55 protein-coding genes, 3 pseudogenes and 1 riboswitch (1 of these 59 running past the window's edge) are annotated in these 55,957 nt (G+C 56.4%); of the genes and pseudogenes, 25 read left to right on the top strand and 33 right to left on the bottom strand.

Annotated features, from left to right (window positions below; all coding sequences use genetic code 11):
- Positions 1-2,345, bottom strand: partial view of a Ti-type conjugative transfer relaxase TraA gene (gene traA / locus FIV03_RS30590; protein WP_152508012.1) — the 5' portion only. It extends 1,033 nt beyond the left edge of the window; only the first 2,345 of its 3,378 coding nucleotides appear in the window; the start codon lies at positions 2,343-2,345; the stop codon falls past the left edge of the window.
- A gap of 216 nt (positions 2,346-2,561) precedes the next feature.
- On the opposite strand from traA, the gene FIV03_RS30595 reads away from it, so the two are divergent.
- The 4 genes from FIV03_RS30595 to traG all read left to right on the top strand — a co-directional run bounded on the left by FIV03_RS30595 (position 2,562) and on the right by traG (position 6,420).
- On the top strand, positions 2,562-3,704 hold the full coding sequence (locus FIV03_RS30595) for a hypothetical protein (RefSeq protein WP_152508066.1): 1,143 nt from the start codon (positions 2,562-2,564) through the stop codon (positions 3,702-3,704).
- A 311-nt stretch (positions 3,705-4,015) separates the two neighbouring features.
- Positions 4,016-4,267 carry a TraC family protein gene (locus FIV03_RS30600; RefSeq protein ID WP_062492145.1) on the top strand — a complete coding sequence of 84 codons (252 nt, stop codon included), beginning with the start codon at positions 4,016-4,018 and terminating at the stop codon, positions 4,265-4,267.
- Positions 4,268-4,313: 46 nt separating this feature from the next.
- Positions 4,314-4,571 (top strand): conjugal transfer protein TraD, encoded by a 258-nt coding sequence (traD, locus tag FIV03_RS30605; RefSeq protein ID WP_062492143.1) that lies wholly within the window; start codon positions 4,314-4,316, stop codon positions 4,569-4,571.
- On the top strand, positions 4,516-6,420 hold the full coding sequence (gene traG / locus FIV03_RS30610) for a Ti-type conjugative transfer system protein TraG (RefSeq protein ID WP_265733584.1): 1,905 nt from the start codon (positions 4,516-4,518) through the stop codon (positions 6,418-6,420). Before traD ends, traG begins: the two co-directional genes overlap by 56 nt.
- A gap of 157 nt (positions 6,421-6,577) precedes the next feature.
- On the opposite strand, the gene FIV03_RS30615 is transcribed toward traG, so the two are convergent.
- The 10 genes and pseudogenes from FIV03_RS30615 to repA form a co-directional block, all read right to left on the bottom strand.
- Positions 6,578-6,865 carry a hypothetical protein gene (locus FIV03_RS30615; protein ID WP_062492139.1) on the bottom strand — a complete coding sequence of 96 codons (288 nt, stop codon included), beginning with the start codon at positions 6,863-6,865 and terminating at the stop codon, positions 6,578-6,580.
- A gap of 304 nt (positions 6,866-7,169) precedes the next feature.
- Positions 7,170-7,514, bottom strand: a complete 345-nt coding sequence (locus FIV03_RS30620) for a DUF736 family protein (RefSeq protein WP_062492226.1) — start codon at positions 7,512-7,514, stop codon at positions 7,170-7,172.
- 275 nt (positions 7,515-7,789) lie between these two features.
- Positions 7,790-8,521: a BID domain-containing protein gene (locus FIV03_RS31990; RefSeq protein WP_228148177.1), complete on the bottom strand. Its 732-nt coding sequence runs from the start codon at positions 8,519-8,521 to the stop codon at positions 7,790-7,792.
- A 96-nt stretch (positions 8,522-8,617) separates the two neighbouring features.
- Positions 8,618-9,508 (bottom strand): annotated as a pseudogene (locus FIV03_RS31995) (Fic family protein); the annotation flags it as partial.
- A 64-nt stretch (positions 9,509-9,572) separates the two neighbouring features.
- Complete coding sequence (locus FIV03_RS30630; protein WP_062492137.1) at positions 9,573-9,779, bottom strand: antitoxin VbhA family protein; 207 nt, start codon at positions 9,777-9,779, stop codon at positions 9,573-9,575.
- A 224-nt stretch (positions 9,780-10,003) separates the two neighbouring features.
- Positions 10,004-10,411 carry a type II toxin-antitoxin system VapC family toxin gene (locus FIV03_RS30635; protein WP_062492135.1) on the bottom strand — a complete coding sequence of 136 codons (408 nt, stop codon included), beginning with the start codon at positions 10,409-10,411 and terminating at the stop codon, positions 10,004-10,006.
- Positions 10,408-10,650 (bottom strand): type II toxin-antitoxin system Phd/YefM family antitoxin, encoded by a 243-nt coding sequence (locus tag FIV03_RS30640; protein ID WP_082809967.1) that lies wholly within the window; start codon positions 10,648-10,650, stop codon positions 10,408-10,410. Before FIV03_RS30640 ends, FIV03_RS30635 begins: the two co-directional genes overlap by 4 nt.
- A 114-nt stretch (positions 10,651-10,764) precedes the next feature.
- Complete coding sequence (gene repC, locus FIV03_RS30645; RefSeq protein ID WP_062492133.1) at positions 10,765-12,021, bottom strand: plasmid replication protein RepC; 1,257 nt, start codon at positions 12,019-12,021, stop codon at positions 10,765-10,767.
- A 223-nt stretch (positions 12,022-12,244) separates the two neighbouring features.
- Positions 12,245-13,246, bottom strand: coding sequence for a plasmid partitioning protein RepB (gene repB, locus FIV03_RS30650; RefSeq protein WP_152508057.1), 1,002 nt, complete (start codon positions 13,244-13,246; stop codon positions 12,245-12,247).
- A gap of 3 nt (positions 13,247-13,249) precedes the next feature.
- Positions 13,250-14,443: a plasmid partitioning protein RepA gene (gene repA / locus FIV03_RS30655; protein WP_088665297.1), complete on the bottom strand. Its 1,194-nt coding sequence runs from the start codon at positions 14,441-14,443 to the stop codon at positions 13,250-13,252.
- A 269-nt stretch (positions 14,444-14,712) separates the two neighbouring features.
- Positions 14,713-14,838, top strand: a riboswitch (TPP riboswitch).
- A gap of 91 nt (positions 14,839-14,929) precedes the next feature.
- Between repA and thiC the strand changes: the two genes are divergently transcribed.
- Entirely contained in the window at positions 14,930-16,738 is a 1,809-nt protein-coding gene (gene thiC, locus FIV03_RS30660; protein WP_152508056.1) for a phosphomethylpyrimidine synthase ThiC, read from the top strand.
- Positions 16,739-17,513: 775 nt separating this feature from the next.
- Here thiC and FIV03_RS30665 read toward each other — a convergent pair.
- The 3 genes from FIV03_RS30665 to FIV03_RS30675 all read right to left on the bottom strand — a co-directional run bounded on the left by FIV03_RS30665 (position 17,514) and on the right by FIV03_RS30675 (position 20,648).
- Positions 17,514-18,359, bottom strand: coding sequence for a methyltransferase (locus tag FIV03_RS30665; RefSeq protein WP_062492124.1), 846 nt, complete (start codon positions 18,357-18,359; stop codon positions 17,514-17,516).
- A gap of 3 nt (positions 18,360-18,362) precedes the next feature.
- On the bottom strand, positions 18,363-18,818 hold the full coding sequence (locus tag FIV03_RS30670; RefSeq protein ID WP_062492122.1) for a hypothetical protein: 456 nt from the start codon (positions 18,816-18,818) through the stop codon (positions 18,363-18,365).
- Positions 18,819-19,397: 579 nt separating this feature from the next.
- A complete protein-coding gene (locus tag FIV03_RS30675; RefSeq protein ID WP_152512499.1) occupies positions 19,398-20,648 on the bottom strand; it encodes an IS110 family transposase in 1,251 nt (416 codons plus the stop codon).
- Positions 20,649-21,287: 639 nt separating this feature from the next.
- Here FIV03_RS30675 and FIV03_RS30680 point away from each other — a divergent pair.
- A complete protein-coding gene (locus FIV03_RS30680) occupies positions 21,288-21,740 on the top strand; it encodes a MucR family transcriptional regulator (protein WP_152508077.1) in 453 nt (150 codons plus the stop codon).
- A gap of 14 nt (positions 21,741-21,754) precedes the next feature.
- On the opposite strand, the gene FIV03_RS30685 is transcribed toward FIV03_RS30680, so the two are convergent.
- From FIV03_RS30685 to FIV03_RS30705, 5 genes are all read right to left on the bottom strand, one after another.
- The gene (locus FIV03_RS30685) at positions 21,755-22,201 is read right to left on the bottom strand and encodes a hypothetical protein (protein WP_152508076.1); all 447 of its coding nucleotides are present in this window, start codon (positions 22,199-22,201) and stop codon (positions 21,755-21,757) included.
- Positions 22,202-22,435, bottom strand: a complete 234-nt coding sequence (locus tag FIV03_RS30690) for a hypothetical protein (protein ID WP_152508075.1) — start codon at positions 22,433-22,435, stop codon at positions 22,202-22,204. It abuts the gene before it with no gap.
- 14 nt (positions 22,436-22,449) lie between these two features.
- On the bottom strand, positions 22,450-22,899 hold the full coding sequence (locus FIV03_RS30695; protein ID WP_152512500.1) for a hypothetical protein: 450 nt from the start codon (positions 22,897-22,899) through the stop codon (positions 22,450-22,452).
- Positions 22,871-23,125, bottom strand: a complete 255-nt coding sequence (locus tag FIV03_RS30700; RefSeq protein WP_062492109.1) for a type II toxin-antitoxin system Phd/YefM family antitoxin — start codon at positions 23,123-23,125, stop codon at positions 22,871-22,873. Before FIV03_RS30700 ends, FIV03_RS30695 begins: the two co-directional genes overlap by 29 nt.
- Before the next feature lie 389 nt (positions 23,126-23,514).
- Positions 23,515-23,796, bottom strand: coding sequence for a hypothetical protein (locus FIV03_RS30705; RefSeq protein ID WP_062492108.1), 282 nt, complete (start codon positions 23,794-23,796; stop codon positions 23,515-23,517).
- A 206-nt stretch (positions 23,797-24,002) separates the two neighbouring features.
- On the opposite strand from FIV03_RS30705, the pseudogene FIV03_RS30710 reads away from it, so the two are divergent.
- The 5 genes and pseudogenes from FIV03_RS30710 to FIV03_RS30730 form a co-directional block, all read left to right on the top strand.
- Positions 24,003-24,404: pseudogene (locus tag FIV03_RS30710) on the top strand (ATPase, T2SS/T4P/T4SS family); the annotation flags it as partial.
- Positions 24,394-24,753 (top strand): TrbC/VirB2 family protein, encoded by a 360-nt coding sequence (locus tag FIV03_RS30715; RefSeq protein ID WP_152508073.1) that lies wholly within the window; start codon positions 24,394-24,396, stop codon positions 24,751-24,753. The pseudogene FIV03_RS30710 and the gene FIV03_RS30715, both read left to right, overlap by 11 nt.
- The gene (locus FIV03_RS30720) at positions 24,746-25,042 is read left to right on the top strand and encodes a conjugal transfer protein TrbD (RefSeq protein WP_062492104.1); all 297 of its coding nucleotides are present in this window, start codon (positions 24,746-24,748) and stop codon (positions 25,040-25,042) included. Before FIV03_RS30715 ends, FIV03_RS30720 begins: the two co-directional genes overlap by 8 nt.
- Before the next feature lie 59 nt (positions 25,043-25,101).
- A pseudogene (locus FIV03_RS30725) lies at positions 25,102-25,566 on the top strand (CbtA family protein); the annotation flags it as partial.
- A gap of 77 nt (positions 25,567-25,643) precedes the next feature.
- Entirely contained in the window at positions 25,644-26,168 is a 525-nt protein-coding gene (locus FIV03_RS30730; protein ID WP_062492102.1) for a hypothetical protein, read from the top strand.
- 2 nt (positions 26,169-26,170) lie between these two features.
- Here FIV03_RS30730 and FIV03_RS30735 read toward each other — a convergent pair whose 3' ends face one another.
- Positions 26,171-26,566 carry a DUF1636 family protein gene (locus FIV03_RS30735; RefSeq protein ID WP_322853571.1) on the bottom strand — a complete coding sequence of 132 codons (396 nt, stop codon included), beginning with the start codon at positions 26,564-26,566 and terminating at the stop codon, positions 26,171-26,173.
- A 465-nt stretch (positions 26,567-27,031) separates the two neighbouring features.
- On the opposite strand from FIV03_RS30735, the gene FIV03_RS30740 reads away from it, so the two are divergent.
- Positions 27,032-27,685 carry a thioredoxin domain-containing protein gene (locus FIV03_RS30740; protein ID WP_062492099.1) on the top strand — a complete coding sequence of 218 codons (654 nt, stop codon included), beginning with the start codon at positions 27,032-27,034 and terminating at the stop codon, positions 27,683-27,685.
- A 114-nt stretch (positions 27,686-27,799) separates the two neighbouring features.
- Positions 27,800-29,803, top strand: a complete 2,004-nt coding sequence (locus tag FIV03_RS30745; protein WP_062492224.1) for a M23 family metallopeptidase — start codon at positions 27,800-27,802, stop codon at positions 29,801-29,803.
- A 287-nt stretch (positions 29,804-30,090) separates the two neighbouring features.
- On the opposite strand, the gene FIV03_RS30750 is transcribed toward FIV03_RS30745, so the two are convergent.
- From FIV03_RS30750 to mntR, 8 genes are all read right to left on the bottom strand, one after another.
- Positions 30,091-30,591, bottom strand: coding sequence for a phosphatase PAP2 family protein (locus tag FIV03_RS30750; RefSeq protein WP_209171743.1), 501 nt, complete (start codon positions 30,589-30,591; stop codon positions 30,091-30,093).
- Between the two features lie 45 nt (positions 30,592-30,636).
- A complete protein-coding gene (locus tag FIV03_RS30755; protein WP_152508072.1) occupies positions 30,637-31,281 on the bottom strand; it encodes a plasmid pRiA4b ORF-3 family protein in 645 nt (214 codons plus the stop codon).
- Positions 31,278-32,873, bottom strand: coding sequence for an IS66 family transposase (locus FIV03_RS30760; RefSeq protein ID WP_228866888.1), 1,596 nt, complete (start codon positions 32,871-32,873; stop codon positions 31,278-31,280). Before FIV03_RS30760 ends, FIV03_RS30755 begins: the two co-directional genes overlap by 4 nt.
- A 96-nt stretch (positions 32,874-32,969) precedes the next feature.
- Positions 32,970-33,317, bottom strand: a complete 348-nt coding sequence (gene tnpB, locus FIV03_RS30765) for an IS66 family insertion sequence element accessory protein TnpB (RefSeq protein WP_152508070.1) — start codon at positions 33,315-33,317, stop codon at positions 32,970-32,972.
- A complete protein-coding gene (locus FIV03_RS30770; protein ID WP_152508069.1) occupies positions 33,314-33,751 on the bottom strand; it encodes a transposase in 438 nt (145 codons plus the stop codon). Before FIV03_RS30770 ends, tnpB begins: the two co-directional genes overlap by 4 nt.
- Positions 33,752-34,067: 316 nt before the next feature.
- On the bottom strand, positions 34,068-35,186 hold the full coding sequence (locus FIV03_RS30775) for an IS110 family transposase (protein WP_152508068.1): 1,119 nt from the start codon (positions 35,184-35,186) through the stop codon (positions 34,068-34,070).
- 128 nt (positions 35,187-35,314) lie between these two features.
- Entirely contained in the window at positions 35,315-35,704 is a 390-nt protein-coding gene (locus FIV03_RS30780) for a hypothetical protein (protein WP_209010120.1), read from the bottom strand.
- Between the two features lie 369 nt (positions 35,705-36,073).
- Positions 36,074-36,529, bottom strand: a complete 456-nt coding sequence (gene mntR, locus FIV03_RS30785) for a manganese-binding transcriptional regulator MntR (protein WP_062492097.1) — start codon at positions 36,527-36,529, stop codon at positions 36,074-36,076.
- A gap of 119 nt (positions 36,530-36,648) precedes the next feature.
- On the opposite strand from mntR, the gene FIV03_RS30790 reads away from it, so the two are divergent.
- From FIV03_RS30790 to phnE, 4 genes are read left to right on the top strand one after another with little or no spacing between them, the layout of a single operon-like run.
- Positions 36,649-38,502: a cytochrome c peroxidase gene (locus tag FIV03_RS30790; RefSeq protein ID WP_152512501.1), complete on the top strand. Its 1,854-nt coding sequence runs from the start codon at positions 36,649-36,651 to the stop codon at positions 38,500-38,502.
- The gene (locus tag FIV03_RS30795) at positions 38,502-39,359 is read left to right on the top strand and encodes a phosphate/phosphite/phosphonate ABC transporter substrate-binding protein (protein WP_008188307.1); all 858 of its coding nucleotides are present in this window, start codon (positions 38,502-38,504) and stop codon (positions 39,357-39,359) included. Before FIV03_RS30790 ends, FIV03_RS30795 begins: the two co-directional genes overlap by 1 nt.
- Positions 39,356-40,126 (top strand): ATP-binding cassette domain-containing protein, encoded by a 771-nt coding sequence (locus FIV03_RS30800; protein ID WP_077294817.1) that lies wholly within the window; start codon positions 39,356-39,358, stop codon positions 40,124-40,126. Before FIV03_RS30795 ends, FIV03_RS30800 begins: the two co-directional genes overlap by 4 nt.
- Positions 40,126-40,869: a phosphonate ABC transporter, permease protein PhnE gene (gene phnE, locus FIV03_RS30805; RefSeq protein WP_173014037.1), complete on the top strand. Its 744-nt coding sequence runs from the start codon at positions 40,126-40,128 to the stop codon at positions 40,867-40,869. Before FIV03_RS30800 ends, phnE begins: the two co-directional genes overlap by 1 nt.
- A 164-nt stretch (positions 40,870-41,033) precedes the next feature.
- On the opposite strand, the gene FIV03_RS30810 is transcribed toward phnE, so the two are convergent.
- A complete protein-coding gene (locus tag FIV03_RS30810) occupies positions 41,034-41,651 on the bottom strand; it encodes a transglutaminase-like cysteine peptidase (protein ID WP_008188219.1) in 618 nt (205 codons plus the stop codon).
- Between the two features lie 541 nt (positions 41,652-42,192).
- Here FIV03_RS30810 and FIV03_RS30815 point away from each other — a divergent pair.
- Both FIV03_RS30815 and FIV03_RS30820 read left to right on the top strand, forming a co-directional pair.
- Complete coding sequence (locus FIV03_RS30815) at positions 42,193-42,777, top strand: DedA family protein (RefSeq protein ID WP_040450252.1); 585 nt, start codon at positions 42,193-42,195, stop codon at positions 42,775-42,777.
- A gap of 249 nt (positions 42,778-43,026) precedes the next feature.
- A complete protein-coding gene (locus tag FIV03_RS30820) occupies positions 43,027-44,007 on the top strand; it encodes a murein L,D-transpeptidase family protein (RefSeq protein ID WP_040450304.1) in 981 nt (326 codons plus the stop codon).
- 39 nt (positions 44,008-44,046) lie between these two features.
- Here FIV03_RS30820 and FIV03_RS30825 read toward each other — a convergent pair whose 3' ends face one another.
- Together FIV03_RS30825 and FIV03_RS30830 are read right to left on the bottom strand one after the other, a co-directional pair.
- Positions 44,047-44,829, bottom strand: coding sequence for a heparan-alpha-glucosaminide N-acetyltransferase (locus FIV03_RS30825; protein WP_286202352.1), 783 nt, complete (start codon positions 44,827-44,829; stop codon positions 44,047-44,049).
- A 319-nt stretch (positions 44,830-45,148) separates the two neighbouring features.
- Complete coding sequence (locus tag FIV03_RS30830; RefSeq protein ID WP_081450442.1) at positions 45,149-47,284, bottom strand: heavy metal translocating P-type ATPase; 2,136 nt, start codon at positions 47,282-47,284, stop codon at positions 45,149-45,151.
- A 648-nt stretch (positions 47,285-47,932) separates the two neighbouring features.
- Between FIV03_RS30830 and FIV03_RS30835 the strand changes: the two genes are divergently transcribed.
- The 4 genes from FIV03_RS30835 (at position 47,933) to FIV03_RS30850 (ending at position 53,580) form a co-directional block, all read left to right on the top strand.
- A complete protein-coding gene (locus FIV03_RS30835; RefSeq protein ID WP_077294877.1) occupies positions 47,933-48,436 on the top strand; it encodes a L,D-transpeptidase in 504 nt (167 codons plus the stop codon).
- Positions 48,437-48,793: 357 nt separating this feature from the next.
- Positions 48,794-49,399, top strand: a complete 606-nt coding sequence (locus tag FIV03_RS30840; protein ID WP_055971942.1) for a recombinase family protein — start codon at positions 48,794-48,796, stop codon at positions 49,397-49,399.
- Between the two features lie 15 nt (positions 49,400-49,414).
- Positions 49,415-52,384 carry a Tn3 family transposase gene (locus tag FIV03_RS30845; protein ID WP_072495413.1) on the top strand — a complete coding sequence of 990 codons (2,970 nt, stop codon included), beginning with the start codon at positions 49,415-49,417 and terminating at the stop codon, positions 52,382-52,384.
- A gap of 677 nt (positions 52,385-53,061) precedes the next feature.
- Positions 53,062-53,580 (top strand): helix-turn-helix transcriptional regulator, encoded by a 519-nt coding sequence (locus FIV03_RS30850; RefSeq protein WP_152508049.1) that lies wholly within the window; start codon positions 53,062-53,064, stop codon positions 53,578-53,580.
- 364 nt (positions 53,581-53,944) lie between these two features.
- Here the strand turns inward: FIV03_RS30850 and FIV03_RS30855 are convergent, their stop codons facing one another.
- The gene (locus FIV03_RS30855) at positions 53,945-54,292 is read right to left on the bottom strand and encodes a hypothetical protein (RefSeq protein ID WP_152508048.1); all 348 of its coding nucleotides are present in this window, start codon (positions 54,290-54,292) and stop codon (positions 53,945-53,947) included.
- 173 nt (positions 54,293-54,465) lie between these two features.
- Here FIV03_RS30855 and FIV03_RS31705 point away from each other — a divergent pair, with 173 nt between their 5' ends.
- Positions 54,466-54,633, top strand: coding sequence for a hypothetical protein (locus FIV03_RS31705; protein WP_165222187.1), 168 nt, complete (start codon positions 54,466-54,468; stop codon positions 54,631-54,633).
- A 12-nt stretch (positions 54,634-54,645) separates the two neighbouring features.
- Positions 54,646-55,278, top strand: a complete 633-nt coding sequence (locus tag FIV03_RS30860; protein ID WP_152508047.1) for a zeta toxin family protein — start codon at positions 54,646-54,648, stop codon at positions 55,276-55,278.
- A gap of 77 nt (positions 55,279-55,355) precedes the next feature.
- On the opposite strand, the gene FIV03_RS31710 is transcribed toward FIV03_RS30860, so the two are convergent.
- Positions 55,356-55,520: a hypothetical protein gene (locus FIV03_RS31710; protein WP_173014038.1), complete on the bottom strand. Its 165-nt coding sequence runs from the start codon at positions 55,518-55,520 to the stop codon at positions 55,356-55,358.
- Between the last annotated feature and the right edge of the window lie 437 nt (positions 55,521-55,957).

The raw sequence follows: 55,957 nt of genomic DNA on the forward strand, positions 1-55,957 counted from the left end.
TAGAGTTCCGAGCCCGCATAATCGAGCGTCGTATCCTTGGCACCTTTCTTGGAAAGAACCTCGACCAGGCCGCCATTCTTCGCAAACGACAACGCTCCGTGATAGAGCTTCACGTCTTCCCGGTGCCTGGTCATCGCGACATAGGTCAGATGCCGGTCCAGCGAAAGCGTTGCCAGAACCTTGACCTTGTCGACGGTCGCGCCTTGAGATTTGTGGATCGTCGTCGCATAGCCGTGATCGACATTGCGATAGGTCTTCTGGTTGACCTCGACGCGCCGGGTTTGATCCGATCCCCCACTACCACCAACAGCCCCGATCTCTGCAACAATGCGCCCCTCACCCGCTTCGACCACGCGGCCGATCATGCCGTTCTTGACGTTTAGGTCTCGGTCGTTCTTCAGGAACACGATCTGATCGCCAGCAGCAAAGAACCGTTCGCCGTCCTCGGTACGGAACTTGTGCCCTTCCTCAATCAGACCGCGTTCAATGAGCGTGGCGCGTGCCAACTTGTTGAGCTCAAAAACATCAGCTCGAAGATGGGCAAGCATCAGCATCGACTTCGAGGGATCGTAGTCGGCCGACCAGTCATCGATCATGCCTTTGATGACCTGATCCTTGAGCGGCATGCTGACAACGTGACCGTTGGCGCGATACGCGTTGATCGCTTTGGCGACATCGCCCCGTGCAAGATCCATGGACGCATCGCGCATCCACTGTTCGCGCTGACGGTAGATCGTGCCAAGTTCCGCGTAGCCCGTTCGGCCCGTCAGGGACCGAAACGCGGCACCGGCTTCGATCGGCTGCAGCTGCTCCGCGTCCCCGATCAGAATGAGCTTGGCTCCGGCCTTCGCGATCGTCTCGACAAAGACGCACATCTGCCGACTATCGACCATGCCCGCCTCATCAATCACAAACACGGTCTTTCTATCCGGAAGCCCCTCACCCCGCGCCCACGACAATTGCCAGGACGCCAGGGTGCGCGATGCGATTCCAGCTTCCTTCTCCAGCCCCTCGGCCGCCTTGCCCGCCAGGGCGGCGCCGGCGACATGATAGCCGTTCGACTCCCAGACCTGACGGGCGGCTTTCATCATCGTGGTCTTGCCCGCCCCTGCCCGGCCGACAACGGACGCCATTCGCTCATCGGCCGTGATGCGCTCAATCGCAACACGCTGTTCATCGGAAAGCTGCTGGATCTTGGAAAGGACCGCGGCGCGAGACCGCTCATCGACGCCATGGGAGGAAGCGGAAACAAGGTGATCGGCCCGCCGCGCCATCTCCGATTCGAGCCGCATCATCTCCCGGCTGGTGAGCTTCGCCGGTTCCATTTCGCAGGTTTCCGGATCAACCGCTTCGACGGCGAGCTTCACGACATCCGGGGAATTCAGAACGCGCGCCAGCAGGTCCTGGAACTTACCCGGATCGTCCACATAGCGATGAAGGTATTTTGCAATGTCCCGCTCATCGAAAACGCTCTTCTCGCGTGTGATCGCATCAATGACAATTTCCGGGCGGCGTTTGATACGCCGAACGTTCTCCAGGCAACTTTCCGCATGCCAGACCGCTCGTTCCAGATCGGCTTCACGTCCTTGGGCTTTGGCTTCTTTGGCAATGTTGCGAGCCTGAACTCCGATCTTGGATGTCGGGCGAAGCTCGATCCCCTGAGCCTCATAGCTGCGGTGATCGATCCGCGTTTCCTGGCCGGCTTGCTCCAAACTCTTGTTTGCATGCGTGGCCCAAAGCTCCCGCCACTGTTTCAGCGTTTCCTTGTCGCCAGCCCATGCCTTGTACTGGATCTTGCCGTTCTTCTGACCTCCCGCCCGAACCGGTTCTCCTTTCGCATCGAGAAGCGTTTCCCACTTCGACCCGAACCCCGCCTCCGTCAAAGGAGCCATCGTCAGCATGACATGGACATGCGGATTGTTTTCTTTGTCGTGATAGACCCAATCCGCAATCATGCCTCTCGATGTGAAGGCTTCGCGGACATAGCCTTGGACGAGGGCAACGTTCTCTTCGCGGCTCAATTCCGACGGCAGCGCGAACACGATCTCGCGGGCAAGCTGCGCATTGGCGCGGGTCTCATGCGCCTCGACCGCATTCCAAAGAGCCTCGCTCGCGCCGGCGACACTCCGCCCGTCGATCAGTGTCCGGAACCACTGTGGCGTCTGATCCGGCAGCGCCAGTTCCTCATGAACCAGATCGCCGTCCTTATGGGCGTAGTTGAATTTCTTGTGGTCCAGATCGTTCGATACCGTCATCTGGGTACGATGCCGGTATGCCGCCGCCGCGACACTCGACCGGCCTTCGCTCCGGGAGATCACCTGAACATGGAAATGATAGATGGCCATGGAGGGCGCTGAACCTGCGGGCGGCGATGATGGGGGCGAACGGTGGCGGGTTGAAGCGAGCGAAGCGAACAGCCAAGCCTCTGAAATTCATTTCAAGGGCCTGGCGTCAAACTTCGCGACAGAGTTGCGAAGACACTTGACGCTTAGCATACCGGGATTGTATCCACAATCCTATAAGTGCGCATTGGTAAGTTCTGCTTGAAAGCAGTCCTCTTAATGAGCAGCCGCCATGCGGCGGCTGGGCGCAAGCCCATCTCTTCGGTTTCAAGTCGCGAAGCTCATTTTCTGAAAAAGGCATTTCCAAACATGTTTGGCTGGCTCATTCGCAGAAAAGCGCAAACACAGGTCACTCCACCCGCCCCCACCTCTGAACGACAAGCTCCAAAAGTCGAAGCCAACCCAAAGGCGGCCTCGACACTGAAGACCGAAACACGCTCTTTTTCACTGGAGAGGGTCAGGCTTCAGAATGCGATGGGCTTTAAGGTCAGCCACGACGATTTGCCTGACAGCTTCCCGCTTCACTATTTCACCAAACGTCCTTTGCCGAATGGATCGATTGCGCTCTTTCCCGGCACGTGGGGAGCGGAAACACTGGAAATCAATCTGCCCATCCGGACGACGGAACAAGCCGACGCCCAGGAGGCGGGAGCGCAGGTAGAGAATGAAAGCGCTCTCATCGATCTGAGGAAGGTCGATAAGATCCCTGCCGAGCTGGATCTCTTCTTGCCGCTCTTCGCCAAAAGCGAAATCCAGCCACTCATGATTGACATGATCCCCGAAACCTCCTTCGGCGCATCCCTCGCAAACATCCTTACGCAAGGGAGCTGGAACGCGTTGCGGCTTGAGGCTACCGCGCGAAGCGGCGGCTGTTGTCAGGTCTGCGGTGACAAGCCCCAATCAATCGAGTGTCATGAGCTGTGGGAGTATCACACTCCGAAACGCCGCGACGCTGTATCGGATACGCGCGGCGTTCAAACTCTCGTAGCGTTGCTTTCCTTATGCAAGGCTTGTCACCGGATGTTTCATCCGTGTCGCGCTGATGCGCACGGCCAGTCTGACGAAGTGTGGGAGCGCATTGCCTGGGCAAACCGCTGGACGGGCGAACAGACTGCCGCCTATTCCCGTATCGTTCAAAAGATCTGGCAACGGCGATCTGCGATCACTTGGGATCTTGATCTAAGGCTGGTTCGCAATTGGGAACTTGTAGTCAGAAAGGCGAAAGTCAATATGCTTGATGACGGCCGTCTCCAGGATCTCATATCGGATCGCATCACCGGTCTGCTCGGCGTCAACTGGCGCTTTTCCAAAGAGAGCGAATTTCAAAAATCGTTGCCTCTTCCGGATTGGTTGACTGTCTAACCGACCTCCCGCCCGGATCTGGTTTACCACAGGCTACGGCTTTCTCTTCGGCGCTTGATGGGGAGCGCGTTCAAGCCTCCGCCCGCTCCGTCCGGTTTTCCTCAAAACCGGACTGCGGCCCTTCGGGCTGGAAAACCAGATCCTCAAAACCCGCATTTCGAAACCGATAGGCCCATCTCTTTTTACCTGAGCGGACTCCGCATGGGTTGAACGAACGGCTCCCGCTGCAACCCGTCTCGACACGGAGTCCCCGACCCGTTAAGAGCGAACCATGCCGCACCGGCAACCATTCACTTGAAGAGGATTATTTCATGGCTCCACGCACTGCCAAAACCGCCTCCGAACAGATCGACGACATCGAAGCACAGATTGCGAAACTGCAGCAGCGCAAAAAGGAAGTGCTCAAGAAGCAGTCCGAGCGCGTTGCCAAGCTCGTCATGGAGAGCGGCCTGGCCGATCTCGACATTGACGAGGCAGAGCTCTCCAAAGCTCTGAAAGATGTTGCTGCCCGATTTCAAAACCCGGCCACTCCACAAGCTCACACTCCGGCTCCGCAAAATTGAGGGGCAATTCCGAACTCTCGAAAATCGGATAAAGCGGGCTCGGTTCATGGACCGCAAGAAAGACGCAAGAGAGAAGATCCAGCTCGGCGGCCTCATCGTCAAAGCCGGACTTCGCGAAACCGACAAGGCCATCCTTCTCGGCATCCTCACCGATGCCGCGAAACAGCTTGGCGATACAAATCAGCGCGACAGATGGCGCGCGATCGGAAAGGCGGCGTTCAAGGATGACAGTCAAAAGGGCAATGTTGATGCTGATCCCGATAGCCCTCATGCTGGCGGCGGTGTGGGGCTTGAGCGGGATTGAGACGAAGATGGCCGCGCTCGCCACAAATCAAAAAGCCTACATGATGCTCGGCAGGATCGGGCTCACCCTCCCCTCCCTCGTCGCTGCCGGCCTCGGTCTCATTGTTCTCTTTTCAGCGCGCGGCAGCCTCGACGTTAGCTGGGCTGGCGTGGGCGTACTCATCGGCGGCCTGATGGTGTTCACCATCGCGGCGCTCCATGAGGTGCTGCGGCTGAATTCATTTTCGTCTCAGGTGCAGCCTGGGACAATCCTGCAATATGCCGATCTCTATTCGCTCAGTGGTGCAACCGGCGCGCTCTTCGTCGGCCTGTTCGGATTGAAGGTCGGCCTGAAAGGAAACACGGCGTTCGGCGTCAATCGGCCGAAACGCGTTTCCGGCCGACGGGCCATCCATGGCGAAAGCGACTGGATGGACAACGCGATGGCTGCAAGGATCTTTCCGGAGCAAGGCGGAATTGTCCTGGGTGAGCGCTACCGGGTCGATAAGGATAGCGTGACGGAGGTCAATTTCGATCCGCGCCATAAGGAGACCTGGGGCAAAGGCGGCAAGGCTCCCCTCGTTGCATTCGATCAGGGGTTTGGATCAACCCACGGCATCGTCTTTGCCGGATCGGGCGGCTACAAGACGACATCGGTAGTCATTCCGACCTGCCTTAAATATCCTGGTTCGATGGTCGTCCTCGATCCATCGACAGAGATAGCGCCGATGGTATCTGAGAGCCGCAGCGCGATGGGACAGAAGGTTATCTGTCTCGATCCAAAGGAATCTGACGTCGGTTTCAATGTCCTCGATTGGGTCGGACAGTTCGGCTCGTCAATCGAAGAGGACATTGCGACGGTCGCGGCCTGGCTCATGTCGGAAAAGCCGCGGCTTGCATCCGGCGCCGATGACTTCTTCCGCACCAATGCGGAACAGCTCATTACCAGCGTAATCGCGCATGTGGTCTTTTCCGATCAAGAGAACGCCACGGGAAGTCGGTCGCTGCGCGCCGTGCGGAGCATTCTGACGAAACCGGAGGAGAACCTGAAAGAGTTCCTGGCCGACATCCACGACACGGCTCCGACCGAGTTCGTGAAAGAGCTTGTCGGTCCGTTCATCAACATGACGCCTCAGACCTTCTCGGGCGTCTATGCGACCGCGGCCAAGGAAACGCACTGGCTTTCCTATGACAACTATGCGGCGCTGGTATCCGGCAACACGTTTGGAACGGATACGATTACCAACGGTCGGACGACGATCTTTCTCAACATCGATCTGTCCACTCTGGAAAATCATCCCGGCATGGCCCGTGTGATCATCGGTGCGTTCTTGAAGGCTGTCTATAACCGGGACGGCAACGTCAACGGCCGGGTGCTCTTCATGCTGGATGAGGCTGCGCGCCTCGGCTACATGCGCATCATCGAGACGGCCCGTGATGCCGGTCGCAAATACTGCATCTCGCTCTTGATGCTATTTCAGTCTCTCGGACAGATGCGGGAAGCCTTCGGCGGGAAAGATGCCACGTCCAAGTGGTTCGAATCCGCGTCCTGGGTCTCCTTCTCCGCGATCAACGATCCGGACACGGCCCGGTACATTTCCGACCGCTGCGGCATGACGACAATCGAGGTGGAACAGGTCAGCCGCTCCTCGCGCGGTGGTCATGTCACCCGTAACCGGTCCCGCCAGCTCTCTCAGCGTCCTCTCATCCAGCCGCATGAAGTTCTGCAAATGCGATCCGACGAACAGATCATCTTCACCAGCGGCAACGAACCACTGCGTTGCGGCCGGGCCATGTTCTTCCGACGGAACGACATGACCGAGAAAGTCGGCGCGTCCCGGTTTGGCAACTCAAGCCAGGCGAAGAACTGATGAAAAGCAGGATTATCAAACGTCCTATCGGGGTAGGTCCCTGGGGATAGAAGTTCGGCGATACCCTACCAAGACGGTCTGGCGCGCTCGATGCGCGCCAGGCTGTCACCATGATGAAGACTGCGAGAGGGCTTTCGCCCTCTCGCGATTGAACGTTTCAAAAGCCAATATCGAGAAATGCGGCTGTCCGGCCTGACGCCTCCAGAATGGCAAGGGCGCGCGGGTTGGCCTTCAGTGCCTCTTGAGCGGCGGCTAGACGATCCCACGGTTCAACGTTTTCAAAGACTTCCTGTTCGCCGTAAGCATCGACAAATCCGCAGTACTGCGGTTCCGTTTTAAGAGCGTCTAGTCGAAACTGCACGCTGGCGATCACTTGATAAGCCTCGCGGAGCTCGGCCCAGTAAGCTGCACTGCCGCCGTCGATGGTGTTGACTTGATTGATCATTGATTTGTCCTTTCGTTTTTCTGACGAAAGGTCCCCACTTCTGCACGACGAGGGAGTCAAGGACCGCGCAGCGGCCGGCGGAGCCGGTGAGTGGGGGAGCCGATTTTCTCGTGGACGCGCGCAGCGTGGCCGCGTGAAAATTGGGGGAACCGCTCATCCTTTACTCGTGAGGAGTTGGAGTACGATGGGCTTTCACAGAAGAAGCATAAACCTCCCGGCTGGGTGATGCCTCATCGGCAAGCGGAGCGCGCAGGGCGAAGCCCGGAGATCAATTGGGCCTTTCATCGGCCCGAAGGCCGGGGGATTAACCCCGGCGATCGCTGTTCAGATAGTCATTCGGAATGACGGCCTGAAGTGCATCGTCATCCTGATCCGGATACCGGCCGAGGTTCGCGTAGAACTTCGAGTGGCCCGTGTTGATGGTGAGCGAAAAGTACGGATCGCCGTTGGCGTTGTTTCGCTCCCAGATGCCACCGATATCGATGCGCTTGCCGGCTGGGCTCTTGGCATAGAGCCGGAACTTGGGGGCTTTCTCGTTGTCGCTGTGCAAGGCTTCGCCGGTCACATCGACGTCGAAGGCCAGAGTTGCAATGTTGCCTGTGAGCTTGTCACCGGCGAACTGGATGTAGTTGGTGAGGTTGTCGGTCATCTTCCGGTTCCTTTTGTTCGAATTGCCGATGGACAAAAAGAACGGCCGCCAAGAGCGCGGGCCGCACCCCGAAGGGACCGCAACGCCAGTGCAGGACCGCAGGGCGGGAAGAATTTGGGTAGCGAGGAGCCGGGAACCGGCGGGGAAATTCTTTGCGCCCAAGGTTGAGGACGAGCTCAAGGCCGTATTGTCCAATCGTCGGCATATTCGGATAGCTCCAATGGGAACCGGAAGATGACCGGCCCCCTGCCCTCTCCGCAATCTGTTTCGCCTGGCTAGCGGACTGGCCCGCCCTTGCCTCGCTCCGCCGACTTCGCTTGTTCCAGCTTGCGGGCTTCCTGTCGAACACGAACCTGCCCCTTGTCCAGCACTTTCAAGGTGCTCTTCACCCGCTCTATCTGTTTGGGATCGAGGCCGTGTTTCTGGGAGAGCTCCGCATGCCTTTCAGGCTTCATGTGCGCACGGATCTCCCTCAAGTCCGTGCCGAAGCGTTTTTCCAGCGTGGCCATCACCTGCCGGAGCTCGGCCTTGTGCGCCTCGGTCAACGGCATGGTTTCCTGAATGGCTTTCATCAGCGATTGGCTTGGCGCGCTGACCTCAACCCGCGCCTGGTCGACAACGGCGCGGCGCTCCTGGGCCATCGTCTTGCGGATCCCGTGCACCACGTTGATGTGGGTTTCCACGATGGCACGCAGGTTCACGGTACCGGCAAGGGCATTCCGGCGCGCAAGCCGCTCTTCGCGGCTGGAAGTTATGCCGCCTCGCCCTGCGAGTTTGCCGAATTTCTCGGGACCGTCCTTCAATTCATAAGCCAGCGAGGCATCGCCAAGTTTGCCCAGTTCTGCGGCGTCTTTCACCCGATTGATAACCTTTTGAGGATCCGCGAAGACGACCTTGAGATGGCGCTCCAGGCTCTCGGTCGATTTGATGGCAGCTTTTGAAACCGCAAGCCGGTCCTGCAGCTCCTCTCTCGTCACCTCGGGGCTGAGCACCTTTTCCGGCACCATGACGCCGGCGGCTTCATAAACGAGAGATTCAAGGCGCTCCTTGGTGGAGCTAAGAACACGTTCGGCATTCTGTGCCGGCGGCTGGCCCAGAATGGAAAAATCCGATTGGACCGTGATCGTGATTTCTGCATCGCCTGCCGGCAACCTGACAGGAAGGTCCGCCCGGTCCAGCGCGACGATGCCCTTTTCGGTCAACAGGCTGGCAACGCGGTCGCTGTGTCCCAGGATTTGACCGGTCAGGGTTTCGCCTGGACGGGATGCGCGTACATTGTAGTCGAACGGGTTCTCTCCAAGCCGTTCCAGATCCGAGAGTGCGCCCCGGATGGCCTCCCGCCGATTGGGATTTAGGGAGTCCTCGAGGAGATGTTGCATCAACGGGCTTTTCGGATCGTGGGTCGTCTCGATGGAGGCCTCGATCATGCGTGCCTTGGTGATGACGGATAAATCCACCTCGCGGCCATAGTGCTGACCGAGCATCGTAATGAAGGCTTCCTGGGCGCGGCCATTGCCTTCCCGAAAGGGGTGAACGTAGTTGAGCTCCGACAGCGCCAGGGCCGCCCGTCTGGCGAATTCTTCCGGGGTGGCCGATTTCATGACACTCTGGTCTTGAATCGGCTTCAAGGCTTCGTTCAAGCCCAATTCCAGACGGGAACCGTGCAAAAAGGACGTTCCGCCTTTCGATATGACGCCGATCGGCTCAACGCGCTCGCCATCAATGACAGGGCATTCGTTCCGGGTATGCCCTGCCCACTCGTAGACATCCTGAAAAATGAAGCGGTGTATGGCTTTTAAGTGAGCAGCGTCGAAGTTGCCCGAGGGGCCACGGCCTTGAACGACTTCTGCCATCCGCGAGGTCGTTAGCGCGTATTCGGCGGTCGTCAGATCACTTCGGGTTCTGAGGTTCAACTTGTTCCGCAGGACGCCTGAGCGCTCCGGATCCCCTGGAACGTCCGGATAGGTGTAAGAGCCTTTTTGTTCGTTGCTCAAACAGAATTCCTCACAAAAATAAGCCGCCCATTCCGGGGCGGCCTGGACCTTCTCTGAAGGGAATTCAGGACTTTTGAAAGCGGGCCATCATCTCGGCGCGGTGCTCTTCAATCGTTATGTCGCCGGCGACATAGCGAGCGTTGGCGTTTTCCAGAACCGGATCATGAACATAGCCCTGCCGTTTGTTCGCTGCGGTGGCTTGCTCAATGGCTCTGCGGCGCTGTTCCACGGCTTCCGGGGAACGATCTGGACGGGAGGAATGAACGTTCATGGGGTAGTCTCCAAACTACGGACCTAGCAACTGACGCCATAGAGAGCCTGAACCGGGAAAAGTTCCTAACTCTCTAACCTATAATAGCATTTTTGGCTGTCGAAGGCGAATGCCGAGCGTGTTTGCCGTTCATCTACCGAAGGTCCGGCCTTGCAAGCGAGCGATCGGCAAAGCTTATCCCGGATTTCGTCACCGAACGCGGATCTGGCAATCAAGACTTCCAATCAAACGAATGGATCGACAAGTTGCACGCCTGTCGGTTCAAAATCAGACGCGTTCCCGGTAACGACCCATCCGTTACGGGTCAAAGCCTGAGCAGCAATCATCAGATCAGCGCCGTTGTGACCAATTCTCGCGGAGAGCTCACCCCAACATAAGGCATCTGATGCGGTAAACTCCAACAACCGGTCTCCAAACATTGAAACCGTCCGGTCCAACCACTGACGAAGATGCTTGGCAAAATCCATATTCCGCCGTTCCTGAAGCCGGATTCCTCTTTCAATTTCGCCAAGCGTGACAACGCTCACATAGAGCGTTTCCTCCGGCTTATCCGACAACCAGGCAGCGACCTTGGGCGCTCTTTCCGCACGCCTTGCGGCAGTAATCACGTTTGTATCCAGAACATAGATCAAAATTCGACATCCCGGGGCGTTACCTTTGATCGCTCAATGCCCTCTCCCGGGAAGCTGAGGACATGGTCTGCAAAGCTCTCGCGCCGCCCCTTCGCTTCTCTGAGAAGCCGGCGATACTCTTCCGAGGAAATAACGACGACAGCTGGTTTGCCTCTGCGGGACACTTCCTGAGGCCGGCCAGCCATTGCGGCTTCAACCACAGCGCTGAATCTGTTCTTTGCATCTTGAAGAGAAATCATCTCGCCCTCACTAACTGGCTAGCTATCTAGCTAGATAGCATTTTCTTCATCGATTTCCAAGTCTATCGTGTGGTCAGCGCAAGTTTTCGCCGCCCGGTCCGCGCGTCCACCGCCTCACACCAGCCCATGCAGAGACTTGTGAAGGTGGAGTTTGCCCTCCCCTGCCCTGTCAATCATGGCGCGGAAATACCCGCCGGGCGAAGCAATGTGCTCCGGATCCCGCAGCGCCTTCTCTGCGACAACCACAAGGCAGGCCGCGGCCAGATATCTGCCTTGCCGCTCGACAGCGAGCTGATATCCGGCTGGACTTAGGCCGATCAGCAGGCGCAACTGTTCAGCAGCTCCACAAAGGGCTGGCCAACTGTTCAAGTTGATCCCGGTTTCTGCCTGTACCGATGAACATGCCGACTGGATGAGTCCTATGGAAACGCCATCCAGGTTGGTTTCGGGTAATTTGCTTGGTCCTGCCCTGCCCGCTTGCGATTTCGGCCGTTGTGTTTCCGAGCGACCGCCGCAAGGCTCTTTTTCAAGAGCCATTTCAACGGCGAAGCCGTTGTCAGAAGGAAACTTAGTGTCTTGCTCGTTAGAGCAAGTCCGCTGAGAATTACTTCTAAGAGAGTCGGTTTGGGTTGTAATAGATAAAGGGCTGACATCAATGTCACCCGCGGATGACAATTTATCCTTTATTTCCAACGAGTGGGCGTCATGGAGAGCCAGAATTTCCGTGTAGATCGTTTCCAGGATCCCCGCCTTTTCCACGACAGTCAGTTCATCCCGGTTCACAACTGAATGGGCCCGTGCTGCAAAGCCGTGAAACTCCGCAGGCTCCAATTCGACCACGTCGGCGATCGCCCGTGAAAAGCGCGTGACGGCCCGCTTGGCTTCCTGCTCTGCCTTAATCCGGCGCTGGAACGCATCCGCCTGAGCCTTGAAGGCTTCCAAGTTGAAGCATGCAGGCGTGAAGTCGAGCCCGTAGGCCTGCGCGAAATCTCCGTCTGAACCGCGGTACATATAACGGCGCCCAGTCGGGCTGTCCCGATAGGCAAGCACTCCGGCTTCGACGAGCTTCTTCAGGCAGCGGGTGACGGTGCGTGTGGTGCGCCGTGTGTATTCGGCGAGCCGTTGATTTGAGATCGCCACCACCGGCCGTTTCCCTGTCTGGAAGTCGTCCGCCTGGACGAGGCCCAGGAGAATATCCAGGACATGGTAGGCCGTGCCATCAATACCAAGCGCCGGCGCGACGCGTTTCAGAACCAGGGAGATTTCCTTTTTGGTGACCTTCGGCCGATCCTCCTGGGACGCCAGATGCGCGCTCGCAAGGATCCCGGCAGACACCTTGCGAAAACTCGCAATCTGCTGAGACGAAGACATAAGTCCTCCTTTGCCGGAAGCGCATAAACGCGACCGGACACTGAGTGTTCAGATGCGAGACAAGCAAAAAGACGCAAGAAATCGTGCTCTGCTCAAAGACAGAACTTGCGTTGCGCTACAAGTGATTCTATGATTTTAGCTGCTACACATAGAGCATAGGCACTCGTGCTTATCTCAAGTTTGGACCCGCCCTTGTGGCGGGTTCTTTCGTTTAGAGCCTCATTTACTCCCCCCTCTCTTTCATGTAATCCGCATAGAGACTGTTCAGTTGAGCCTTCAAAAACTCATCGAATCCTGGAGCTTTAGCTCCATTTACGGTGAACGTAGTGCCGCTTTTGGTCGATCTGATCGTCACCGGTACGTGCTCAACATGTTGGACCACCATCTTTGGTTTTTTCGGCTTTATTGCTTTCTTCGCGCTGCGAAGCACGAATTCGAAACGCTCGTCCGAAGTCAGCTCTGCGATGTTGTCCGCGGACAACATTTCTCGAAGTGGCTTCCAATCAACCAATTTTGCTAACTCAGCAAGTTCCATCCATTTTCGTCGCCCTGTACCAGGAGCGGCGCCAATCGCAACAATCAATTCGACGGGCAATTCTCTGATCAGCTTGATCATTTTTGATACAGCCGCTCTGTCCACTTTGAGCGCAGATATAATGACATTCCGCTTGAACTTTTGGTCTTCCAATCGCGCTGCAAACAACGCACGTTCTATATAGGAAAGATTGGTTCTGGCACTGTTTTCCTGCCCTTGAAGAACGACCAGTTGCTCATCGTTCAACTCCCGAACGACAGCCTTGACCTTTCGATTGAGGCTTCTGGCCGCCCGAAGTCTACGATGGCCGAATGCCACCTGCATGCGACCCTTTTGAGCCGGGTTTGGACGAACAAGGATTGGTACTAATTGCCCGTGCTCATCGATTTGTTGAACAAAGTCCCTCTCGACTTCCGGGTCCGCTTCCAAACGGTCGCGAACAAATGAATCGTCTATTTGAGAGGGATCCAGTTCAACGACCTTTTGTCCTTCCAACAGTTGCCGTTCTAATTCACTAGCACGGTCCATCTGACTTGAGAGTGAGCCAAGAGTTTTTGCGATGCCTCCAACCGGTGAACTTGACCGTCTATTTGGCGTGATGCCCGCCAGTGGGCGATCCGATTTATTTGGATCCCCTTGGATTTCACCATCCTCGTCCGACGAAAAACTGATCAGGTCTTTGCGTGCCATCCCTTACCTCCGTCCCCAAGTCACGTTTAAGAGGTCTTCGATTTCCTGGTTCACGAGAGACATAGATTCCATTGCGCGATCATAAGTACCGCGCACAAATTGGCTTCTTTCGACTTCATACAAAGTTTGCTTGGTAACACCGGCATCAGAAATAGCAGTAGATTTAAGCATCGCATGTTGAAGCATGCGATTTCCAAATATTGAACGCATAAACCCGGTCATCTGGCTTTGTGGTCCATCGTTTGGTTCGAAGCGAGTAACCAAGTAACGCATCCAATCATAGCTGGTACGCCCTCCGGCCTTTTCGACAACACTCATCAATTCAGCTGTCATAGAAAGAAATTGGGACATAGACATAACGTCCAACATCTGTGGATGTACGGTGATCAATACTCCTGTGGCCGCACTTAAGGCCGACATCGTTAGAAAGCCAAGCTGAGGTGGGCAATCAATGACTACAACGTCGTAATAGCTTTCAACGCTTGTCAGCACCTCCCCTATTCGGGCGAAAAACATGGACGCTGAACGTCCTTCAGACATTGCTTTGGGCGTTTCATGCTCGAATTCCATCAATTCAAGATTGCCTGGAACAATATGGAGGTTTGGCGTATATGTGGATCGAATGATTTCGCTTAAGGCTCGAGGGTCTTCATAACGGATAGCACCGTAAAGCGTTTCTCCCTCGTCGACATCTAGTTCGGGTTGATGTCCGAACATCGCTGACAATGATGCTTGTGGATCAAGGTCAATTGTTAAAACGCGGTATCCACGCAACGCCAAGAACTGAGCCAAATGAGCAGATGTGGTGGTTTTTCCGGAACCACCTTTGAAGTTCATTACAGTGATAACCTGAAGCTTTTCATCTCCCCGACGGATCGGCACATATTTTGGCGTGCCATTTTTCTCGTCCAAGACCTGACGTATATGATCCATGTCCTCGACAGAATATGTGCGCCTACCGTTCTCGTTTGGTTCGGGGCCATGCCCATCAGCGGCGACCTGACGTAAATAGCCTTCCTTAATGCCAATCAATTTAGCTGCTTCTGCAGGCGAAAATCTTCGGATAGTCTTTTGAGAAGCAGGTGGAAAGATTTTTCGTTGATGTATCTGCAATTGATGAGCGAGCTCATTCGCGTCCGCCGAAAGTGTCGTTGGCAGGTGTTCAGCAGCACCTTCAACCAGAAGATTGGTGTCCATCTCGAAAAATCCTCGAACTGCGCATTTTTGAAAACTACGCCTCAAACTGCGCTGTTACAATATGCTCCGATTCGTTACCAATTTACAAACGCTTAACCAAGTGCATTTTTCAGCCTAGTTTCGACAAGAACTTCGCATTGTTGTCCGCGGACAACTTTTTGGAGTCACCCGGCACATTTCCTTCAACCTTTTGCCGCCAAAGTGACAGCACTTCCTCGTCGAGCCAAGCATCTCTGTATTGACAAACGCACGTGGATGATGGCCGATGGCAACGTTACCAGGGGTGCCCCGGCAAGGGGCTGAGATACTGCTGGGCCGTTGATTGATGGCAGCGCAGTGACCCGTTGAACCTGATCCAGTTCATACTGGCGTAGGGACGGTGCAAGCGCTGCAGTACGACGTTGCCCAGAATCCGGAGCGTCATGGCGTCTTTCCATCATTCCGGCTTCGAACTGGGTCTCCAACTTGAAAGATTGGAGCCTCAGAATGAACATTGCCACCAAGACTATTACGCCCGAAATCACCAAGGGGCCGCTGCCTGCCTCTACAAAGGTTTACAAGCCGGGCGAAATTCATCCCGATATCCGCGTACCAGTGCGCGAGATCGCAGTCCATCCGGCCGCCGGCGAACCGCCCGTCACGGTCTATGATGCCTCCGGTCCCTATACCGACCCGACCCAGGCGATCGATATTGAAATGGGACTGCCGCGCCTTCGCGCCGAGTGGATCGCCGCCCGCGGTGACACGGAGGAATATGAGGGCCGCATGGTCAAGCCGGAAGACAACGGCTTTGCCACCGGCGAGCGCCTGACACTGCAATTCCCTAACCTGCAGAAACCGCGCCGCGCCAAAGACGGCAAGACCGTCACCCAGATCGCCTATGCCCGCGCCGGCATCATCACGCCAGAGATGGAATTCATCGCCATCCGGGAAAACCTTGGTCGCAAGGCTGCAAACGAAAAGCTTCCCCGTGATGGAGAGAGCTTCGGCGCGGCGATCCCGGATTTTGTTACACCGGACTTCGTCCGCGAGGAAGTCGCCCGCGGGCGCGCGATCATCCCAGCCAATATCAACCATCCGGAAGCGGAGCCGATGATCATTGGCCGGAACTTCCTGGTGAAGATCAACGCCAATATCGGCAACTCTGCCGTCACCTCGTCGATGGCGGAGGAAGTCGAGAAAATGGTCTGGGCGACTCGCTGGGGCGCCGACACCGTCATGGACCTATCGACCGGGCGCAACATCCACAACATTCGTGAATGGATCATCCGGAATTCGCCGGTTCCGATCGGCTCGGTGCCGCTCTACCAGGCGCTGGAAAAGGTTGGCGGCATTGCCGAGGACCTTACCTGGGAAGTCTTCCGCGACACGCTGATCGAGCAGGCCGAACAGGGCGTCGACTATTTCACCATCCATGCCGGTGTCCGGCTCTCCTACATTCCGCTCACCGTCAACCGCGTTACCGGCATCGTATCGCGCGGCGGTTCGATTATGGCCAAGTGGTGCCTGCATCATCACAAGGAGAGCTTCCTTTACGAGCATTTCGAGGAGATCTGCGACATTTGCCGTGCCTACGACGTTTCCTTTTCACTTGGTGACGGCTTGCGTCCGGGCTCGATTGCCGACGCCAACGACGCAGCGCAGTTCGCCGAACTGGAAACGCTCGGAGAGCTGACGAAGATCGCCTGGGCGAAAGACTGCCAGGTCATGATCGAAGGCCCTGGTCATGTGCCGATGCACAAGATCAAGGAGAACATGGACAAGCAGCTTGCGGTCTGCGGCGAGGCGCCGTTCTACACGCTCGGACCGCTGACGACCGACATCGCGCCGGGTTACGACCATATCACCTCGGGCATCGGTGCCGCGATGATTGGCTGGTTCGGCACGGCGATGCTCTGCTACGTCACGCCGAAGGAACACCTCGGCCTTCCCGACCGCAATGATGTGAAGACCGGTGTCATAACCTACAAGATCGCCGCCCATGCCGCCGACCTCGCCAAGGGTCATCCGGCAGCGAAGGTCCGCGACGACGCCCTGTCGCGCGCCCGTTTCGAGTTCCGCTGGGAGGACCAGTTCAACCTCGCGCTCGATCCGGAAACGGCCCGTTCGATGCATGACGAGACCTTGCCGAAGGAAGCCCACAAGGTCGCGCACTTCTGCTCCATGTGCGGTCCGAAATTCTGCTCCATGCGGATTTCCCACGATATCCGCGACGCTGCTCGTCAAGAGGGCATGGAGGCGATGGCAGTCAGATATCGTGCTGGCGGCGATCTCTACATGCCAAAGGATCTGTAGTTCATTCGCAGAGGGGAGGGGAGATTCGAGGGGAGGGGTTTAGGGCTCCCTTCGCCCGATGGCCTACCGCTCGATGCGGTAGGCGAGCGGAATGGGCTCCAAAATCGGTATTTTGATAAAAGGCCTTTGCTCAGCTATTCCGGGAGCGGTCCTGCGGCACCGTTTCACGGTTTTGTCACGCTTGGCCGCCGTTTTTCACGTTTGCACACTACCGGCCGATGTCGCGAGGACATCCGATTGCCTGTTTGACATCCATCATTTGGAAAATTCAGAGAATTGACTTATATTCTTGTCCGGAGTGGGATGGCAGGTTTCCCCGCCGCCCCCTTCCCTAAAGTATGAATTGGACCCGGATTTCGATTTGCAAGGTCGTCCGGGTCTTTTTCACTTTAAGGGTAACGCTGATAGGCCAATGCCACATCGTCGTTACCTCCGGTTTGAGAGCAAGGCTGTTGCCTCAGCCGGGCTAGCCAATCCGGCCCGGTCGCGCCGCTTGCTCTGCGCTGCTGCTTTTGCTGCTCAAAACTGAATCAGGTTTCCTCTTTGTAGAGCGCTAAAACTCTCGGGTTCGTTAACTGGTCGTGCGTTGTCTCAAATGTGGCACCGTCCCATTCAATCCACGCTTCCCAACCGGTCGGCGTCGCTCTGCCGTACCATACTCGAACGCTAATCCGATTGTTCGGCAATTCTTCGACTATGGAAACTGTGTGCGTGCCGCCGAGGCCGGAATCAATGTCATAGACTTTGACTTTTCGTATCGGTCCCATGGTTCCCCTCACAGCAACGCAAGTTGTTCGGCTGGGCGAAGTGGGACGACCGGGACCGGCAGGGCGCTTAGGCGCTCCTGCACCTGACCTTGCCGGGCGCGATCCTGGGCAAACTCGTAGCAGGCAATTTCGCAAATGATCGAGGTATCCTTCCAATCGTCCCTGTACATCGAGGTATCGACGCCCGCGCCTTCATACATGTGGAACCCTGACAACTTCTGATATTCAGCCGCAGGACCGGTTTCAACCCTCTGAAAGCATTGCGCGCCGGAATATCGGAAGGCGGCGGACGCTTGCGGGACGATGAATGCGCCCCGATTGGCCAGTTCGGCCGCGATGTCGATCACGTGAAACTCAAACTGGCGGCCACGATAGCGCGGTCCATTGCCGGCGCGCTTCACGGCACCGAACGGCGGATTGGACACGGCCACGTCAAAACGCTCTCCACCAAGCTCCCTTTGCCAGTCCCTCCAGTCAAAGACATCGGCGCAGATCCAACGAGCCTCCGGCAGCAGCTTTCTGCCCACCTCGACATATCGGGGATTCAGCTCAACGCATGTCAGGTCCGGGCAATTGTCGGCCCATTTCGCGCGGTGGTGCAGGAAGTAGGACAGGATTCCGATCCCGGCGCAAAGATCGATGACGCGGCTGCCAGCGCCCCCGGCATCGATGGAGAAGTCTGCAGCCAGCCCCCAGGGCGTAAAGAACGCCCCGGATGCTCCGTTGATGTGGTTCGCGCCTTCGTGCCAGTTCTGAAACACGAAGTCTTTTTCGTCTTCGCTCAAGCGATCCTTGGTCAGGACCGCCTCGGCCTCCGCGTGGGCCTTGCGCTGCGATTTGGTGAGTTTCGCCATGGCTTAAAACTCCCCATCTACAACGATGATGGGTTCGCTCTTGTCCATGCGAATATTCAAACCTGTCAGGCCGATTCCGATCAGGTCCGGGCCTTCGAAGTTGGTCAATTCAGGATCCATCACAGGCCGGTAAACCGTGATCAGCTCCGCGATCTCCTCGACGGTCATGCGAGGCTCGGCAATGTCTCCGTGCTCATCCCTGCCCACGATGACAAGGTTTCCGGCAAACGGATTTGGAAAGTCCTTGAGGCGAACGATTGTATGAAGACCGTCTGTCAGGCCGTTGTCGTCCACGAAGACATCGTGATTGTCATCGAGGCGGGCGACATCGAAAAAGCTGCACTTGATGCGCTGTTTGACTTCCGCAATGTAGTTTGCCCGGCTTAGGGAGATATTGGCCATTGCCCCGAAAAAGGCATCGTAAAAATAGGCCGTGACGAACTCGGATTTGTTGGTCATAGAGCGATCCCTCAACCTGCGAGGCCGACACAGCAAGCGACCAGCCCGAAGCTGAACAGGCTCACGCTGACAAGCGCGCAGAATTCTTTGATAAACATCTATTTCTCTCCTTCTTCCCGTGGAACGCGGGTTCTGTCCCCGAAAGGGCAGGAGCCCGGCTCCTGCTCCTGAGACCTCGGCGGCGAGAGTGTGGGGGAGGGGGACAAGGGGAAAAAACGGAGGGGACTCCCCACCTATTTCAAGTGCTAATTTCACTTGTTTCGATCCTTGATTTCCCGGCTTCTCCCGCTGCCTTTCTGCGAGGGTTCGCAGCGCTGCGCTGCAACCCTTGCCTCGCGGCGAGCAGCGGGTGTGCAAGCGGAGAGGTCCTTCGCGGGGACCCTGCTGCACGAAGCGTGGAACGCGCGTAGGAAGCTGGGCGGAAGGCACCTTGAAGCGCGCCGAGGGCGGAGCCCTAAGCGTTTTCGAAGGAAGATGTGGAGCGTGCTTTGCACGCGATTCCATTGTTGGCGGCGCGTTGCGCCGCATCGCCGGCCGGGCTCTTCGCTATTTGGGGCTTCGCGCTCGTCCGGCAATCACCTATGCAGCCAGGACCTGTGGCTTTCTATCCTTGTCGAACAGCTCTCCGCTTTCCAGCATGGCGCAGGCGACGCCTATCAGACGACTACCGACCGAACGTAGAGCGCGAGCATGAGAATGCCCTCGTTTGCGCATGTCACTGTACCGGTTCCGGGAATGGAAATCGTGCAGCACAGCTATTCGTGCCCAATGGAATACAGCCGTTCGAAGCCTATGCGGGCAGGACTGGCGCATCGCGACAATATATTGTTTCCCGCTACGCCGGGTCACCGGCGCTACACCCGACAGGGCTCGAAGAACGTTGGCATCCCGTCGGCGAACAGCTTCAGGCGCTTCTGAAAGCAATGCCGCCAGGACGATTGGCCCGATGCCAGGCAGAGATCTCAATATCTCCGGATCACAACGCGTATCCGGGTCTGTTGGCTCGGTCGAGGGTAACTCGGCAACCGCGGCACACAGACGTTCAAGGTGCTTCATGCCGATCTTCATTTGCTGCATTACCAGCCGAAGACGGGCAAGGATGACTTCGCAATGGGCGACGCAGGCCTCCGTAACCCCAGGTGCGACGGAGATTGGTGTCGAACGAAGGTGAGCAAGCAGGGTATCCGCCGTCCATTTTCTGACCCGGCACCTTTTTAACAGTCGTGCGATCGTGGCCTGCCGAACGTTCCGCGCTTTCGCTGGCGTCGGCACAAGTTCCCACAAGTCCAAGACCCAACCTCGCGCCCAATCTTCCGACAACTCAATTACTTGCGGGTAGTAGCGCCAGAGTTGATGACGAAACCGGTTGGCCAGCCGGTTCCGCTCAGCCGAAAGATCCTCAACCATCCGAGACCATTCCCGAAGTTCAATGACCGTTGGATGAACAGGCCTCAGGAAGCGGTAAAACCGCGCGTCAGTTCGCAAAGAGTCAGCCAAAACGTAGGCATCCAAACGATCATCCTTGGCTCCTGCCACGGTGAAGCGGTCACGGAGCCGGTCGAGCTGTTTCGGATTGATGGCATGCACCAGGAAGCCAGCGTCCATAAGATGTTCAACGACCGGCCCATGGGGCACTTCTATACCGACGGCGACATTCTCCGGTTCCTGACCTGTGACCGATCTTATCCAGGAGGCAAGTTCCGCAAGCCCGTCACCACCGTGCGAGAATGCACGATGACCTAACTTCTCCCCGTCTACATCGAGGGCATAGGCATAGTGGGTCGCCGAAGCCCAATCCACGCCCACATACGCTGCAATCGTATTTTCCATGAATTCTCCTTCGTAGCTCGAACGGGCGGCCGCGAACCTCGCCGGACCTGTTCTGGCGCTCGAAGGCGCAACTCCCCACGGGGCGTCGATCGCGGCCAATCCAACGGGGCACTTGTCCCCTCTAGGCGCTCGCGGCGCAGTATCACCAGGTTACTCCCGAAGGACTGGCCCGCAGGTCGATCTATACCACCCCGCGAGGAGCGTTTTGATTGGAACAGGGATCGCCCACCGGGACGGCCAGGTGTGGATCCGCGGGCCCGGCCGGCACGCGGATCTGCGCCTGGTCCTGCACGAGGGAGCGACGCCGGCGTGCCGGCTGCGTGAGTGAGGAAGGATGGGGAGACCGATTTTTGCCCTTGGTGGGGGAGGGGGAGCGGCGTTTCCCCTCTCCCGGCAGGGGTGTGATGACCGCCTGCAGGGCGGCCTATTTGAGGATGGCAAGCGGAGTGCGCAGGGCGACGCCCGGAGGTGGGAGGATCGTCACCGGATGGCCGAGACGGGCGCTTGCGCCTGGCTCGGGGAGCGCAGCGACTAGAGCCGTGCCCAAAGGGTGCCGCCCGAACCTATTTACTTAGTAGTATAACGAGCCTAAGAACGGTTCTTCACTTACATTTAGGTAATTGGCGAAAAGGAATTCTTATGTCCGAAGCTGCTCAAAACGACATCTCTCTTGAGCCTGATTTCGTTGATCTGACGGCGGACATAGTTTCGGCCTATGTGAGCAACAATACGGTCGCCTCGGGCGATCTGCCGGCGCTGATCGCAACCGTTCACGCGGCGCTGTCATCCACCGTTCAAGAAGCTTCGGAGCCTGTTGTTGAAGAGCTGAAACCTGCGGTTCCGATCAAAAAGTCCGTGACCAACGATCACATTATCTGCCTGGAAGACGGCAAGAAGTTCAAATCCCTGAAGCGGCATCTGCGGACCCACTACGACCTGACGCCGGAAGAGTATCGAGCAAAGTGGGACTTGCCGACGGACTATCCGATGGTCGCGCCGAGTTATGCGGCTGCCCGATCCGAGCTTGCGAGAAAGATGGGCCTAGGTCAGAAGGGTGCGCGGAAGACAAGAAAGCCCCGTTCCAAGTCTTGAGGATCCAGTCGGCTTCAATCGCTGTCGGTTTTGGGTTCGCTGGCGCTGTCCCGCAAGACTCGAATTCCATGCCGCAATAGTGTCCGATCCTTGGGACTGTCGCTCATCACCGTTCGGAAAGCGTCGTGTCCAATTGATATCTTTTGCGTCGCGACCAGAAGCTCAAGTGGCTGTTTTCCTTCGCGGTCCCAGGTTTCGACCCGGAAATGCAAGCCTCGAACGAATGGGTCGGAATCGGTAATGAGCATGCGATCGGCAACCAAAACGGCGGTTTCCGGGGAAAGCAGTACTGGTTTCTGTTTGCCGATAGCTTGTTCCAGGATCATGCGAGCAAGCTGATCGACGCTTGCCCACTTTCTGCGGTATTCAGCCATTAATCGGTTGCTCGGTCGCGTGATGGATCGATCACATAGAATGTTCTCTTTTTGTTTCTGTGACAATTCAAATTGTAGGCCGCCCATCTAGCTGTCGCTGCTCGTCAGGCCAGTCAGAGATCTGAGCTCCCCGGCAAGCGTTCGAAGTTCATCCTTATGGTCCCGGACCCATTCGAGAGTCCGGAGGGCGCATTTGAGCCGGAGAATGTGTTCCTCCTCCTCGCTGGCCATATGGCCGCGCAGGCTCGAAAACCGTTGTTCGCGCTTTTCAAGAACATCGCGGATTTCATCGATCTGGGCGTAAATGGACCGTTCCGGCACGACAGACCCTCCAATTATCGTTCGCGTTGAACGAATTGGAGCCGCTTAGCGCGGATCGCCTCGGCGAGTTTTCTCAAGATCTGCCCAACGAAGGCGTGGCTGAATTTTCCATAGGATATCGTCAGCGGATCATAGCTGATCGGCTCAACATGAAAAGATCCGGGCAGAATGTCCGTATTGGCTTCATCAAGGAGGATCCAGCAGGGGGCGTCACCCTTGAGCTTCAGGCGTTTGCGTTCGGTTTCCGGAACGCGCAAGCACAAGCGGCCGACGCCTGGATCTTTCGTTGTGAGGGGAAACAAAACCACGTCGCCACTTTTGGACGTCAATGGAACGACAACGCATGCCGGCCGTGCCTTTCGGCCTTGTTCCTCGCCTTTTGCGTTTTCTCTTGACCAAAGGAAGCTATAGGAGATGACCAGACCAGTTTCCGGATCAATCATCTGCGCCTGTTCCTTGCTCATATTGGTCTGCCAAGGCCAGAAGCCCGTCCTCGACGTCGGCAGGCATCGTCTCCAGCGTCACGGCTTTGCGGGGATCCTTGGTGCCCTGCAAACGCTCATAATCTTCGAATGCCATGAGAACGAATCTCGGTTTGCGGTGATGGGTGATGCAGACGGGTTCCCGCCTGGCTGCATCAGTTACGTCGCCGACGTGTTTGTTGAGATCGGCGGTCGTGAAAGTTCGCATCGGAAACTCCCTTAAAATCCAAATTTTATTGATAATATGGATATTCTGGAATTTCAAGATGTGAGGCACAGTCGTGCAGATATGAATCAGCTCTATGTTTGAGGGCATGGCGTTGATTTCCCGCCAGACAACGCCATACCGGTACAACACTGAAGCACAGGGCGGAAACAAAAAGCCTCCGGGCGTTCCGGAGGCTTAGCGGGGACTGATGATTTTTCGAGGAAAATCAGGCTTTATTGTTGTGTTGATTGTCGTCCAAACAACTTAAGAATGGCTTTAAGGCCATTCGTCAGAGCAGGGAAGAAAGCCCGCACGGGCTTGCCGCTAAACAGAACCGATTGCCGGCCGCTCGATGCGGCTGGCAATCGGCCCCCGCCGCGCCGACCTGGTTAGTGGCGCCAATTACGACGGCCATATTTGCGCCCGTCGATGATGATGCGGTCCTGCTGATCGATGGGCGTTCGGGCGTGGCAGAGGACTCCGGCTTCATCAAGGCGGTAAACGACGCAATCGGAATCCCCGAGTGCATAGACCACAAAGCACCACGGGCCTTTCCCGTCTTCGCGATCCTGAAACCATCCGTTCATGTTCCGGCACTGCCAACGCCCGGCCCACCATGTGGCTCCGGGCTGTCCTTTGTCTGTGCGCTGGAAGAGTTCAAGCTGAAGCATGATCCTGTCCCGTGAGCTTTCGTTGGAAAGGGAAGCCGGTCGCGGGAGGAGAGGCCCGCGACCGGCGACGGCTGATTATTCAGCCGCCACGGGAAGAGTTTCGACGTTGCCCATGTCGTCGTCGGTTTGCTGCTCATGTGTGGGCATGCCGCAGCGGATCGGTTCGGGCAGCCAATCCTTATCTTTGAGGGCTTTCTGGGCGAAGGCTGGACATGCAGCGGCTTTTGAAATCGACCATGCGCTTGCGTCCCGACAGGATCATTGTCGGCGAAGTTCGCGATGGTGCGGCGCTGACGCTGCTCAAGGCATGGAATACGGGCCACCCGGGCGGCATCGCCACGGTTCACTCCGACAACGCCTTCACCGCACTGACGCGCCTCGAACAGTTGATCGCGGAAGTGTCTCAGCAGCCGATGCCCCAAGTCATCGCAGAAGCGGTTGACCTCATCGTCTCGATCGAGCGCTCCCCCGAACACGGGCGCATCGTTCGGGACATCGTGACTGTGTCCGGCTTTCGGGACGGCACGTATGACGTCCGCTCAGCCGTTGCATCTCAGTTCCTCAACAAAAATTCCAACGACAGACAAGGGACCCTTCATGTCGCGTAATTTCTTGACTTTTCTGACCCTGGTCGGGGCCGGACTATTCGTCATCGAACCAGCCTTTGCCTCCGGCGGCGGTTCGCTTCCCTGGGAAGGTCCGCTTCAACAGATCCAGGCGTCTATCAACGGTCCTGTCGCTGGCGCCGTTGGCCTGATCGCGGTTGCGATCGCCGGCGCAATGTTGATCTTCGGCGGCGAACTTAACGACTTTGCCCGTCGTCTCGCCTACGTCGTTCTAGTTCTCGGCGTGCTGCTCGGCGCGTCCACCATCGTCGGCCTGTTCGGATCCTCCGGCGCCTCCATCGGAATTGCTCCGGAAGGGAACACGGCAATCGTGGAACCGGCTCGTGACTGATGCGCCGGGCCTCAACAGAGCGCGGGTTCACCGCGCTCTTTCACGCCCGACACTGTTGTTCGGAGCAGACCGGGAGCTGGTGCTCGTGACCGGTCTTGCCTCGGTCATTCTGATTTTCGTGATCCTGAAGCCCTATGCCGCTGTGCTCGGCGTGGCGATCTGGATCGTGGTCGTTGGCGTGCTGCGGATGATGGCCAAGGCAGACCCTCTGATGCGCGCTGTCTATCTGCGGCACGTCAAATACCGCGCCTACTACCGGCCGACATCCACGCCCTGGCGGAAATACTGAACATGGTTGCCCTCAAAAGATTCCGGCACGTCGCGCCATCCTTTTCCGACCTGCTCCCTTATGCCTTCATTCTGCTCGCCGGCATGGCAATTGCCGAAATGCGCGGTGCGGTTATAACGGGTCGCAACGGCCTGCTCTGGGGCGTTGCAGGGTTCGTCGCGTTCCACTTCGCGCCCGGATTCAGCCTAGCTCCCGAAGTGCCCGGCGTCGCGGCGGCGGATGTTTTTGCCCGGCAGATTTGGTGGTGGGCCACCGTCCTTACCGCAGGCGCCGGATTGTGGCTGATCGCATTCGGCCGTAACTGGGTGGCCTGGGGCGCAGCAGCAATGCTGCTGCTGGCACCACACGTGATCGGCGCGCCAGAGCCGGACACCTTCACCGGCCCAGTTCCGACCGAGATCGGGGCAATGTTTGCCAGCCGTGCCTTTGGCGTCGGAATGGCAGCCTGGCTTCTGCTTGGTTGTTTTGCAGGTTTTTTCTGGCAGCGCGAGAGGGCGAGGGTCGGCGCAACGCAGGCGGCCTGATCCGGAATCTAAATCATAACCGACCGGGCGAAACATCTCGTTTTGCCCGGTTTCTTTTTAAGGAAACCTGAAACCCCATGGAACGCTCTCTCGCACTCTTCGCCATCGGGCTGGTCTTTGGCGGAGGCATCGGCTTTGTTGTTGCCGCAAGCAATGGTGTCGCACTTGACGGTCACGACCACTCATCAGCCAGCGATCACCAGATGCAGACCACATCAGTGCAGCTCAGAACTAATCATTCCGGCCAAACCGCTGGCCACGACCACAACAGGACCACCTCAGTACCTGGCGGTCCCGATGCACCGTCCTTGAAAATCAGTGTCTCGCAGGATCCGGTTAGCGGCTACAATCTCCATATCATGACAGAAAATTTCACCTTTGCGCCCGAGCGGGCTGGCTTGGATCATGTGTTGGGCGAGGGCCATGCTCACGTATATGTAAATGGCGTGAAAGTCGCGCGGCACTACAGTGCATGGCTCCACCTGCCGACTCTTCCAAAAGGTGATGCGACGGTTGAGGTTACGCTCAATTCCAACGATCACCGAATGCTTGCTGTCGAGACGGAACCGCTCAAGGCTGCGGTAACTGTGAACGTGAAATAGGCTTATAGCGCCGGAATGCGCGCTCTGAGGCAGAACCGGAGACGTCCACATGGTCGGGCGTCTTCGATCCAGCCTTTGTCCGCTGCCAGAAAGTTTCCGGCCGTCGAGACGATATCGGCAATGTCGTCCGGAAAGATAACACCGGAAAAAAGGTATGCCGCTCTACCAACTCCCTGAAACGCAACCGTAATTGGCTGCTCGCAGGCCCCCATGCATTCAATCTGTGTAACTTCCATTGCCATTCCTGCCTCGTTCAATGATCGACGCAATGCATCCAGATCTGGCGGAGGGTCGCTTTTGCATGTACTGCAAACGATAATACGGTTCATTCGGTCACCTTTGCCGGCAGTGGTGGCACAGCACTGCGAAAGCGTACAAAGCAACACATTTTTTGTCATTCGGATTAAGTCGTATTGTGTTCGACAAATTTATTCTTCCAATTGAGAAATCACTTGAATCTATAGTGGCTAGAGGGTGTATACGCCTGACGAATTAAGAAATCCGACTCAGGCACATCTTTTGGCCAAATCGCAATCTCGTAAATACCCGGCTACAGGTAACGGCTATAAGTTTGCCCATTCTGCTGACCTCGACGGGCCTGCGCGCGCGCTCTGGCTATTGTTCCATGATCCGGCCTATGTATCCAAAAGTTGCCTGCCGGAAGCAACTGCTCTGAAAGTAGCAGTTAGGGATGACTGTCAAGTTCCTACAGACGATCTAGCGACTAAGCGTCATCACTGGCCTCATTTTGCTCTGGAACAGCACGACCAAAAGATCTTCAGAACCATAATCTCAATGCTAGCAAGGCTGGCAATAGTACTTGAGCCAAATCTGCCGGCCTCATCTCTGAAGGTTTCCCGCAAATGAACAACAAATCAATTGTTCTCTCAGTGGCTGTATTTGGGCTGATACTGCTCAGCGTTGCGGCCTGGTTTTTCGTTCGTCCGATGTTTATGAGAGCAGCGATTCCAACCGAACAGACACTGGCGGTGTTGAGGCCTCATTCGCCCATTATTGGGCCTGAGGACGCACCTGTTACTATCGTCGAGTTTTTTGATCCTACTTGCGAAGCCTGTCGCAAGATTTATCCGGTTGTTAGGGATATCATGGCTGAGTATGGCGATACAGTGCGCCTGGCGATTCGCTACGTGGCCTTTGAAGGCAAGGGATCAGTGGAAGCGATCCGAGTACTGGAAGTTGCGCGGAAACAAGGGGTGTTTCAACCCGTGTTAGAGGCACTTTTGCGCGACCAGAAAAGATGGGCCAAAGACGGAGCGCCAGAACAAGAACTCATCATTCAGATATCAACGGAGGCCGGCCTCGATCCAGAAGCTGCGCGAACTCAGATGCTGGAACCCATTATAGCTGCAACGATTAACCAGGACCGCGCCGATGCTGAAGTCTTAGGCGTAACCCAGACGCCCACGTTTTTCGTTAACGGCCGGTCCGTCAATTCGTTTGGCGAGGCGGAACTGAGGGCTTTGGTGAACGAAGAGGTGGCCGCTTCGCGGAAGTAACCAACAGCAAACAGGGAACAGGATCTGTTTGAGGGGCGATGGCAATCTAATGGCATCGCGCTGCACAAACGAATTTGATCCGCAGATTAGTTGCCTAACATCGGACAGATTGCAATGCACTTTGGCGCTACCCCAAACGCCCAGTCCTCAAAAATCGAACTCGGTCAAGAACCGCCGCTGCTTGGTTACGAAGGGTTGTATGGCATGCCGGACCGGCGAGGGGTTTCACTGCGCTGGTTCGCTGGTTCAGCACTCACTGGTGTCACATCCCTGTTCTTGATGGGCGGCGCGCTATTCGCTGCCTTTGACGGCCAATACGAAGTTGAAAGGGCGAAATCCTCGAGTGCTTTATTGAATGAGTTGTCGATCTCGAACAACGGTTACAGCAAAGAAGACAGGGTTCTGCGATCGGCGACTGAATATTCCAGCAAGCAATTAATAGATGTGAATATTGTCTCCCGTGAGGGCGACAGAGATAACATTCGCGCTCAACCACATATTTTCATCAGCGCTACGCTTGCTACCAAGAAAGACCCGTCGCTTGCATCTCAAATTCCGGCCTTCAGTACGCTGAACATATTTTCTAGGAGTGCGGAGAAAGAAGCGACAGGGGCAACCGAGGGAGTTGCAACTTCTCTTCTTGCCGACTCGCTGTACGGTGCGAAATTGGCCAATGATGTCAGTATAAGCCTTACACCATTTCCATCATCGAACACGGATTTCGATTTGGACAAGACGTTGTCAGAATCGGAAATTGAATTGAAAGTTCGCAAATTTATCCGGACCCGTTCGGTGGATGCAACTAACATGGGTTATGAAGCAGTGATTGATCCTGGGCGTTTCGACTTCAATTTGGCGCTTCAGCCAGATTTGGAGCGCTATGCGGTTCGGATAACGCCGGAAAACGTTTCTTTCGTGTCAAAACGCGATGACGATATTCGGTTAGCCGGAATGGATGAAAGCATTGTGCCAGTGGCTCAGGGGCAAAACCTTACGGGGACCCTCCTAAATCAGCAGGTTCCAGAAGTAGAAGCTGCATCGATCACACTTGCGTTTCAGCGATTGTATGGAATCTCCAAACTTGAAGACGGACAACGACTCCGAATAGCGTACGCGCCCTCACAGGACGATCCGGAGCGAAAGCTGCCCGTGCGCATCAGTCTGTATAGCGATACGAAACACGAAGCGACCGTTGCCCAATCAGACGGCGGCGATTACATCAAAGCCCGGCCGCCTAGCACCTTTCCAGCAGCAGCCTTTGCTGACGCGGATCGTGTCTCCCATAGCGGGCCAACGCCAGCGCTATACGATAGTCTTTATCAAACTGCACTTGAGCAAGACATACCAAAAAACATTGTAAATGAACTTGTTCGCATGTTTTCCTTTAGCATCGATTTCAATGCCTCGACTAGGCCTGGTGCTACCATAGAGCTTCTATATTCCAGAGATGACCGTAACTTCGGATCTGAGATCCACTTTGCTGCGCTGAGCAATGGCAAGACAACGCTGGAATTTTACCGTTTCCGGACGCCTGACGATGGAGCTACTGACTTTTACGATGCGTTCGGCCAAAGCGCAGAGAAGTTCCTGATCAGGAAACCGATTGATGGTGGCAGGTTCCGATCCGGCTTCGGCATGCGTCGGCATCCCGTCTACAAATATTCAAGAATGCATAAGGGAGTGGACTGGTCTGCTCCGCGCGGGACACCGATCATGGCAGCTGGAGATGGTACCGTGATAAAGGCAGGTTGGAGTTCCGGCTATGGGAAGCGAATTGAACTTCAACACACCAATGGATACACGACCACCTACAATCATCAGACCGGATTTGCCAAAGGCATAAAGGAAGGTGTTCGCGTCAAACAGGGACAGATCATCGGCTATGTTGGCTCGACTGGACTTTCAACAGGACCTCACCTTCACTTCGAGATGCTAGCTAATGGCCAACCTTTGGATCCAATGCGAGCCAGGCTTCCAGAAGGACGCGTGCTCGATAGAGAAATGCGTGAAAGATTTGAGTCCGAACGAAGTGCGCTCGACAACTTATTACGTGACGCCCGTAGGCCCCGAATTTTGCAACATGACTACAATGAGGAAGCGTTCAATCAAGCAATCTGATGTTGAACTAAAAAGAGGTGTTTCTTAGAGGTTGTTCGATCCTTTTCATTACACTAAGGCCACCGCAAGTGTGCGTTACCATTTGGAACCGTGCCGCCGGTAAAGCCAGCCGGGTCTGCAACACGTATACTGAGTGCTTGTTAGCCAGATCCAAAATATCCTTCTGCCGCGTCGTTTGCCGCAGTGCATAATATCGGAAGTCTTTGGCTGCAAATCTCCTCCGGCATGAAATCAGCGCCCATAGGATCAAACTCGGGGAAACGAAAGGCCGTTCCATAAAACTGTGCTTACCGTCGCCTTAGTCTTTGAAAACTCAGTTGCAGAAATCTTCCAAGAGCTGTCATCCATTCGTCCAACGAACGATCACTCACAATCGGCCGCGTTCTTTGAAAGAACAGATGAAAGACTGCGAGAATGAGTAGCAGCGTTACGCCCCAGGAAATTAATGTGTCAGAAAGGAAGTGACCGCCGAATGCGATTCTGTTGGATGACAGGATGAAGCAAAGCGGCAGCACCAATAGCAGCATCGCTTTGCGCCACGTAGCGGGAACTAGAAAGGCGACTGAAGTCAACCAAATGGCGGAAGACGCTTCTCCAGAGACGAAAGAACAGTTTCGGTCACAATAGTCAGTGACTTTCCAGACAGTTTGATAGGGTAGGTCTCCGCCGAACTCAGCCACATGTTGCGGTCTCGGGCGACCCCAATTGTCCTTCAAGATCAAATTTACGAGCACGCCGGGGCCAAGAACCAGAGTCGACAGCAGAAACAAGGGTTGGCGGAGTGGCATGAGCGGTGTAACCGTCCGGTGAACACCGCGGCGATGGCGGTTTGATCAATTGTCGGATTTCGAGCGGGTATTCTTTGTCAATCGCACTTTGGCGGCATTGCGGCGGTTTGCGATGCGCAAAAGCGCATATTTGATCGGAAGTTCGTCGATGGTGTCCGGGTCGTACTCGTCGGCCCATTCAGTTGCGTCGGCGTGATTGGGATGGCTCGGATCGGCCAGCGCGTCAAGCATGCCATAGAAGCCAGGAATTCCGCCGCAATCCTCTGGTGGTGCGTTTCTACCGCCGCCGACATAGCACGGATAGGGGGTCGCCGGATTGCCGCTCCGGACGTCGGTCACCGTGAGCCGATGCTCCCAGCTGTCACCGAAGTCATAGAGGTAATTGATCGTCGTCTTGCGAGGCTTCAGTATGTCGCGCAGACGCACCGTGGCCGCCTCCCTGCGTGGCTCCGTTCCCCAATTTTCGTCCATCGGCAGGCCGTATCTTTGCTTGTCGACGGTGAACTCCCAGAGATGGTGGTCGAACCAGCCCATCACGGCCTGGATAACGTCGTGCAGCACTTTCAGGGTGATTGAGGTCGGCACTTCGACCTCGCGCCAGATCAGGGGATCGGTGTCCTGCAATTCGATGCGGACCGTTGCGATCTCGTTTATGCTGTCGGATGCGGCGGTTTTTGGTGATTTGCTCATGCCGCCGATCTCGCAGATTTCGTCTGCCAGTTCCAGGGTAGCAGTTCCTCGACCTGGGATACGGGCGTTTCGGCGATGCGGCCGAGGACATCGGCAAGCCAGGCTTGCGGGTCGACATCGTTGAGCTTTGCCGTGTTGAGCAGCGTCGCCATGAAGGCGGCGCGGTCGGCACCGCGATCCGATCCCGCGAACAGCCATGACTTCCTTCCGAGGGCAAAGCCTCGCAAGGCCCGTTCGGCCGCATTGTTCGTCAGGCAGATCCGGCCGTCGTGAAGGAAGGTGGTGAAGCCGTCCCAACGCTTGAGTATGTAATCAATTGCCTCGGCAACCGAGGAGCTGCGCGACAGCTTGCTCCGCTCAGACCGCAGCCATTCCTCAAGACCTTCAGCAAGCGGAACGCTGTCCCCGCGCCGCCGCTCCAGGCGTTCGCCTGCGTTGAGCCCGTTGATCTCGCGCTCGATGTCGAACAGGGCATCGATGCGCTTGACCGCCTCCAGCGCTATCGGTGAGATCGGTGCAGCGTTCTTCCTGCGCCTGGCGTTGGCGGCGATATCGGCAAGCACGAAGAACTTGCGGCGCGCATGTGACCAACACAGCGCCTGGGTCAGCGGACCAGGATCACGGTCCACCTTGAACAGCGGATTGTAGCCGCTGTAGGCGTCAGCTTGCAGAATACCGGTGAAGCTCTTCAGATGGCGCTCGGGATGTTCCTGGCGCCGGTTGCGAGAGGCATAATAAAGGGCTGCCGGCGGAGCCGTCCCTTTGGCATTCGGGCCGCCGAATGGGCGATCGTCGCGGACATAGGTCCAGATGCGGCCGGTATCGGCCTTGCCCTTGGCCAGGATCGGCACGGTGGTGTCGTCGCCGTGCAACCTCTCGGCACTCAGCACATGCGCTTCGATCAGCGAATGGATCGGCTTGAGTGCCCCCGCGCAGGCGCCGACCTGGTCGGCCAGCGTCGACAGGCTGAGATCGATGCCCTCGCGCCAATAACGCTCACTTTGCCGGTTCAGCGGCTGATGCTGTGCAAACTTCTCAAACAAGATCATCGCCAGGAGGTTCGGACCGGCAAAGCCGCGCGGCGTCACATGGAACGGAGCCGGTGGCTGGGTGATCTTCTCGCACTCCCGGCAGGTGAACTTCTCCCGCACGGTCTGGATCACCTTCCACTGGCGCGGGATCACTTCCAGCGTCTCGGTGACATCCTCACCGAGCTTCGCCAGCTTTGCGGACCCGCAGCACGGGCAACTCTCCGGTGCGGCGACAACAACACGCTCGCGCGGCAGATGCTCCGGAAACGGTTTCTTTGACGGACGTCGGCGTTCAAACGCTTTGATGGTCGATGTTCGCGCCGAGACCTCAGCCGCCAGCTCGTCCTGGGCTGCATCGGCCTCCAGCTCTTCGAGCTGTAATTCCAACTGTTCCAGAAGACGGGCCTTGCGCTCAGAACGGTGTCCGTGGATCTCCCGCTTGAGCTTCTCGATCTCCAGCTTCAGCCGGGCGATCAGGACTTCCGAGTGCGAGTTCACCGCCTGCGCACGGGTGGCGAGTGCCTCAGCTTCACGGCGAGCCGCACGCTCTGCGAGGATCATCGCGTGTGCACTGGCAAGGTCGTCGGGAAGGTCTTCGGCCGCATCGAGCATGGCTGGATGGAATCACATTCGTACCCACCACGCCAGCGCTTTCCACTATCCGGCCGAGCTCGGCCGCCAGGTTTTTTGCGGCATCCGCCAATCGATGCCTTCCAGCAGATATCCGAGTTGGGCCGGGGTGATGGACACCGTGCCGTCCGTCGCCGATGGCCAGATGAACCGGCCGCGTTCCAGCTTCTTCGTGAACAGGCAGGCCCCTTGTCCATCGTGCCAGATCACCTTGATCAAGCCGCCGCTCCGGCCGCGGAAGACAAACAGGTGGCCGCTCATAGGATCATGCCTCAGTGTCTCCTGAACCATCAGCGACAGGCCGGGAAAGCCTCTGCGCATATCCGTATGGCCTGTCGCGAGCCAGACCTTCACACCGCTCGGGACCGGGATCATCGCCGCTCCAGGAGATCGAGAATGCGTCCCAGAGCTTCCGTGTCGATATCACTGTCGACCCGGACCCGTTTACCCCGGCCCAGATCGATCGTTACAACGCTCGGCTTGCGACGCGCACGTTGCGGCGGTGTCGGTTCCGGCGACTGATCCGGAGCCAACAGAGACCGCGCATCGGAAATTGTCACCGGGATAAATTGCGGAGCAGGCGAAGGTGCGGGTGTTGCACGGTCCGTCGACGCCCGACCGTCGGAGATCGTGCAGAGTTGTTTGCGCCACCTAAATAACTGGCTCACGTGGCAACCCGCCGCCCGGGCAATCTCCGACACGCTTGCTCCAGGTTCAAGGCACGCCGCGACAAGCCGCTCCTTATCTTCCTGCGACCACCGCCGGCGGCGCTCCACCGACGTGATCACCTCAATATGCTGATTGGTCATATGACTACTCCTCTTATGTTCGTTTACAAGAGGTGGAGACACAACTTCCCCGCCGCCTTGAGGCGGATGCGGCTAATCAACACCGTTGAACAAAGCAGGAGGCAAGGCATTTCGACGACGGTTGGCATACTCTTATTCGCGGGTTGATTACCGCATTTCCGTTTGTTCGTCTGGGGCTGCCTCGGTCTAGTGTCGGGCGTAGAATAAATCTGCCACATAGGAGTATCGAGGGTTCCCCACCGCGGCCCTGCCTCCAACTTTGATCAACAGATAATGTTTTCCAAGAGGACCTGATCGGACGTGCAGCAGGCCTGTTTCAAGGTTTACTGAGGGGCTCTACTTCTTGCCCGATCGCCCATATGAAGGCGGCCATTTCTCGCGCGATGGCTGTCACGGCGACTGTCTTGGCCTTGCCGGCACTTATCAGTCTTCGATATCGAGTGCACAGCCTCACTTGCCCTTTCCAAGCAATCACGCAGACCGACTTCGGCAGGCCTGCCAGTCTCGCGCTGATTGTGGGGCTGATCCGTGCTGGATAACGGTATGTCCAGGCCCCCTCAATCAGCGCTCGGCGCGCCCGAGCATTGCCTGCTTTAGTGATCCCTCCGCGTCTGACGCGATCGCCCGTTGAACTTTCTGTAGGGACGAGTCCGAGATAAGCCATCAACTGCCGTGGGCTGTCGAACCGACGGACATCTCCAATTTCGACCACCAACGTAACGGCTGTCATGAACGCCACCCCGCGCATCGCCTGGTACGCGGCGACCACTGGGGCCATTGACCACGAGGAAGAAGTTTCTCCAATCAGTTTGTTCAGTCGATCAAGACGAACTCCGGCGTCCTCAACGGTCTGACAATATTCGGCGAGCAATATTTGATGCGCGGGATGATCGAACGCTTGAGATGCCAGCCACCGTCCATGCGCGCGGGTCCAGGCTTTCCGTCCTGCATAGTATCGGCCATGGCGGAGTAAGAACGAATTGAGTTGTTGTCGCGCCTGTTTTTGTGCCTCGAAAGCCGCGTCGCGGGCACGGACGAGGTCGCGAACTGCTTCATGCGCTTCATCCGGCACCCAGACAGGTGTCAACTCGCCAGCTCGATGGAGCCTCGCAAGACTGATAGCATCGCGACGATTGGTTTTTACGCGATCACCGGCACGCTTTGGTACCAATGACGGCGCGACAACACTGCATTCGTGACCCAATTCAACGATTTGCCTATAGAGCCCATACCCGGTAGGGCCGGCTTCATAGCAGAAGTGGAGCTTTGCCCCACGCTTAGCCAATTTCTTGACCATTGCTGCTACCGAAGATGGTTCCGAGGATATGTCGCCCAGAAACCGTACCTCGCCATTGCGCTCGCCGTCGGCAATCGCCACCGAAATCTTCAACTTTGATGTGTCTAGGCCGATGAAAGCTGCGTGCTCGTTTGTCATGTCTTCCCTCGCTGGTCGGTAGGTCGCCCTGGCCAATTCCAGAGCCCACACAATCTACAGCGTGGGTAAGCGGCCCTCGCCAACGAACATACGGTCTAGTGCTATCACTAGGACTGGCAGTCTTCAGCCTACGCCAGCAAGACGGCCTTCACCGGAGGGGTACTGAGCGGTGGACGATCGGGGATAAGCAACTTCAGAACGAACACAGCAACACAAGTAGTCGCAACCACCTGAACGAGAAATATGCCGAGATACCTTACGTCTCTGAGAAACGCCATGTTCTTCGCCCAGAAACCGAAAACTTCTGAATAAAACAATCCGGTCGACCAAATATCGGCACCGGGAAAGATAAAGAAAAACAGCGACACGGCACAGACATACAACCCGACCGAAATCATCGGATGTGAAACACAGGAGTCGGTCAGCTTTTTTAGAATCGGCTTCCGGCCGTTTTCATTAGGAACTTTGTTCTTCATCGCCGCCATTTTGAACGAATTTCGAGGACTGATCCTGAGCATCTAGAAGGTGTCCGAGGTGTTTCACAGGTGTCAAAATGCCGCCAGCTCGAACAAACCGGAGACGTGTTCAAGCCAACGTTCTGGGTTAACCGTCAACCTGTTGTTGGATGCCTAAATCCGGTTCATTCGAAGGTCGATTGCTCGCGCTGGCCTTCTTCCTTGGAGCTGATCTTGCTTCGCCAGCTGTACAACTTGCGATTAGAGTTTCTGGCCGATCAAGGATAAGTCGCTGCACGACCCACAGCGGGGTTTCATTTAGTTTTGCGGCTTCGCGTTGAGTGCACAGGTTGGTCCCATTCCACTCAATATGCTCTTTGCTGGGTTTAGAAGATTGATTTGACGAAAAGTTGCCGCCAACTCGAGCGGTGCTCAGTCGGCGCCGGACGCGTTTCTTTTCACGAAATCCTGAAACACTTTCAGCGTCTCTTCGCTGACATGATGCTCGATACCTTCCGCGTCTTGCTCGGCCACTTCCGCGGAAATTCCTAGTGTAATCAGGAAATCGACGACAATCCTGTGCCGCTTGCGGCAGGCTTCCGCCAGTTGGCGGCCCGCCTCGGTCAAGCGGATATCGCGGTAGCGCTCCTGAAGGATAAGTCCTTCTCGCTTCAGCCTAGCAAGATTTTTCGATACCGTCGGCTGCGCAACACCGAGCCGCTCGGCAATTTCGACCGGACGCGCAGACCCGTTCAGGTGAATCAGTTCCGCGATGAGTTCCACATAGTCCTCGACCATTTCACTCTGGTGCGCGGTGCGCACAGCCTCGAACCCGCTGGCCTGTTCATCGACACTTCTATCGGACACCTTGGGTGAAGGACCGGTCATGAATGGAACACATCCTCTTTGTTTTCATTGTGATTGTGTATGCCGCGAAATTTGCCACTTGACAATGTGTTAGATTACCCTAAGAAAATTTGCCAGAGCTAAACTTAATAGGCGTAGCTATGAAAACTCTCCTTGCCAGCGCGGTGATCTGCCTTGTTCCGGTCATCGCGCAAGCCACCGCAATCAAAGAAGCCCTCTGGGCTCCACGTGCAGCCGCCTATCGGCACACCTTGTTTCTGGGAAACCTTTCCCCAGTCCCCTGGGAGAAAATCGAAGCCAGCTGGAACCGTGCCGTTCCAGGCAGCTCACTTCCGGATGCCGCGGTTTCCCGGGCAAGTGACGAGGAAGCCGCTGCTCTTAACAGTGCTCTTCAGGTGCAGGACAGGCAGGCGCTGTTTGAAGCGGCAACGGTCATCGTTGCTCAGGGGATACTGCGTCACCTGGAAAATGCGGATGCCGGGCTCGGAACTCCGGAAGCAGCCACTGAGTTGGCCAAGGCCGAAACGCTTTACCGCGCCTTTGAAGATGCTATTCGCACCGTCGATGAGCCTGCCGCTCGCCAGCTTGGCAGGGCATGGCTCATCCTGAACTCGTCCCTAGGCAGTGGCGGCGTTCTGGGCCAAGGCGGACAGGAAAGCAACAAGTCAGAATTCGCAAACGCCCGCAAAGATGTTTCCGATTACATTCGTACCAACTACTTGCCGGCAGAATTTGCAACTCGTGACAAGCTGGCTCCTGTTCCGGAAACGGTTTTCCTTTCTGGACCGGAAGTGAAACTGCCCGCAACATTGCCTCCGGGATCAAACATCGCCGATCAAAGCGAGCTGCCGCGCCTTATTCTTCAATTCGAGGAAGCCGGTGAAGACGAAGCCAACCTGCCGCTTGTCGCTTATGGCGACATGCTGTTTGACAGTCCTGAGATCTTCGGCGGTCCGGCGCAGGAACTTGGGATTGCCTGTTCCACCTGCCATAACAGATCTGACATCAACAGGGAGTTCTTCATTCCGGGCCTCAGCTATCGCCCCGGGGGGATGGATGTCGACGGTGCTTTCTTCAATCCGATGTTCAATGACCGGAAGGACGATCACCTCGATACGCCGTCGATGCGCGGTATACGGTTCACCGCGCCTTATGGCCGTGACGGACGCGAACCCAGTCTGCGCCGCTTCATCCGCAACGTGATCGTTACCGAATTTGCCGGCAAGGAGCCGACCCCGTTCCAGCTTGATGCGCTAGTCGCCTATGTCCGTGAGTTCGACTGGCTGCCGAACCCGAAAATCGACCGGGCAGGCCGGCTGACCGACAAGGCCTCCGACGCGGCAAAGCAGGGTGAAGCCATCTTCAATACTGATTTTCCAGGACTGAACGGCAAGTCCTGCGCGTCCTGCCACACGCCGGATCAGAACTTCACGGATGGACTGACACACGATATCGGGAGCTCAGAGCGGCCTTTCCCCGGAGGCACGGCCACAGCCTTCGAAACGCCAACGCTGCGCAACATTAACTTCACCGCCCCCTATATGCATGACGGTTCGCTGCCGACGCTGGCCAGCGTTGTGGATTGGTTCAACGACACCAGGAATCTTGGGTTGGACGAAGAGCAACGAGCAGACCTGACGGCGTATCTGGAAGCCATCGGCGATGGCGAAGAGCCCTATCAGCGCTTTGAAGGCCGTGACAGTGTCTTCCGCCTGTCCTGGGAAGAGCTGACCACCTTCGCGTCGACCCTGGACACACTTCTGCCCGCCCGTGATGCCCAGAATATCGCGTTGCTCATCGACACGGTTGCGCCGGATCTTGCAGCCGACGCCAGCGTGATGACCAATCAGGCGGCAAAACCCGAAATCTATGAACTCAGCGCTATCCTGAGGGCCGTGGGCGATGCCAGCGCTGAAGGAGACTGGGGCGAGGCGGAACAGCAATGGCAAAAGTTCAATACCATGCAGGCCGCAATTGACGAGAGGATGTTTTGATGCTGAACCGCCGCACGTTCCTGGCCGCTGCCTCCGCCAGCTTCGTCCTGCCGGCTCTCGCTGCCGAGGAGGGCCTGACCTTGGCCTTCATTCCGCAGGAGAACCCGGAAAAGCTTCTGGGAGATATCAAAGTCATCACCGGCTGGCTGTCGGAGCACATGGGTGTCCCCGTCATCGGTTTCGTCACTTTTGACCATGCAGCCGCAGTCGAAGCGCTTCGAAACGGCGATGCCGACATTTCCTTCATGGGCGCCCTACCATTTGTTCTCGCGGAAGATCAGCTCGGAGCCGTACCGCTTTTGTCGGAAGTCTATCGGGGTCAGCCCAGCTACTCCGGACGGGTCTTCGTCCGCAAGGACAGCGGCATTGAAACCCTTGCCGATCTCAAGGGGCGTGACATTGCCTTCGCAGACCCTGTATCGGAATCCGGTTATATTTATCCACTGGATCTGTTTGTCCGCGAAGGCCTGATCTCCGGAACTGATGACGCCGACAGCTTTTTCGGCCGGAAATTCTTCGCAGGCGGATACCAGCAGGCGATGCAGGCCATGGCTAACGGACTGGTCGATGCCGCCGGAGCGAGCCAATATGCGGATCTCTTTTTAACGCCGGACCAGCAGGCAGAAGTCAGGGTTCTGGCGGAATCGGAACAGATCCCGAGTCATGCGGTCATTGCACGCCCCGGTCTCGATGCCGGATTGCAGACAAGGTTCGTTAACGTGATGCTTAGCCTGAACGATCCGGAAAACCGCTATCTGCTGGCCTATCTCTACGGCCCGGACGGCTATGTTACCGCTGACCCGGAGGTCTATGAAGGCGTTCGCGAAACCGCGCGGCGCTATGGTTTCCTGAAATGAGTGTTGCCGCCGCCCTTTGCGATGTTACGCATCAGTTCGATGAGCATCCAGCCCTGTCGAATATCTCCCTGACCCTGAAGGAAGGAGAGACCGTTGCGTTTCTGGGGCCGTCAGGGGCGGGAAAGTCAACCCTGCTGGCACTTCTCGACGGGCGGTTGCGGAACTGGCGCGGTACGGCAGAAGTTCTGGAGACACCTTACTCGGCGACAGCACGTCCCCCGAGAGATGCAAGATCGGAGGTAGGCTTCATTTTCCAGGAATTCGCGCTGGTTGACCGGTTGAGCGTTTACCAGAACGTGATGAACGGAAGGCTTGGCCGGATGCGGACCTGGCAATCGCTCTGGAGCCGCTTCGGTGAACGCGATCACCTTGTCGTCTCCGGTGTTCTGGAGGATACCGGATTGACCGATCTGGCCGCGCGCCGCGCGGACAAACTCTCCGGCGGACAACGGCAACGCACCGCCATCGCCCGGTGTCTGGCCCAGGAACCGAAACTGATCCTGGCAGACGAACCGGTCAGCAATCTCGACCCGGCCAATGCCGAGAAAATTCTCGGCCTGATTACAGGTGCTGCCCGCAAACGCGGCATCACCGTCGTCTTCAGCTCGCATCAGCCGGAGCTGTCACAGCGTTTCGCCGATCGCATCATCGGCCTGCGCGACGGCAAACTGCTCTTCGACCGGCCTTCGGGGCAGGTAAGCGCTGCCGATATTTCGGAGCTTTATCATGGCGCGTCTCCGAGCGCCGAACTGCGTGTGGTGAGTTGATGTCGCGCACCGTGACCTGGCTTGTGCTGGCCGCTGCCATCTTGTGGTCACTGGGAAGCGCAGATATGGGATTGGAAAAGCTCCCCGGCGCAAAGGCGCGCCTGGGCGAATTTTTCGGCCGGATGCTGCCGCCAGACATGTCCATTTGGCCGGAAGTTTTGCAAGGTCTGGCGGAGACCCTGCGCATTGCCATTCTGGGAACTTTCTTCGCCGTCCTGTTTTCCGTCGTTCTTGGCATTTTGGCAGCGGAAACACTGGTTCCGCCGGCAATCTGGCGGCCCGTCCGATCGCTGCTTGCGATCGTGCGGGCAATTCCGCTGATCCTGGTTGCCATGCTGATGGTCGGTGCAGTCGGCCTTGGACCGTTGCCCGGTATCCTGGCAGTGACATTTCACGCGACGGGTATGCTGGCGAAATTCTACGCCGAGGCGATCGATACCGTCTCGCCTGAGCCCGTGAAGGCACTGGAAAGCGCGGGCGCCAACAGATTGCAGCAATTGCGCTGGGGGATCTGGCCGCAAATGGCGCCGGTGGTCCTGCGCGATACCGTCTTCCGGTTCGAACTGAATTTGCGCGAGAGCCTGATTCTCGGCATCGTCGGCGCGGGCGGCATCGGCCTTTATGTTCAGACCTACGTCCGCTCGTTTCAGTACGACAAGGCCGCGACAGTGACGCTGGCGATCATTGTTCTCGTGCTGCTATCAGAAGCCGTGAACACCGCTTTGCAGAAACGCTTCTCCTGATTAGATGTGCAGCTTTTCGAACTTATCATGATGTCCAAAGAAGCTGCGGCCTTAAGAACGCAATTAATTCCGAAGCCTAATCAGCGGGCTCATTCCTCACTGTTCTGCGCATCAACTAAGACCGCAGTCCCAAAGGAAGGCTCCTGGACGTCTAGAGTAAACCGTTACTTCCTTGGTACGCTGGCAACAGTGGTCACGCGGGCGTCGTCAATCCCGGTCCAAAGCGCGGCGGAATACGGAGATTGACGTTTAATGTATCGGTACGGCGTCGAATACCAAGGCAGAACTGTTTCAGCTTGGTTGTCCAATATCATGTCTCCGTAGTCTGTGCGGACTGTCAGCACAGCATGACCACCATTCTGGAGGTCCTTTGCGACGGTGATTAGCAGAGTGCTGCGCGGCCATCCCGCATTTAGAAGCTCTCGTTGCTTTTCAAGGACATATTCCTCACAATCTCCATATCCGCCGTCTGGGTAGGTCCAATACTCTGGTTTGCCATAGAGATCGTCATCGGTCATTGGCCGAACACGACGATTTACATCCGTGTTAATCGCGAGCAATTCCTGCCATCTTTCTTCCGTCAATTTTACGACGACCGGCTCATAGCGTTCATTTGAACAAGCACCAATGTTGTCTTGGCAAAACTGTACGTATCCGATGGGTGCTTTTACGTCTTGGTTCATGTCCATAAAGCGCCCGGTATCGGCTGACGCAGACGCGGAAGAAGTTACCAACAATGCCAGAAAAGTTGTTGGCAGAAGTATATTTTGTAGTCTTTTCATCCCAAAGCCCTCCCTTAAGGCTGGCCTCACGATGTCATCTTGAATTTTATTTGAATAAAAGCTTCGCGGTAAGTATTAAATCAAATAAAAAGAAATATATACAAATATTTGAATTGCTTTTTACTATAAATCTAATTAGACTTGTCTAAAATTTTATCTTTTTCCTGCAACCGACTGATATGCTTACATTTCTTCCGTTGATGGTCCTTGAATTAAATAAAGGAGGATTTGGCGTGCCCCCTGACAATCGAGAGTTTAAAAAGAAATCCAGAAGGCAATTCAGGTGAATATTTCGGAAAGTTTTTTGGAGGCAGAGCAACCCATTGATTGGATCGCCGCGACCAACCGAGGTTCCACAGCATACGTCCAACAACTACAGGCGGCCTGATCCCGCTCGTGACAATTCAACCTTTTTGAGAATGGCCTTACGGCCGAAAAAGACGGCCCTCGCAGAAAGCCTCTCACTGCTACCTTGGAAAAACAATCCAACACAGTTCCAACGTCGTAGGTACAGTACCGATATGTTGGCTGGGTATTGTCGATGGACGCGCTTGAAGAATGGATCAGATTAAATTCGTACTTGGTATACGGGATACTTTTTTTCTATTGTGCGATGAAAAGTGGGGCTCTGCCGCTGTTTGCTGCTATCTTTGCCAGCACTGGTGATCTTTCGATATTTGCAGTATCTGCGGCATCCTTTCTTGGCGGATACTTAGGAGATGAAGCACGGTTTTATCTTGCGCGGCGATATGGTGACTATTTGACAAGCCGGCTGCCAAGATTAGGTGTGATTGTCAAACGAGCTGAAGGCTTGCTTGCGAGGCACGGAGCCAAATACATTTTTTTGTACCGATATCCAAAAGGTATGCGAACGATCGGCGCATTTCCGGTCGGGTTAAGCAATATGTCCTGGTTGCGTTTCACTGTTTTCAACGCAGGATCTGCTGCCTTGTGGACCATGTTGCTAGTTGCGTTTGGATATGTGTTTGGTGTTGCGATAGTAGAGACTGTAGAACGTAACTGGGGCTGGCTTAGCGTTGTCGCGCTAGGGGTATTCGCAAGTTTGGTGTGGCTTGTCTATCGCAATAATTTGACGAGTGCGCAAAAGGGATTACGAACCCCCTAGTGTCAAAAACAAATAATAACCACTTTTCCCGATAATTAAATGTGCAGCTACTGTGCTTGTATATGTAACAGCTCTGTTCTTTCTGAGTTGCGAGAGAGCCAAAAGCTCTCGACGAATTCGTACAGCGCGGAAATCGAATAATGAACACAGCTCTCCCGAGATGTGAGTCTCCTAACGAAGTGTCAGGTAGTTATGCATTTGGAGATGTTTAAACAGGCACAAATCGCCCGTAGGGTGCTGAGTGTGAGCATGACAATTTTCACGCTTCTGCTCGCGGGATGTGTAGGTTCGTCACTCGAAATGGAATCACGCGGAGAAATTGCAATTCCATACAAGGTCACGGCGTTGATGCGCAACAAAGGGGTCAAGGGATCGGATCCCGTTTTTATCCGAATTTTTAAACAGGAAAGTGAGCTTGAGGTTTGGAAAAAAAGACGCGCCGGCGATTATGTCCTCCTAAAAACATACGAGATGTGTCGTTGGTCCGGCGATCTGGGTCCCAAACGAGCAGAAGGTGATCGCCAGGCACCTGAAGGCATATATGAAGTCACGCTCGGGAGGCTAAACCCCAACTCCAAGTATTTCCTTTCATTTGATTTGGGGTATCCGAACAAACTCGAGCGCGCGAAGGGTTACTCTGGAACTGCGCTCATGGTCCACGGAGCCTGCTCGTCTTCCGGGTGCTTCGCAATCACAGACGAGCAAATCACCGAAGTGTATGCTCTAGTTCGGGACGCATTGCGCGCCGGGCAACCTTCCGTGCAGGTGCAATCACTCCCTTTTCGCATGACACCTGAAAATCTTGCGAGGCACTACGACAATCCAAACCTCAGTTTCTGGCTGGACCTCAAAGAAGCTTCCACCACGTTCGAAGTCCTGCGGCGTCCGCCAGAATTCCGATTTTGCGAAGGAAGATATCGTTTTGGAGCAGCGAAGGACCCAGGAGCTGACTACGGCCCACTTGGACAGTGCCCGCAGTTGGAACAACCACCGCAAAGAGTTTCAGAAAAGATTGCTGCTGACCTAAGCTCAGTTGAACAACTTCGGGAAGGGGGCGGCAATATCGTAAGTTCTTACGCCGACGGTGGAATGCACTCTAGGTTTCGAAATGTTCTTTTGGAAAGGGGAGCTGAATTCCTCGCGAGGAAAACATCGAGTAGCGCCGTACCGGTTAGCAGACCAAAAGCAGCGCTGTCCGACCCATACAAACCTTTGTTGTCTCAGCAATGAATTTTTTTGGTGTTGTGAAATTTAATTGGAGCCTCTGCCTTAGCGAAGCATTCGCGCGACGGGCAGAATGATAACGAGGAGCAATGGCTGGTGAACCAAGTATATCAATAAACTGTTGCGCCCCATCCAGGATAGGATCCTGGTCAGTTTGGTATTGTGCAGATCGGGAAATGAGCGTGAATCGCCGCTCTTTTTGTAAAAAATCTTGGCTAGAAAAACGCCGATCAAGGTCAATCCGGCCCATGGCAGAATTGGAACGAAATCGTTGCTGGGTGGGGGGGAACTAGACACGCCAATCCATGCGAGCCACCGGGTGTTGAACAGTTCCAATTTTAAGAACTGCGGCAGGATGAGTAAGCCAGCTCCCGAGATTAGTGAGACCAGGGCGGGCAAATTTAGAAACAGAACACCCAAAAGAGAAGAAACCGCAATCGCGTGCAAGATGCCGAAAAAAATGTAGGTCTGCGGAAATGCGATCCACGTGACGAATGAAATCGAAATCGCAGCTGCACCGATCATCGCCACACGTGTTACAAATCTATTTAGTTTGAGTCCTTTACCGTGCGCAAGGACAAGGCTCACGCCAACCAGAAACATGAAAGTTCCGGCGAGCAGGCGGCCGAATGCAAGCCAAACAGGATGGAACGCGATTCCGTCGATTAAACCTGAAAACTCGAGATCCCAAACAAAGTGAAAAAGCACAACGCCAAAAATAGCAACACCGCGAACGGTATCGATCAGCAAAATTCGCTGATTTGATAGACTTTCGTGATCATTGCCTGAACTAATCATCTCGCGGGCAGTTAAACCTCTTTCGGCCACAGAAAACGTGATTGGTACATCATTGTTCTAACCGGGAAGACCTGCAAACCCAGTTTGGCGGACCGGCTCTAAATTCCAAGTGAACGAATGGTGCTGAAATATCCCGATCAATATTGGCTACGAATGCTTAACCATACTGGGTCGTCAAAGTGCACCAAGCACCTGACGGTGGCCAAAGATACAGTTTTGTCGCAAAGTTTTCTTCGGCGGTTTTGTTTGGTCTGAAATCCTGGAAGGCGTTCATTTAGTCTCGGTAATGTCGATTAGAGCTGTTTCACTTGTTGAAAACGCTGCGCATCCAGCCCCAACCCGCTTGAATTCAGGTTTCCCCTTTCCATGCCAGGAGCCGCATAGCATTTGCGGTGACGAGTACTGTTGCGCCTGTGTCGGCAAGGATTGCTGGCCAAAGACCGGTTACACCCAAAACGGTCGTCACCAAAAACAAAGTTTTCAGGCCCAGAGCCATCCCCACGTTCAGTTTAATGTTCCTCATCACCGCATGAGACAGGTTTATCATCTTGGCAACGTCCATCACCCGCCCATGCAATATGGCAGCGTCGGCAGTTTCAAGTGCCACATCCGTGCCCCCTCCCATGGCGATGCCGATATCCGCGGCGGCCAGAGCCGGCGCGTCGTTGATGCCGTCTCCCACCTTGGCAACTTTCAGGCCGTCCGCGCGTAGTTCATTCACGACCCGTTGCTTGTCTTGCGGTAGAAGGTCCGCACGCGGCTCGATGCCAAGCGTGTCTGCAATCGCCGTGGCAGTTCGGGTGTTATCGCCCGTCAGCATCAGCGTGCGGATTCCCTTCGTCTTTAAGGAAGCGAGACCGTCTATCGCATCTGTCCTTGGTTCGTCACGCATGGCGAAAAGAGCGGAAACCTTGTTGTCTACAAGCAGCACAGAAACAGTTTTGCCCTCGGCATTGAACGCATCTACAACCGCAATCTGATTTTCAGTCATGCTGACCCGGTCGCGAGCAGCGGTCGCGGATCCAAGAAAAACCGGCACACCGCCAACCCGCCCTTCGACGCCTTTCCCGGTGACCGCGCGTGCTTCGGATGCAGGCGGAATGGGTGCATTCTCCGAGGCAGCCTTTTGCAAAACTGCGAGAGCAAGTGGATGGTTCGATCCCTGCTCCAATGCTGCCGCAAGGCTCAGCAACCGCTGATCGCTGCTCCCAAATGACCTGATATCGGTAACCACCGGCCGTCCTTCTGTGAGAGTTCCGGTTTTGTCGAAAGCCACCGCCGTTATCGCTGAAAAACCCTCAAGCACGGCGCCCCCCTTCATTAGGAGGCCGCGCCGAGCCCCGCTCGCCAGACCGGCGGCAACTGCCGCCGGTGTGGAAATAACCAGGGCGCAAGGGCAGCCAATCAAGAGAATGGCAAGTCCCTTGTAGATCCATTCGCTCCAGTCAGCGCCAGCAAAGACTGGCGGCACCGTCGCAATAAGAGCTCCCAACACAAGAACCCCTGGCGTATAGTAGCGTGAGAACCGGTCAATGAACCGCTCGGTCGGTGCCTTACTAGATTGTGCCTCTTCGACCAGACGGACCACGCGGGCGATCGTATTATCGTCGGCGGCAGCAGTCACTCTGATGCGCAAAACTCCGTCTAGACTAATGGTTCCTGCATATACTGTGTCCCCCTGTGACTTACGTCTGGGGACACTCTCGCCGGTCACAGGTGCTTCGTTTATCTCGGACGAACCTTCAGTGATTTCCCCATCTGCGGCAATACGATCACCCGGCCTCACAACGATGACGTCGCCAACAGAAAGCCTATCTGCGGGCACTTCCGAGATGGTATTTCCTTGTTCCAGATAGGCAGTCTTTGGAATCAAATCGGCGAGGCCCGCAATACTGGCCCGCGCACGCTCAGCAGCAACACCCTCCAACATTTCACCAACCAGAAAGAGAAAGACTACAACAGCAGCTTCTTCGGTTGCCCCTATCAGCACCGCACCAACCGCCGCGACAGTCATCAGCGTTTCTATTGAAAACGGGCTGCCCAATGTGGCGGCCACAAACGCACGGCGCGCCACCGGAACGAGACCGACTAGCATAGCAATCAAGAACGCCCAATACGCCGCTTCCGGAATTAGTTGGCCAATCAAAAAAGCACTGATGAGTGCCATGCCGCACGAAATCGTCAACAGAGCCTTGCGTGTCCTCCACCATGGTTGATCCGCAACATGGCTCGCATGGTTTTGCGACATGGGTTCGGCCGGCGCGATGCCAAAACCGAGGTGCCTTACCCGCTGCATGACCTGGTTTTTGGAAACCGTACCGTCATGGCTGATCGACAAACTGGCTCCGGGCACGGATACTGCCACCTCCTCAATCCCCGGCAAGCGGCGTAAAGCGGTGTCGATCTTTGAAGCGCATGAGGCACAATCCATGCCTTCGACTCTGAAACGGACTATTAGTTTTGAACTGTCGGGGTGTATAGTCATTTGCGGCCTCTTGCACTTTCTCTCTGCAAGATAGCCTCTCTAGTAACTAGAGCTTCAAGTGACGCAGGCGATTTTTTTCAATTTCACAGCTTTGTCAAAGTGCTGGCGTTTCAAATTTCATTTTCCGTTTTCGCAGTTATGGATTTCTTGAGAATTTATCTGTACGTATTGCGAATGCGTAAGTGGGTCTTAACCATACTGATTGTGTTTTATACGGGGCTTCATTCCGCCGCCGCAATTGGTGCTGCCCAGACAGCCGGGGAGCCGGTGCTTCCAGACCAAAAAGCAGTTCAAAACGCCTCGATCGTGTCCGAAACACTCACGTCGCATAACCTCAGGTGCTGCAATCGAACGAGCAACCAAGCAAAGTCTCAAAAACTAGCCAAGTGTGGAGTCGATTGCGTGTCAATTGCGGGTTCGTTGGAACCGAGATTTTTGAAGGCGGAATTGGTTTTGGAAGATACTGTATTGCTTGGCCTTTTTTCCAAAGATCCAAAGCCAGAAGACAGGCCTCCAAGAATTTACTGACACGTGACAGCTTTATCGCTGCAAAGCTTCCTGCGATCGCTAGTAATTTTTTGGAGAAAAGCGATGATTACTCGTCGTAATTTACTCATTGGCTCCGTCGGAGCAGTTGGAGCCTTTGTCATGCCTGCTTATGCACATGACAAGAAACAGTTCAAGATCGACCCCAAATTCGAACCGCAATCCGTACGATACTTTTCCTATCCTCCTGGGACGATAGTTGTCGATACGAAAAATCATTTCCTCTACCTCGTTCAGAGTTTCGGCAGGGCGCGCCGCTATGGAATTGGTGTCGGCAAAGCGGGATTGTCGCTGAAAGGGGAGGCGGTAATAAAACGCAAGGCGGAGTGGCCAAGCTGGCGTCCCACCGCAAACATGATACGTCGTAACCCCGGCAAATATCGGAAATACGCAAATGGTGTCCCTGGTGGACCGAATAACCCTCTTGGATCAAGAGCGCTTTACCTTTATCGAAACGGCCGGGACACCATGTACCGGATCCATGGAACCACCGAACCTTCCTCTATCGGTCGATCCGTCTCTAACGGCTGCGTTCGGATGATCAATACTCATGTTGAAGATCTCTATGAACGCGTGCCTTTAGGCACAAGAGTGGTCGTTTTGTGAGTACCCAATAGCCGAAAACTCTGGTCAGGCACGTGGCTGCATCCGGCGCGTGCCTTTACAAATGAGGGCTGCATTAGCCCAAGAAGACAGAAACCCAAGTACGAGCTTTGGACGATCATTTGTCGAGCGTTTCATCTGACCGCTTTGATCGACTTTTACGTATGGAGAGAAAGGGGCTCCGTGGGAATCTCTGCAATATTACCCGCTAAGAGATTTTTGGTGTGACGGAAAACAGATGATTTCCGCGTAGCGGTTCGGCGGGTCGAAATCGACGGGGTGACTGGGCAATTATTTGCGCGACAAACCCTGTCGGAATGTGAGACTGTGCGGCAACACGGAATTTGAGGTTTGTCGTGCATGTTGATCGGTTACATGCGGGTATCGAGCGGTGATGAGCGGCAGTCGGTTGCCTTGCAGCGCGACGCCCTGCTCGCGGCCGGGGTCGATCAGCGTCACCTGCATCAGGATCGCGCTTCGGGCGCGCGCGACGATCGGCCGGGGCTGAAGGCTTGCCTTGCGGAATTGTGCGAGGGTGACGTGCTGGTCGTTTGGAAGCTCGACCGTCTGGGCCGATCACTCTCCCACCTGATCAGAATCGTTGAGGATCTGAAGATGCGCGGGGTCGCCTTCCGCTCTTTGACGGAAGCTATCGACACGACGAATTCGCACGGTGCGTTCCTGTTCAACCTGTTTGGCACGCTCGCCGAATACGAGAGAGTGCTGATCACGGAGCGGGTCAACGCTGGACTGGCGGCGGCACGCCGGCGCGGTCGCAAGGGCGGTAGGCCACCGACGATCGACACCGAAAAGGTTGAGCAGATTCTGGCGGCGCTGGAAGCCGGCGCCAGCAAGGCGTCGGTGTGTCGGACATTCAAGGTGCCGCGCTCGACTCTCATCGATACATTGCGGCGAACCGGATGGACCGGACCGGGCAAAGAAGATGAGCCTGCTCCCCCAGTTTGAGAGCGGGTGTGACCGATGGCCTTCCTCGACGCGCAGTCGCGCACCGTTCTGTTCGACCCACCCGATGTTTATGAAGAGGCCCTCGCGCGCTATGCGCTGTCCGCTGAGGACATCGCTTTCGCCAGGGCGCATCGCCGATCGCATAATCGTCTGGGTTTTGCCATCCAACTCGCCCTGGTGCGTGATCTCGGTCGTCCGCTCCGCGCTGGGGAAGTTCCGCCTCAGGCAGTCGTCTCCGTTGTCGCCGACCAGTTGGGCATCGACGCTGCGGTGTTCGCACTCTATGCCCAGCGGGAGGAAACCCGTCGAGAACATACGCGGGAGATTGTCGTCGCACTGGATCTCCGGCCCGTCCGGGCGAGCGATTATCGATCCCTGATCACCGCGGCGGCACGCGAGGCAGCCGCTACCGAACAAGGCGAGCCGATCACCAAGGCCGTGATCGAAGCCCTGAAGGAGAGGAAGCTGCTCGTTCCTGTGCCGGAACTGCTGATACGTCTGGCGATGGCGGGCCGGGCGGCAGCGCGACGACAGGCTTATCGCGGCTTGATCCGGGGCATGGAGCAACCGTCCATCGAGGCGCTTGATCAGCTTCTCATCGATCGGTCCGGCGATCGGAGCCATCTCGGCTGGATTGCGGAAGCGCCGGAGGGGACGAAACTGAAAAACCTCAAGGGCCTGATTGCCCGGCTTGAGGTTCTGCGTTCGGCGGCGATTTCCGATGAGCGACGTAAAACGATCCATGCCAACCGCTATGGCATCATCGCCCGGGACGCCCGCATTCTGCATGCCCGTGAGATACGACGCCTTACATCCGAGCGCCGCTACGCCACGCTGACGGCGTTCGTCATCGAGAGGCAGGCGGCAATCACCGACCTTGCGATCGACATGTTCTGCAAACTGATCGGCAGCACCCGGCGCAAGGCTGAACTGAGCCGCACAGAACGCCGGCTGAAAGAAGCCGAGATTCTTGATGGGGTGGCGCTCGATCATCTCAAGCTTGGCGAGGCGCTTCTGGCCGCCCGTGAGAACAACACCGATCTCGCATCCGCAATTGCAGTCTCACTCGGCTGGGACGGATTGACCGCCAGCGTGGCCGCAGCCAGGTCCGTCGTGCGCCCCGATCGCAGCGACGAATTCGATGAGCTCATAGAGCGGCACAAATCGCTGCGAAAGCTGGGCAGGCTCATGTTCGGCGCGTTCTCTTTCCGGTCGTTTCGTCCCGATGATCCGGTTTTGAAGGCAGTGGATCATCTGCGTGCGCTCTACAGTGGCAGGAAACTACCCGCGCAGGTGCCGTTCGCGTTCATGACGCGCAAGTGGCGGCGACGTGTGCGCTCGGACGGTGTCACCATCGACCTTCGGGCTTGGGAAGTGGCGGTACTCGTTCACCTTCGGGAGCGCCTGCGGGCCGGTGACATATGGGTTGATGGCAGCCGAGCATGGCGCAGTTTCGAGGATTATCTTCTGCCTCGACCGATCTTTGCCCTGATGCGCGCCGAAGGCCGGCTCGGGCTTGCCATCCCTGACAGCTTTGCCGAATGGCGAGCCGAACGCACCGCCACGCTCGACGCGAAACTCAAAGAGCTGGCAAGGGCGGCGGCCGCCAACGCCATTCCGGATGCGGCTATTTCCGACAAGGGTTTGTCGGTCTCCCCGATCCGCGAGGAGGAGCGTGACGGGATCGTCGCGCTCAGCCGGCGTCTTTACATCCTCGTTCCCCGGATCAGGATCACCAGCCTGCTTGCCGAGGTCCACAGCTGGACCAGGTTCCTTGACAGCTTCACACACTATCGCACCGGCGAGACGGCGAACGACGAGCCGGCGCTGATGGCCGCTATCCTTGCCGACGCCACCAACGCCGGTGCTGAACGCATGGCGGAAAGCTCACGCGGCGTCACGATCCACCAGATGATGCTGATGGTAGATAGGCATCTGCGCTCGGAAACCTATGCTACGGCGACCGCCGTGCTGGTCGATGCGCAGCAGGCTCATCCCTTCGCCGCGGTCTGGGGCGACGGTCATATCTCCTCCTCGGACGGGCAGTTCTTTCCGGCAGGCGGGCGCGGTGAAGCCAGCCTCGAATACAATGCAAAATACGGCAAAAGACCAGGTGCTTCGGTCTATGGCTTCCTGTCCAATCGTTTCGCCTCCTTCTTCTCCCGGATGATCCAGGCGTCCGAGAGCGAAGCGCCCTACGTGCTCGACGGCCTCCTTCACAACGAAAGCTCCGTCGAAATCCATGAGCATGCAACCGATACCGCCGGCGCGACCGAAACGACATTCGCTATGTTCCATGGCTTCGGCTATAGGCTCATTCCTCGTATCCGCAATCTCGGCAATCGCAGGCTCTTCGTCATCGATCCCGACGCGGCGTACGACCCGCTCGGGGCGCTGATCTCGGGAGCCGTCAACATGGATGTCATCGAGCAGCACTGGGATGAGGTCTTGCGGCTGAAGTCATCGATTGGCGCGGGCCTCGTGCCGCCGTCCGTCATCCTCAAGAAGCTTGCCGCATCGCCTCGGCAAAATCGGCTCAATCAGGCGCTACGCGAAATGGGCCGGATTGAACGCTCGATCTTCATCTGCGACTGGTTGCTCGACACCAAGCTCCGGCGCAGATCGCATGCCATCCTCAACAAGGGTGAAAGCCGTCACGCCCTTGCCCGGGCGGTCTTCCTCCACCAGCTTGGCGAGCTGCGCAACCGCGTGGCGGAAACCATGGCCTATCGGGCGTCAGGTCTCAACCTCGTCGTCAACGCCATTATCCTGTGGAACACCGTCTATCTCAGCCGCGCTGTCGATTATGTCCGCACCCAGGGCATCGATATTCCCGCCGAGCTGCTCTCCCAAGTCGCACCACTTCCCTGGGCTCATATCGCACTCACCGGCGACTATCTCTGGAACGAAATTGACCGACCCCTCGAACGCTTCAGGCCGATCCGCGCTAACCGTTTCAATCCAAACAACTTCGCTTTCCCTTAGCGGGTATTATTGCAGAAATGCCCACGGAGCCCCTTCGCGCGGAGCAGCGGGGGAGAGGGTGGCAAGGGGATAAAAACGGAGGGGGTTCGCCCGCCCGAGGCAAAGCCGAAAGGGCGTCGTGTCAGCGGCGCTCCTGCACAAAGCGCTGCCCCAAGGCTGCGCGAAGGAAGGACGGGGAGACCGTTTTTTCCCCTTGTGAGGGAGAGGGGGCAGCGCTCCTCTTTCCCTCATCAAAGAAACAGACAGGACGCCTCCGGCGTCACTGCTTTATCCTGGCCTAGGCCGGCAAACCGCTGATGCTGATTACTGTGAAGAGCAGTAGGGGAGGGGAAAGGCCGCCCCGATACGAGGCAGGGCGGCCTCCGTAGGCACGCGACAAGAAAGGGCTAGAGACTTGCCACGACCTGACTTGATCAACAGCCAATATGGGTCGATCGGGCGAGGCTGTAAATGTTCCGAACGGATTTTGCCTGCGATGAAACTGATTTGAGGCGAAGCCGCAGCGCAACCGATCGTCACCCGAATGGGCGGAGACAGTGTCTGCTGGCTCCGTGCCGAAGGCATAGAGCGGGGTCGCAAAGCGATGCGCCAAAGCAGCTATCCAGGGTAGACTTTCGAGGCACCATCTTTAATTGTCCCGGAGGAACAACGATGAAATTCCAGTGTGGTTGGTGGCAATGGCAGGTTTCGGACTCGAGCAGTGGGTAAGCTATCTCGGACTTGAACGCGTTGTAGACCCAGACAAAGATCATCCGGTTTATCGCAAGCCGCTCGACGGAAATATCATCGATCTCAGCCAACTGGATCTGCTGGTCGCGCAAAGGCTGCGTGACCTGCGAACCGACAGACAACTTGCGCAAGCCAAAGTGGCCATGCTGCTAGGGGTGAAGGAGGCAACCTACGCCCGCTACGAAAACGCCTCATCCTTGATGACCGTCGGACGCCTGCTCCACGTTTTCGAAGTCCTGAATATCACCCCGGAAGAGTTCTTCGATCCTCTCGTCAACGAACAGCCCTCTCACTCCAAAGCCGAGTCACGCGAAGCCCTGAGAGACCAGCTGATGGAGGAAACGGTCGACCACCTGAAAAAGCTCGACGATACGACCTTGAAGATGGTGCATGATCTTGTGCTTGCGATGGAGCCCCGGACGATCGAGAAGCAGAAAGGGAATGGCGCGGCGAAAGCCGCGCCATAACTTGCACTCAATGGGTTGGCTCTGGTTTCCACCGCGCGCCGGCCGCCATTGGCGAATAGCCGGCGCTCATGCGGCGTCCTTCCCCCCTTCTGGCGAAGGCACCGCTCGGATCGATCGGCGCCAGTCCGAGATCCGAGAAGGACAATGAAGAACATCGGAGCTTTCAGCATAGCGCCGCCCCTCTTTAAAGGGCGGGAAAGCGGGAATTCTCGACACAGTTTTGACGGATAATGGGAAGCCGCAGGAGGCTTAGCATAGCGCCGCGAAGCGGAAGCCGGGGCCGACTTCCCCCGCCAAAACCGTTCCGCATCACCAGGCCAAAAGCAATGTCTAACCATCGGATGTGTGCCGGACCTGACTGCATTCAGTGAAGCGTCGGGGCAGGGTCCGACAGGAGCTTCACCGCGTTCTTCACGACCTTGCGAAGCTTTCGCCAATCGGGAAGGTCGCCTTCATTGACGCGTTCCTCGATCGCCGTCAGGATCCAGCCAACGCAGGCGATATCTTCGAAAGCGCGGTATTTATCCGAGCGATGGAAGCAAGCGACAATACGAGGCCGTGCGCCTTCGTCGGTTTTGGGGATCTGCGCAACCAGGTCCTGCGCTTCGCGATAAGCATTGACTACTCTCTTACGTTCATCAGGACCGGCTTGCGTGATCATTCCGACAGTCCAAACCAGCGTTTTCGAAAGGTCGACTACTTCGTCTATCATGGCGTGATCATCCTTCCCGTTGCAACGGATTCAGAAGGGTACCATCCTCTTTCTAGACGCGCAAAGAGCAGATCTGCAGCTTTTGATCGCGTCGCCTGACGCCTTCATCTGGGAAAGTCCTGATTTGCCGACGGGCTCGCTCTGCGCTATATTCTTTCCTTAGGAGACCGCAAATGCTCTTGAAGAAGTTTGACGAGAACAAGGAAGCCCTGAAGCAGATCGGCCGCGAAGCGATTGCCGAGAGCCGTCGCTTGGGACTGCCGATCTCCGCTCGTGACCTCCAGAATGAGGCCGAGGATCAGGCAACATTTGAGCAGAGAAAGCGCATTTCTGCCGCCTGAGGTCGTCACTCTTTGTCCCAGCCAACCTGTATCGTTCTCGGCGGTCCCAACGGATCGGGCAAGTCATCGGCGTATGCCAAGCTGCAGCTCGACGGTGCTTGGGTCAACGCTGATGAGATTGCCAAACAGCTCACAGGATCCAGGGATGGCCGGGCAGCCGCCATGGCAGCGGGGAGGGCGGCACTCATGAAGATCCGTGAGATGATCGAGACCCGGCAGTCGTTCGTCTTTGAGACCACCTTGAGCAGCCAACAGTCAATCAATCTGATGAGCCGAGCCCAGGCGACTGGGTACTATGTCGGCCTCTACTACGTCGCCCTGGATTCAGTTGAGCTCAACATCGAACGTGTTCAGCGTCGGGTAGAGAAGGGCGGCCACGACATTCCGGAAGACATCATCCGACGGCGCCATGAAGGATCGCTGCGGATGCTGTCTAGCGCCCTCAGATACGCTGATGAGGCGCTGCTGATAGACAACAGCGGTATCGAGCCCCGGGAGATTTTCCGCGTCTGTGCTGGCGTGATCGTCGGGTCTGACGTTGATCGTCGCAATCCGCTGCACAGGCTTTTCGAAGGTCGGGTTATGGAAGCCTATGACGTCGTAAGGGTAGGGGAGACGTACCGTCTTCGAACCGCGATCGAGTAGGGGCTGGTGCCCTGGATGAAGGGTACCGTGTAACAGCGCAATAATACCCAACGCGCCGGGCATTGGAACGAGCCGCCCTAGTGGGGCGGCTCGGCGCTGATCAGCGCATCGAATGCGGCCTCTTCTTCGGCAAGCTTCGCTTTGGCCGCCGCCAGCTCGGCTGCGATCTGCTGACGCTCGGCCTGGTCGATGGACGCTGCAAGCTCGGCGCGCAGTTCGTTGATGTGGTCGTAAGTGGTCATCGTCAGCTCCTTTGAATGAAAACAAAGGTGCGGGACCGACAAGGGAGGGTTTGGGTCAATGACCGCCGGAGGGGGCCTGCGGGGCGGGGGGGGAGCCGATTTCGTTGCGCAGCGGCGAAATTGGGGGGACCGCGCATCATTGACGCAAACCCTGCCTTGTCGGTGAAATTGGATGATGTTGAGAGAGAATAAACCTCTCCGTATTCGTCGGCTCCTTTCTTTCGGAACCGGTGACTCCGCTCAGCGTTCTGGCGGCGGAGGGGCAGCGATGACAGATAATTCTCACGTATTCAGGCAGCTCGCCTGTAGCGACATGGTTCGCAAGGCGGCACAGGCCAATCATCAACCGATACTGAATGACGGCCGCATCGACGCCCTGTTACAGCGGCTTTCTCACGCTGAACAGGATCCACACGGAAAGCAACAAAAAGAAGTCC

It is taken from the genome of Labrenzia sp. THAF187b, from assembly GCF_009363375.1.
GTDB classification, from domain to species: Bacteria; Pseudomonadota; Alphaproteobacteria; order Rhizobiales; family Stappiaceae; genus Roseibium; species Roseibium algicola.

Excerpts from the sequence above, each read along its gene's own strand:
- FIV03_RS30780 (WP_209010120.1), bottom strand. The coding sequence starts at position 35,704 with ATGCTCAGGATCAGTCCTCGAAATTCGTTCAAAATGGCGGCGATGAAG.
- FIV03_RS30855 (WP_152508048.1), bottom strand. The coding sequence starts at position 54,292 with ATGATAGACGAAGTAGTCGACCTTTCGAAAACGCTGGTTTGGACTGTC.
- traD (WP_062492143.1), top strand. The coding sequence starts at position 4,314 with ATGGACCGCAAGAAAGACGCAAGAGAGAAGATCCAGCTCGGCGGCCTC.
- FIV03_RS31705 (WP_165222187.1), top strand. The coding sequence starts at position 54,466 with ATGCTCTTGAAGAAGTTTGACGAGAACAAGGAAGCCCTGAAGCAGATC.
- FIV03_RS30600 (WP_062492145.1), top strand. The coding sequence starts at position 4,016 with ATGGCTCCACGCACTGCCAAAACCGCCTCCGAACAGATCGACGACATC.
- mntR (WP_062492097.1), bottom strand. The coding sequence starts at position 36,529 with ATGACCGGTCCTTCACCCAAGGTGTCCGATAGAAGTGTCGATGAACAG.
- FIV03_RS31990 (WP_228148177.1), bottom strand. The coding sequence starts at position 8,521 with ATGGTGCCGGAAAAGGTGCTCAGCCCCGAGGTGACGAGAGAGGAGCTG.
- FIV03_RS30790 (WP_152512501.1), top strand. The coding sequence starts at position 36,649 with ATGAAAACTCTCCTTGCCAGCGCGGTGATCTGCCTTGTTCCGGTCATC.
- FIV03_RS30630 (WP_062492137.1), bottom strand. The coding sequence starts at position 9,779 with ATGAACGTTCATTCCTCCCGTCCAGATCGTTCCCCGGAAGCCGTGGAA.
- repA (WP_088665297.1), bottom strand. The coding sequence starts at position 14,443 with ATGGACACCAATCTTCTGGTTGAAGGTGCTGCTGAACACCTGCCAACG.
- FIV03_RS30615 (WP_062492139.1), bottom strand. The coding sequence starts at position 6,865 with ATGATCAATCAAGTCAACACCATCGACGGCGGCAGTGCAGCTTACTGG.
- FIV03_RS30760 (WP_228866888.1), bottom strand. The coding sequence starts at position 32,873 with ATGATCCTCGCAGAGCGTGCGGCTCGCCGTGAAGCTGAGGCACTCGCC.
- FIV03_RS30640 (WP_082809967.1), bottom strand. The coding sequence starts at position 10,650 with ATGATTTCTCTTCAAGATGCAAAGAACAGATTCAGCGCTGTGGTTGAA.
- repB (WP_152508057.1), bottom strand. The coding sequence starts at position 13,246 with ATGGCACGCAAAGACCTGATCAGTTTTTCGTCGGACGAGGATGGTGAA.
- repC (WP_062492133.1), bottom strand. The coding sequence starts at position 12,021 with ATGTCTTCGTCTCAGCAGATTGCGAGTTTTCGCAAGGTGTCTGCCGGG.
- FIV03_RS30675 (WP_152512499.1), bottom strand. The coding sequence starts at position 20,648 with ATGGAAAATACGATTGCAGCGTATGTGGGCGTGGATTGGGCTTCGGCG.
- FIV03_RS30730 (WP_062492102.1), top strand. The coding sequence starts at position 25,644 with ATGGAACGCTCTCTCGCACTCTTCGCCATCGGGCTGGTCTTTGGCGGA.
- FIV03_RS30685 (WP_152508076.1), bottom strand. The coding sequence starts at position 22,201 with ATGGGCGGCCTACAATTTGAATTGTCACAGAAACAAAAAGAGAACATT.
- traG (WP_265733584.1), top strand. The coding sequence starts at position 4,516 with ATGCTGATCCCGATAGCCCTCATGCTGGCGGCGGTGTGGGGCTTGAGC.
- FIV03_RS30820 (WP_040450304.1), top strand. The coding sequence starts at position 43,027 with ATGACAATTTTCACGCTTCTGCTCGCGGGATGTGTAGGTTCGTCACTC.
- FIV03_RS30810 (WP_008188219.1), bottom strand. The coding sequence starts at position 41,651 with ATGAAAAGACTACAAAATATACTTCTGCCAACAACTTTTCTGGCATTG.
- FIV03_RS30840 (WP_055971942.1), top strand. The coding sequence starts at position 48,794 with ATGTTGATCGGTTACATGCGGGTATCGAGCGGTGATGAGCGGCAGTCG.
- FIV03_RS30620 (WP_062492226.1), bottom strand. The coding sequence starts at position 7,514 with ATGACCGACAACCTCACCAACTACATCCAGTTCGCCGGTGACAAGCTC.
- FIV03_RS30595 (WP_152508066.1), top strand. The coding sequence starts at position 2,562 with ATGAGCAGCCGCCATGCGGCGGCTGGGCGCAAGCCCATCTCTTCGGTT.
- thiC (WP_152508056.1), top strand. The coding sequence starts at position 14,930 with ATGAACATTGCCACCAAGACTATTACGCCCGAAATCACCAAGGGGCCG.
- tnpB (WP_152508070.1), bottom strand. The coding sequence starts at position 33,317 with ATGATCCCGGTCCCGAGCGGTGTGAAGGTCTGGCTCGCGACAGGCCAT.
- FIV03_RS30670 (WP_062492122.1), bottom strand. The coding sequence starts at position 18,818 with ATGACCAACAAATCCGAGTTCGTCACGGCCTATTTTTACGATGCCTTT.
- FIV03_RS30775 (WP_152508068.1), bottom strand. The coding sequence starts at position 35,186 with ATGACAAACGAGCACGCAGCTTTCATCGGCCTAGACACATCAAAGTTG.
- FIV03_RS30795 (WP_008188307.1), top strand. The coding sequence starts at position 38,502 with ATGCTGAACCGCCGCACGTTCCTGGCCGCTGCCTCCGCCAGCTTCGTC.
- phnE (WP_173014037.1), top strand. The coding sequence starts at position 40,126 with ATGTCGCGCACCGTGACCTGGCTTGTGCTGGCCGCTGCCATCTTGTGG.
- FIV03_RS30665 (WP_062492124.1), bottom strand. The coding sequence starts at position 18,359 with ATGGCGAAACTCACCAAATCGCAGCGCAAGGCCCACGCGGAGGCCGAG.
- FIV03_RS30750 (WP_209171743.1), bottom strand. The coding sequence starts at position 30,591 with ATGCCACTCCGCCAACCCTTGTTTCTGCTGTCGACTCTGGTTCTTGGC.
- FIV03_RS30800 (WP_077294817.1), top strand. The coding sequence starts at position 39,356 with ATGAGTGTTGCCGCCGCCCTTTGCGATGTTACGCATCAGTTCGATGAG.
- FIV03_RS30850 (WP_152508049.1), top strand. The coding sequence starts at position 53,062 with ATGGCAGGTTTCGGACTCGAGCAGTGGGTAAGCTATCTCGGACTTGAA.
- FIV03_RS30835 (WP_077294877.1), top strand. The coding sequence starts at position 47,933 with ATGCCTGCTTATGCACATGACAAGAAACAGTTCAAGATCGACCCCAAA.
- FIV03_RS31710 (WP_173014038.1), bottom strand. The coding sequence starts at position 55,520 with ATGACCACTTACGACCACATCAACGAACTGCGCGCCGAGCTTGCAGCG.
- FIV03_RS30695 (WP_152512500.1), bottom strand. The coding sequence starts at position 22,899 with ATGAGCAAGGAACAGGCGCAGATGATTGATCCGGAAACTGGTCTGGTC.
- FIV03_RS30770 (WP_152508069.1), bottom strand. The coding sequence starts at position 33,751 with ATGACCAATCAGCATATTGAGGTGATCACGTCGGTGGAGCGCCGCCGG.
- FIV03_RS30845 (WP_072495413.1), top strand. The coding sequence starts at position 49,415 with ATGGCCTTCCTCGACGCGCAGTCGCGCACCGTTCTGTTCGACCCACCC.
- FIV03_RS30700 (WP_062492109.1), bottom strand. The coding sequence starts at position 23,125 with ATGCGAACTTTCACGACCGCCGATCTCAACAAACACGTCGGCGACGTA.
- FIV03_RS30715 (WP_152508073.1), top strand. The coding sequence starts at position 24,394 with ATGTCGCGTAATTTCTTGACTTTTCTGACCCTGGTCGGGGCCGGACTA.
- FIV03_RS30830 (WP_081450442.1), bottom strand. The coding sequence starts at position 47,284 with ATGACTATACACCCCGACAGTTCAAAACTAATAGTCCGTTTCAGAGTC.
- FIV03_RS30705 (WP_062492108.1), bottom strand. The coding sequence starts at position 23,796 with ATGCTTCAGCTTGAACTCTTCCAGCGCACAGACAAAGGACAGCCCGGA.
- FIV03_RS30745 (WP_062492224.1), top strand. The coding sequence starts at position 27,800 with ATGCACTTTGGCGCTACCCCAAACGCCCAGTCCTCAAAAATCGAACTC.
- FIV03_RS30740 (WP_062492099.1), top strand. The coding sequence starts at position 27,032 with ATGAACAACAAATCAATTGTTCTCTCAGTGGCTGTATTTGGGCTGATA.
- FIV03_RS30735 (WP_322853571.1), bottom strand. The coding sequence starts at position 26,566 with ATGACAAAAAATGTGTTGCTTTGTACGCTTTCGCAGTGCTGTGCCACC.
- FIV03_RS30680 (WP_152508077.1), top strand. The coding sequence starts at position 21,288 with ATGTCCGAAGCTGCTCAAAACGACATCTCTCTTGAGCCTGATTTCGTT.
- FIV03_RS30755 (WP_152508072.1), bottom strand. The coding sequence starts at position 31,281 with ATGAGCAAATCACCAAAAACCGCCGCATCCGACAGCATAAACGAGATC.
- FIV03_RS30815 (WP_040450252.1), top strand. The coding sequence starts at position 42,193 with ATGGACGCGCTTGAAGAATGGATCAGATTAAATTCGTACTTGGTATAC.